Here is a 54,793-nt window from a genome sequence, read left to right on the forward strand (position 1 = left end):
CCCGGTAGAGGCTCGAGTTGCGCAGCCCGCGGATCGGTCCCTGGCTCGGTCCGCCGATGGTGACGAGGGTCGCGAAGACGAGGCTGATCACAAGGGTGACGACAGGCAGCACGAACAGCAGCGTGACGCTGTTGCGCATGGCCGTGAGGAAGATGTTGTCGCTGAGGATCTTCCCGTAGTTGACAAAGCCGATGAAGTTCATGCCCGGGGTGAATCCCGACCAGTCGGTGAGTGAGTAGTAGAACGCCTGGATGAAGGGCCACACGACGAAGAGCACGTATCCGACCACCGGCAACACGAGGAAGACCAGCATGAAGCTGATCTTGTCGAAGGTCAGGTCACGACGGCGCCAGCGCCGGCCGGCAGAGACTCTGCCGGCCGGCGCTGCAGTGGGAGGAACGACTGCGGTCATGTGACCGTGACCTTCTTCACCGAGCTGTCGTTGCGCACCTTGTCGCTGATGGACTGCAGGCCGGAGGTGAGCTGCGCCACCGACGAGTCGCCCTGCAGGAACGTGTTCCAGACCACGAGCTGGTCGGTGTTGAGCCCGTAGAGGTCCACGAAGTTCCAGGAGAAGACATCGCTGCCCGCGCCCTCGAGCAGCTTCACCTGCGAGACGAGAGCGGTCGAGCCGAAGCCGTCCGCCGGGATGGTGCCCTTGACGATGGTCGACGAGAACGTCGTCTTGGCGAAGTTGACCGCGGCGTCGTGCGAGAGCATCGCGCGCAGGAACTCCTTGCCTCCGGCCACGTTCTTGCCCTGTGACGGCACGATGTAGCCCTCGCCGGCCGTCGAGTGGAGAGCCTTCTGCGGAAGCTTGGAGCCCGTGGTGACGGTGAGTTCCGGAGCCCCGGTCATCTTGAAGCCCGCCTTGGTCTGCGTCTTCATCTCGTTCTCGATCCAGCCGCCGGACGGGTACAGGATGAACTTCTCATCGTTGCTCCACTGGGCCTGGGCCGCGGTGAACTGGGTGCCGGCGCCGCCGGGCTGCATGTAGCCGGCGTCGATGATCTTCTTGAGTCCCGTGAAGACATCCTGAATCGGCTTGAGGGACCAGCAGCCCTCCTTGAGGTTCTCGAGGGCGAGCCGCACCTCGTCGCCGCCCTCCTTGATCGCGGAGGCGATGGCCATCGTCTGGTAGTAGGTGGCTGCTTCCTTGCCCCAGCCGAACAGGTACTTGCCCTGGGCCTTGGCCTTCGCGCCGAGGGCGAGGGCCTCGTCGTAGGTGGTTGGGACGGTCCAGCCGTTGGTCTCGAACAGCGAGGCGGAGTACCACATGGCGTAGACGGTGAGCACGTAGTTGAGCTGCACGAACTTGCCGTCGAAGGTGCCAGGTTCGATGACTCCGGCGTACAGGGTGTCCTTGATCACCTTGCCCTCGAGGTTCTTCGCCTCGATCACCGGGGTGAGGTCCTCGAGCTGGGCGCGGATGGTGTTGATACCGATGAGGTTGGCACCGCTGTTGTCGATCACGTCCGGCGGATTGCCGCCGACGAATCGAGGCTGGAGCGTCTGCGCGATGTTGGTGGCCGCCGTCACCTTGACGGTGGAGCCGACCTGGGTCTTCTCCACGATCTTGCCGGCGAAGGTGGCGTAGTCGATGCCGTAGCCGCCCTTGAAGATGACGGCGTCCACGGTGGACTTGTCGGCCATGCCGAACGGGTTCTTCGCCGAGACGGTGCCGCCCGGGGCGGTCGTGGAGCCGCCGCCGCCCACGCACGAGGCGAGCATTCCGGTGGCGGGGATGAACACGGCGGCCAGGAGTGCGCCGCGGAGGAACTGACGCCGCTGGAGTGGCTTTTCTGTGATCGACATTCTGTACTACCTTCCATTCTTGGTGTGGCGGGTATTCGGTATGAGGGTGCTGCGGGGGTGGGTCTGAGTCAGGCGAAGCGAGTGATGTTGTACTGGAGTTCGAGCGCCTTGTTGTGCTCGTCCCCGCCCGGGATGTTCGCCGAGATGTAGAGCGGGGGCGTGGTCCCGTGTTCCGCGATCAGCCGGGCGGTTCCGATGGTCAGGAGCTGGGCGATGTAGGCGGCGGTGATGGACGACACCGCCCCGACCGGGATGCCGCCGGCGAGCTCGAGCGTCGCGTCGCCGAACGGCGCGAGGTTGTCGATCACGACATCCGCCACGTCGCTCAGGCGCTTGCCGCTCGGGTGCTTGGGGTCGACCCGCATGGTGTGATCGAGGCTCGTGACCGCGACCACCGGATGCCCGTGCTTCTTCGCCTCGATGGCCAGGCCCACGATGGACCCGTTCACCCCCGAGTTCGAGGCGATGACGAAGACGTCGTCCGGCCCCGCGCCCGCGATCGCGTAGAGCCGCTCGGCGATGTCCGGGTTGCGCTCGAGTTCCGAGCCGGCGAGGGCGCCCGGCTCGATATCGCCGTGCAGCACGACATCCCGCAGCGCGATCTTCTTGGTGGGGATCAGTCCGCCGGCCCGGCCGGCGATCTCCATGGCGAAGGCCTCGGAGTGTCCGGTGCCGAAGGCCTGGATCACTCCGCCGCGTTCGATCGCCGACACGAAGAGGGCGATGGCGCCGTCGAGACCTCCGGCCTCGGCACTCGCCGCCAGGGCCTCGATCCTGGACTGCACCTCGAGGCGGTACTGCCGGTCGAGGTCGGACTGGCTGACGGTGACTGACACTGCGGCTCCTTCGTTGGTTCCGACGTTCATGGGGCTCATTCGACCGACTGGTGGGGTTCGCGGGCCTGGCGCATGCTCACCGGGGATCGCCGCGGCCGCCGGTGGGTGGCGACCGCGAGGGCGGATGCCGCGAGGTTGTTGGTGGTGCGGGCGAAGTTCTCCTGGGCGGTGAGCAGGTAGAGCAGATCGAGGACGAGCAGCTGCCCGTGCTTGGCGGAGAGGTCGTCCGGCTGCAGGAACTGCTCGTGCACCGAGGTCACGATGGTGACATTGGCGTTCTCGGCGAGGGGCGAGGTCGGGTTGTTGCTGATGGCCACGGTGAGGGCGCCGGACCGGCCGGCCTCCCGGAGCATCTGAATTGTCTCCTCGGTGCGCCCGGAGTTGGAGATGCCGATGGCGACCGATCCGGAGTCCTGGATGGCTGCACTCGTGAGCCCCGCGTGCACCTCGGACCAGACATGGGTGCTCACGCCGATGCGGTAGAGCCGCGCCCCCATCTCCTCGGCGAGGAAGGCGCTGCCGCCCACGCCGTAGATGTCGACGTGGCGGCTCGTGGCGATCCGCTTGGCAAGAATTTTCATCTGCGGGAGGTCGATCGCAGAGGCGGTCTCGCGCAGCGTGCGCGAGTGGGCGTTGATGAGGGTGCTGAGCACATCGCCGGCCGAGTCGTGGGGACCGAAGGCCCGGCCGATGTCGGTCTTCCACGAGGTGCGAGCGGTGCTGCGGCCGAAGTCGGTCGCGATGCTCACCTTCAACGGCGCATAGCCGGTGTAGCCGATCAGGCGGCAGAAGCGGGTGACCGTGGCGGCCGAGGCACCCGCCTGTCTCGCCAACTCGCCGATCGAGAGTTTCAACGGGGCCTGGGGGTACTCGAGCAGGTAGTCGGCGATCTTCGCCATCGCGCCCGACATCTCGGGGCGCCGCAGAAGGATGCGGTTCGCCACTCCGGCGGCGTGCTCGCCGTCGACGATGACGGCGGCCGTTTGCTCGATGGTAATCACAACCTCCATATGGGCCAACTTCTGGAAAATTATTCTTACAGTACAGTGTGCTCAGTTCCCAAATATTTCGAAGAAGTAACGATGCGAAAAATTGTGGCGGTCGACGCCGGCGGCACCTCCTCGCGAGCCGTGCTGCTCGAGGCGTCCGGAGACTGCCGGGGCTTCGGGCGGGCGGGCGCCGGAAACCCGACCGCGGTGGGCATCGATGCCGCGGTCGAGGCCCTCGGCCTCGCGGTGGCACGCGCCCTGGGCGAGCACCGAGGAGAAACGGATGCCGACTCCCTCGTGGTGATCGCCCTCGCCGGCGCCGAGACGCCGGAGTTCGTCGACCGGCTGGGCTCGCGTTTCGCAGCCCTTGGACTGGGCGGCACCGTCGCCATCGAACCGGATCTGCTCGGCACCTTCTGCTCCGGCACGGCCCTGGAGCACGGCTACGCCGTGATCGCCGGTACGGGGGCCATCGCGGCGCGAGTGAGCGACGGGCGCATCCACACCGTTCGAGGCGGTTCCGGCTGGCTTCTGGGCGACACGGGATCAGGGTTCTGGATCGGGCACCGTGTGGCCCGCGCGGTGGTCGCCGCCCTCGACGGAATCGGGCGGCAGACCGCGCTCACCGGCCTGCTGCTCGAGGCCGCCGGGATCGAACGCACCGCGGCCAGACACCGTGGCCGGGCCGAGGAGCTCACGCGTCTCGAACGTGCGCTGTACGCGCTACAGCCCGTGGAGCTCGCCCGGTTCGCCCCGCTCGCCTTCGAGGCCGTCGACGATGCGGTGGCCCGCGAGATTCTCGATGCCGGGGCGGAGGGGATAGCCCGCATCCTCGCCGCGGCCGTGGAGACCGACGTCTCCGGCGCGGTCGTGCTGGGCGGGAGCGTGCTGGCGGCCGGCATGGAGCGGGCGCCGGCGATCTTCACCCACCGACTGCGGGCCGCGGCCGGGGATGCCCAGCTGATCCCGGTCGCGGACGGCGTGGTCGGCGCGGCGGTGCTCGCCCTGCGGCGACTCGGCATCCGGGTGGATGCCAGGCTCCACCGGCACCTGACCGGGGAGATCGACCGTGCCCGGCTCGAGGCGGTCGCGCGATGACCCTCTCCGTGCAGACCCGCATGATGGAAGTGGCCGATCTCGGCCCGCCGGATTCGATGCCGATGCTGGGTGCCCCCCTCGAGTCGCCCGGGGTCATCACCGGGGACATCCCCGGGGAGATCATCGAGGGCTCGACCTACGGCACACCCACGAACCTCTATCCGTACCAGGAGCAGAACGGCTACGGCCGCACGCTCTCTCCACGCCCCGTCAAGACGGTGGTGCTCGAGAACGATCGGCTGAGGGCGGTGTTCCTGCCCGAATGGGGCGGCCGGCTCTGGGAGCTGTTCGACAAGGGCAGTGGCACCCACCTGCTGCACTCGCCGCCCACCATCCAGTTCGCCAACCTGGGGCTGCGCAATGCCTGGTTCGCCGGCGGCATCGAGTGGAACATCGGCACGCGAGGTCACTCGCCGACGACCGCGAGCCCCCTGCATGCCGTGGTGGTTCGCACGCCCGGCGGGCAGGAGGTGCTGCGGATGTGGGAGTTCGACCGGTTGCGCGAGGTCGTGTTCCAGGTGGATGCCTGGCTCCCGCCCGACTCGGCGGTGCTGTTCGTGGCGGTGCGGGTGCAGAACCCGAATGCCGTGACGGTGCCGATGTACTGGTGGACGAATGCGGCGGTGCCGGAACGCGAGGACACCCGCGTGATCGCCCCGGCCGACTCCGCGTTCGTGAGCGCCTACGAGGGCGGGCTCAGCCGGGAGGCCGTGTCGACGGGCGCGGCGGACTGGAGCCGGCCCGCCAACAACGCGCGGGCGCGGGATTTCTTCTTCGACATCCCGCGGCACCGCGCCCCGTGGATCGTGGCGCCCGACGCCCACGGTGACGGCCTCGCCATGCTCTCCACGGCGCGGCTCCGCGGGCGGAAGCTCTTCGTTTGGGGGCGGGGACCGGGCGGCGATCGCTGGCAGCGTTGGCTGTCGCCGCGGGGCGAGCGCTACGCCGAGGTTCAGGCCGGCCTCGCGCAGACCCAGTTCCAGCACCTCGAGATGCCGGCGGGCGCCGACTGGAGTTGGCTGGAGGCCTACGGCAATCCGTGCCTCTCGCCCCAGACCGTGAGCGGCACGGACTGGCCGGCCGTCGTGGCCTCGACCGAGCGGGCTGTCGCCGATCTCGTGAGTCCCGCCGCGCTCGAGGCGGCGCACGCCGCGGCGCGCTCGTGGGCGGGCCTCGCCCCGACGAGGAGCATTCTCGCCGGCAGTGGATGGGGAGCCCTGGAGGCGGCGCGCCGGCGGCGACACGGCCTGGGCTGGATCGACGAGAGCGGCACTCCATTCGCCCCCGACACGGTCACCGCCGAGCAGCGGCCGTGGCTCGACCTGCTCGAGGGTGGCGCTCGGTTCGACGGCGCCCCCGGCTTCGTGCGCGGCGAGGACTGGGAGGCCCTCTGCGCCGCCACCGGCGAGGGGGCGGCCGCCTCGTTGCATCGCGCGATCATGAGACACGCGGCGGGCGACGCGGCCGACGCCGAGTCGCTCTACCGGCACTCCCTGGCGCGCGGACCGAGCGCGCACGCCCACCGCGGACTCGCGCGACTTCTGGTGACGGGCGGCGACACCGACGGCGGCCTCGAGCACTACCGCCTGGCGTGCGCGCTCGCCCCGCACGACACACCCCAGCTCATCGAGGCCGTGTCGGCGGCGCTCGCCGCCGTTCTGCAGACGCAGCGCTTGCGCTGCTCGGAACCGGCCCGTCGACGAGCGGGCGGCTACGGCTGCTCCGGGCCCAGGCCCTCGCGCTGTCCGGCGACGGTGCGGGGGCGGCGGCGATCCTGCGGGAGGGGATCGAGGTGGCCGACCTGCGGGAGGGCGAGAACGCCATGGCCGAGCTCTGGCTCCGGGTGATTCCCCACGATCCGGTTCCCGCCGACTACCAGTTCAGCATGACCGAGGAGGGAACCGGATGACCGGCATCGCGATCGTGGGACGAGGCGCGATGGCGCGGGCGCACGCGCGGGCGTGGAGCGAGCTCGGCCTGGGCGACGACATCGGCTATGTCAACACTCTGACAGTCGGACCGCCCCTGCCATTCGCGCCCCGCGCCCGGTTCGAACCGGACCTGCGCGTCGTGCTTCGCGACCCCCACGTGCAGATCGTGTCGGTGTGTACTCCCACCCCGACCCATGCCGCAATCGCCATCGAGGCCCTGCGGGCCGGCAAGAGCGTGCTGCTGGAGAAGCCGATCGCCCTCACCATCCCCGAGGCGCTGGCCATCCGCGACGAGGCCGCCCGGAGCCCGGGGGTGCTGATGGTGGCGCACGTCGTGCGCTTCTTCGATGGCTATCGCGCCATCCGGGGAGCGTTCGAGGCCGGCACGCTCGGGGCAGCGCTCGCCGTATCCGCCGGCCGGTTCAGTCCGGCCCCGCGCCCATCGACCTGGTGGCATGACGAGTCGCAGTCGGGCGGGATCGTCGTGGACTTCAGCATCCACGACTTCGACCAGCTGAATCTGTTTCTGGGTCGGCCGCTCTCGGTGACGGCGCGCCGGGCGCGACCGGACGGCCCTGTCGAGGCGACCGTGGACTACCTGGGCGGCGGCGTGGGCCGCACGATGGGCTTCATGGGGATGCCGGCGGGATTCAGTTTCGCGTCGTCTCTCGACGTGGTGGGCAGCGCCGGACTGGCCGACCATCGGTTCTCGGGGGTGCTCGACCCCGCGAAGGACCCCGCGGCTGCGGGCGCCCGGGACACCGTGCGGGTGCAGACCGCGGCGGGCACGGAGGAGCGGACGATCGCCGCGCACAACCCGTACCGCAGTCAGGCCGAATACTTTTTGGAGTGCGTGCGCACGGGTGCAGCGCCCGAATTCTGTCCGGTCGAGGACGCCGTGCTGGCGCTCGCCGTGGCGCTCGCCGCGAAACGGTCGCTGGACTCCGGATCGCCGGTGCTGGTCGACACCGCCTGACCGGAGCTAGTCGATGAGGTGGTCCTCGAGGAACGACGCGGTGCGCGCGAAGGCGAGGGCGGCGGCCGCCACGTTCACCTTCTCGGGAATCGTGGCGTTGGCGAACGAGTGCACCGTGCCGAGGTAGGTGAACTGCGTGACCGGCGTGCCGTGGTCCTTGAGCCGGCCGATGAAACTCTCCGGATCCTCGCCCTCGTCCCACTCGTCGAACTCGGCGAACTGCAGGAGCACGGGGCAGGGGATCACGCCGTGCTGCGCCGGCCCGAGCGTCGCGTAGTAGGCGACCACCGCATCCGCGGATCCGCCCTGGGCGTGCAGCAGTGCCAGCCAGCCTCCGGCGGAGAACCCGACGACCCCCACGCGCTGGCTGCCCTCGGCCCGGGCGGTCTGGATGATGTCGTCGATGGTCGAGAGCGCCGTCGCGACATCGAGTTGGTTGAGCAACTGCTGCGCGGTGGCCTCGTCGGTGGTCGCCACCCCGTCGAAGAGGTCGGGCACCACGACACGGTAGCCCTGGTGTTCGAGCCCGCGGGCGTAGTTTTCGAGCCAGGGCAGGCGCCCGTACCAGTCGTGCAGCAGCACCACGAGCGGGCCGCCGGGTTCGCCGTAGTAGAACGGCACGCCGGGCGAGGGGATGGGAACGATTTCGGTCATGCCGGCCCTTCGGAGAGCGGAACGCGTCTCGTCTGCGCCACTCTAGCCGACGGCTCGGCGGCGCCGACCCTAGGCGGAGGCCGTGGCGAGTTCCGCCTGCAGGGACCAGTCCTGGCCGTCGAGAATGACCTGAGCGCTCACGCCGGTGAGCACGTTCACCACGATCGGTGCCATCAGGTTGAGGCGAGTTCCGCCGTCCCCGGGGTTCGCCACGACGAGCACCATGGCGTCTTCCGCGGTGGTCAGCCCGAGGGCCGCGCAGTGCTCGTCCGAGAGGATCGGGCCGTAGTCCGGTAGGAAGACGGCGGCGTCGAGAACGAAGAGCCGGATGCCGTCGTTCTGGGTGGCGCGCAGCGAGTACAGGCCCGTGGCCCCGTCGATCTCGGTGAGAGTGAAGTCGGTGAGCGGGTCGAGGCCGGGTGGCGGCGTCACGAAGGTGAGTGCGGCGCTCAACGGAGGAAGTCCATCAGCGTGGGCTGCAGGGTGCGTGAAGTGACGGCGAGGGCGGACTGGTAGGTGACTTCCTGCTGCTTGAGCTGGAGGACCACCTGGCTCAGGTCGACGTCTTCGATCGACGATCGCTGCGCCTCGAGCGCGTTCGACTGCTGCAAGTTGGTAGCCTCCGCTTTGTTGACCTGGGCCTGATTGGCGCCGATCGCGCTCTGCTGGGAGAGCGCGGCGTTCATGTGGGTGTCGATGGTGGCGAGCTGGGGGCCCACGTTCACGCCGCTGCGCAGGTCGGCGACGATGTTGTCCACGAGGGCGAAGACCGAGCCGGGCCCGGTGCCGAAGACCGCCGCGCCGTCGGCGTCCACCCGCACGGTCGTGCTCCCGTCGAGCCGCCGCGTGACCGGGGTGCCCGTGCCGGTGAAGGTGTAGCTCGAGTCGAACGCGACGCCGGCATCCGAGGTGCCGGCAAACACCGTGCGACCGGCATATTTCGTGTTTGCCTGGCCGAGCAGGTCCGTCTTCAGGCCCTCGAGCTCTTTGGCGATGGCCTCCTTGGCCGCCGGCGAGAGTGCTCCATCGTTCGCGCCCTGCACGGTGAGGTCGCGCACGCGGCGGAGGATGTCGGTGGTGCTGGAGAGGGCGGCGTCCACGGTGGTGAGCCACGCGTTTCCATCATCTATGTTGCGACCGTACTGGGCCGTGGCGGCCTGATCCACGCGCACCCGCAGCGAGTCCGCGGTGCCAGAAGGGTCGTCTGAGGGCTTGGAGATCTTCTGCTGGCTGGACGCGAGCGCCTGAACCCGGGCGAGTTGCGCCGCGCTCGACTGGAGGTTGCGCTGGGAGGTGGCCATCATCGTCTGGCTCGTCACTCGATTGACCATGGGCTATCTCCCGACGATTCCGGTGCGGTTGATGAGGGTGTCGAGCATCTCGTCGACCGCGGTCATCACGCGAGCGGCACCCTGGTATGCCTTCTGGAACATCAGCATGTTGACGTTCTCCTCGTCCATGTCGACCGAGGAGTTGGCGAGTTGCGCGCCCGAGGCGGAGGTTGCCGCGGTCTCGGCGAGGGTCGCTTGCTGCACGGCGGACTTCGTGGCCACGCCGATGCCGGTGACGAACTTGGACCAGACGGAGTCCGGGGAGGTCGGTCCGCTGCCGAGCGCGGCGATTGCGGAACCGTTGGAGCCGTCCAGGGCGCCGGAGCCGGTCGTCGCGGTGGCAATGTCGCCGACCCCCGTGGCCAGCACCGAGAGGCCGAGGGCGGCCGGGCCGGTGGGCGCTATGGCGAAGAAGTCGAGGCCGGTCGCCCCGGTGGAGGTGACCCCGGCGGAGTGCACGGAATTGACCGAGGTGGCGAGGTAGGTCGCGAAGGTGTTGTAGCTGGCGGCGGCCTCGGCGAGGGCCCCGCCCGTTCCCGTCGCGTTCGCGGCGGCGAGCACAGCCACGGCGCCGGCCATCTCGCCCGACTCCGCGCCGACCGGTACTCCGGGGCGGTTGGCCCAGGCGAGCGCGACCGGAGTGGCTGCGGCCCCGGCCATGATGTTGCTGCCGGTGACCGTGACGGGCTGGAAGGTGTCACCGGAGACGAGGGCGTTGCCGCCGATAAGCACGTCGGCCGTGCCATCCGGGAGCACGCGCACCGTCGCGCCGGTGAGGGCGGCGATCGTCGTCGTGAGGGTGTTGCGCTGGTCGAGCAGTTCGTTGACCGAACCGCCGGTGGCGAGGGTGCTCCGGATGCGGGCGTTGAGGTCCGCGACCTGGGTTCCCGCATCGTTGAGTTCTCGGGCCATGCCGTCCAGCTGCCCTCGCACCTGCGTCCACTGGGAATCGACGGCCTGATAGCCGCTCGCGAGGTGGGAGGCGAGTGCGGTGGCATCCGAGATCAGCACGCCGGCCTGGGCCGGCTTCCCGGCGTTGTTGGCCATCCCCTGCCAGTCCGCCCAGAAGCCGGTCAGCTGGGCGGAGAGCCCGTTTGCGCCGGGCTCCTGCAGCGAGCCGTCGACGGCGCTCAGCGCGTTGGCCTTCACGGCGAGGTTGCCGGAGGTCGCGGCGGAGTTGCGCACCTGGGAGTCGAGGTAGATGTCGCCGAGGCGGGCGACGCCGGTCACCGCGACACCCTGGCCGATCCGCACGACGCCCCCGGACAGCCGGCCCACCTGGGAGAGGGCGCCGAGGGACGAGGTCGTCACCCGCTGGCGGGTGTATCCCGTGGTCGTGGCGTTGGTGATGTTCTGTCCGACCACGGACAGCCCCTGCCGCGCGGCGGAGAGGCCGGTGTATGCGGTGTTCAGGCCGCTGAAGGTGCTCACGCGAGGGTCCTCACAGGCTCAGGTCGAAGATTCGGGCGGCACCGGTCGGCGCCGCGGAGGTTCCGCTCGAGTCGTAGGTGCCCGCCTCGGTGACCCCGTCGGACTGCGCCTCCTGCACGAAGCGGATGGCGGTGCGCAGGTAGTGCTCGTTGAGGTCACGCAGCTCGCGGATCTGGTTGGTCTGCTCCGTCATCGCCTGGAGGTGCGAGCCCAGGATTTCGGCCCATGGTCCCTCCGGTGCCGCATCGACGAGTTCGCGCAGGGTGGCGTTCTCGTCGGCTCCCCACTCGGCGGCCACCGAGGCGACCTCCACCGTGCGGGCGAGGCCGGCGGCACGGAGCCGCTCCATCACCTGTTCGACCTCGCGGGTCGCGTACTGCAGCCACCGGGTCTTGTTGGCGGTGAGAAGGAACTGCTCCTCCTCGAGCTTGAACGTCAGGAGCTCGAGCAGCTCTCGCTCGCGCCACAGGCACGCCGACAGTTCATTGACACTCATGGCACTCCAAGTCCGGTTGATCATGTGGACGGAGGCGTGCACCGTTCGCGCTGTCCGCCTTCGGGTGTCCACCTGTTCCACGGTTGAACTATCGGCAAGGGTACTCCGCGCGTTAGTCGAGATCGTGGGCGCGTTCCGAAAACCACCCACGGCAGGCTGTCCGCTACAAGGAGGACTTAACCGGCGGAATGGGGTACGCGAGCCCCCGGACTGGGGGCAATAATCGAGCAAACAACAGGGAAACGACTGGTTTTAGGGGGGTCATCCGCCTATAGAGTCGCAACAGATCGAGGCGAACAGCCCACCGATTCCACCGCTTCGCCACCCGAGATCCACCCGAGACAGACCCGAACTTCATCACGTTCCATCGGCACGACAAGCGCTTACCCGAGCAGATCGAAAATCGTATTCGTCCAGTTTGCACACGGGGGCCAGGCAACGTGAACCGCACAGAACGCAACCAGTTGGTTGTCGACAATCTTCCGCTCGTCGGGTACCTCGTCTCCGAGGTCTGGGCACGGGCGACGCACCTCTCTCGGGACGACCTGGCCTCGGCCGGCGCCGTCGCCCTCATCACCTCCGCCGACTCCTTCAACCCGGAGCTCGGCATTCCGTTCGGTGCCTTCGCCCGCCGCCGCATCGTCGGCGCCTTCGCGGACGAGATGCGCTCGAGCGACTGGGCCACCCGCGGCGCCCGTCGCCGCATCAAAGAGACCACGGCCGTGCAGGAGACCCTCACCGCCGCCCTCGGACGCGTTCCGAACATCGACGAGATCGCCACGGCGATGGGCGTCGACCGCGCAGAGGCCGAGGCCGGCCTCGCCGACGCCTCGCGCACCGTCTCCGCGCTCGACGACACGACGGCCGAGTACCTCGTCGCGGACACCGCGCTGCCCGAGGAGTCCCTGCTCTCCGCCGAGCGCCTCGGCTTTCTCAGCGCGGCCGTCGTGGCCCTGCCGGAGAAGATGCGCTACATCGTGAACGGGATCTACTTCGAGGACCGCTCCGTGAAGGAGCTCGCCGACGAGCTCGGCATCACCCACTCCGCCGTCTCCCAGCAGCGTGCAGAGGCGATCCGCGTGCTCAAGGACGGCCTCGAGACCCACTACTCGGACACCAGCGCCGAGTACACGCCCGTGTCCCGCATCGCGCCGGCCACCCGCAGCGCCTACCTGGCCAGAGTGGCGAACAACGCCATGGCCGGCATGGCGAACCTCGCGCACCCCGCGCGGGCCAACGCGGCGGCGTCCTAAAAAGACAAAAAAAGAATTTGGTATCGCGCCTAACGCCCCCGGGTGTTCGGCCGATAACTCTCAGTGTCGGACCACGGATGGGCCGATTCAGATAAACCCACATCACGGAGGAATACATCATGGGTATGCAGGTCAACACCAACATTTCGGCACTCAACTCGTACCGCAACCTCAGCAACACGCAGAACGATCTCGCCAAGTCGCTCGAGAAGCTCTCCAGCGGTCTTCGCATCAACCACGCCGCGGATGACGCAGCTGGTCTCGCAATCTCCCAGGGTCTGCAGTCGCAGGTCGGTGGCCTCACGGTCGCCAGCCGCAACGCGCAGGACGGCATCAGCGTCATCCAGACCGCTGAAGGCTCGCTCTCCGAGGTTCAGACCATCCTGCAGCGCGTTCGTGACCTCGCCGTTCAGTCCGGTAACGACTCGAACAACGCCAGCTCGCGCACCGCGATCGGCACTGAGGTCACGGCCCTCGGCGCGGAACTCACCCGCATCGGAGCGTCGGCGAACTTCAACGGCACGAAGCTTCTCGGTACCGGTGGCGCCACTCTGACCTTCCAGGTCGGTGCGGGCTCGGTCGCGGCCGAGGACCAGATCACCGTCACGACCACCGACGTTGCGGCGATCGGAACGACGGTCTCCGGTCTCGCTGCCGCTGGCTTCGCCAGCAGCAGTGCGGCACTGACGACCATCGGTACGCTCGACACCAACATCACCGCGGTGTCGGCAGCTCGCGCCGACCTCGGTGCTCAGCAGAACCGTTTCGAGAGCGTCATCCGCAACCTCGCCGTCTCCACCGAGAACCTCACGGCGGCGAAGTCGCGCATCACCGACACCGACATGGCGTCCGAGATGGTCAAGTACACGCGCTCCAACATCCTGGCCCAGGCCGGCACCGCGATGCTCGCGCAGGCCAACCAGGGCAACCAGGGCGTGCTGCAGCTCCTCCGCTAGATCGGATAGCTCGGCCGGCGTGTAACAAGCAACGCCCGGCGGCTCGTCACGGAGGGAACTGGACCTCTCGATGTGATGGCCGCCGGGCGTTTACCGCACAGCAGCACAGCAGCACAGCAGCACCCCAACACCGCATCACCCGCCAGAACAGACGAAGGGACACGGGACAATGGCAATCTCCCTCGACGGCCTCTCCAGCGGCCTCGACACCACGTCCCTCATCAGCCAGCTCATGACGGTCGCGGCCCAGCCGCAGACCCTGCTCAAGGGCCAGGTCAGCAGCACCAACACCGAACTGGCCGCCTTTCAGGGCCTCAACAGCCGGCTCGCCACCCTCGCCGATGCCGCCACCGCGGCCGCCAAGCCGTCCAGCCTCGACCTCTACTCCGCCACCAGCTCCAGCACCGGGCTCGCCGTCTCGGTCGCCACCGGCGCGAGCGCCGGCGAGCTGCAGGTGGTGGTGAGCGCACTCGCCCAGTCGCAGATCGGCGTTTCCGCCGCGATGTCGGCCTGGCCCTCGCCCTCCACCATCACCATCGTCGGGCACTCGGGAACGCCGCTCGAGATAACCCCGGCCTCGAACTCCATCGACGACGTCGTCTCCGCGATCAACGGCTCGACCGCGGGAGTCAACGCCACCAAGGTCGCCTCGGGCGTCGATGGAAGCGGCAACCCGCTCTTCCGCATCCAGTTCTCCAGCAAGACGACCGGTGCCGACTCCGCGTTTACGGTCTACCAGGGCACGGCGGCTGACGTCGCCGGGGGCACGGCGACGAACGTGCTCACAACGCCGGGAAGCGCCGTGATCAAGACGGCCCAGGACGCGAGCATCAAGCTCTTCGCCGGCACCTCGGCGGAACAGGTGATCACCTCGCCGACCAACACCTTCACCAACCTGCTGCAGGGGGTGAGCGTGACCGCGTCCGCCGTCTCCACCGACCCGGTGACGATCTCGGTGGCCCGGGACGACAAGAAGATCAGCGACGTCGCGAGCAGCCTCGTCGCGTCGGTCAACAGCGCCTTCGTGCTCATCGCCGCCCAGACGGCCGTCTCGACCTCGACGGATGCCAACGGCGTGACCACGACGAAGGCCGGGGTCTTCGCCGGGGACGCCACCATCCGCGACATCCGCCAGAAGGCGCTCGACGCCGTGGGCCTGCCGATCAACGGACACTCGCCCTCCGAGTACGGGATCTCGGTGGACCGCACGGGCACCGTCACCTTCGACGCCGACAAGTTCGCCGCAGCGCTCGCCGCAGACCCGACCACGACGATGGCGGCGATCCAGACGGTGGCGAGCAGGCTCGCGGCCAGCTCCACGGCGGCCTCGGACAAGTACGACGGGACGCTCACCAACCGGATCACCGGCGATCAGACCCAGCTCAAGAGCCTCGGCGACCAGATCTCCGCGTGGGACACCCGACTCGCCATCCGCAAGTCGACCCTCGAGCGCACCTTCTCCAACATGGAGGTCATGCTGAGTAACCTCAAGGCGCAGTCCGCCGCGCTCAGCTCGCAGCTCTCCTCGCTTTCGACTTCGACCGGCACGACGGGATAGGGATCATGACCATGACGATGAGCGCACAACGCTCCCAATACAACAGCGACGCGATCCTGTCGGCCTCGCCGGTGCGCCTGCTCACGATGCTCTACGACCGCCTGCTGCTCGACCTCGGTCGAGCCGAGATCGCCCATCGCGCCGAGGATTGGCCGGCCGCCTCCTCGAACCTGCTGCACGCCCAGGCGATCATCGCCGAACTCATCTCGTCGCTGAAGGTGGAGCTGTGGGATGGCGGCCAGGGTCTGCTCTCCCTCTACAACTACACGACGAGCCTCCTGGTGATGGCGAATGTGAAGCGCGACGCCGCGAGCATCCGCGAGAGCATCGAGCTTCTCGAGCCGCTCAGGCAGGCCTGGCACGAGGCGGCGGGCCAGCTCTCGGTTCCGGATCGCGGAGCGTCGACCGGCGAAAGCCGGGAGCTCGGAGTTGCCTAGCTCGAGCGAGAACTGGGACAACTGGGCATCCGTGCTCAATGCGATGGAGGAGAGCATCGCCGCGTCCCGGCTTCCGGCGCGCGCCGACGCGGAGGACTACGGCGGCGTGCCCGTCTGGGTGATGCCGAGCTACCTCGGGCCCATGCCGCCCGACCTGCGCACCCGCGCCAACCGCATCTTCAGTGAGCAGCAGGAGTCCATCGACGCTCTCGAGGAGCGCAAGAGAGTGACCGGGCGGCACCTCGCTGCCATCGAGGCCGTGCCTCCGGTGAACCCGGGCGGGCCATCCGCCTACCTCGACGTCACGAGCTGACCCCCCCTTCGGGGCGAACGCCTTACGCCAGATTCCGCTCGGCCGATAGCTGGTAGTACAGAGCACGGATTGCTCACCGAAAGGCCACGGATCGGCCGTATTGTCCTCGACGACGAAACGGATGACTGTGCTCGAATCGGTTACTTCCGCCGCGCTCAACAGCGCACTGGACGGACTGGCGCTGCGGCAAAGGACCATCGCCAACAACATCGCGAACATCAACACCCCGAACTACCACGCCAAGCGCGTGCTGTTCGAGGATGCCCTCGCGAAGTCGGTCGACGCCGGCAACGGCCACGTCACCGCCTCCGTCGCGCGGTCGCTCGAGCCGACCCAGCTCAACGGGAACAACGTCAATCTCGACACCGAGACCCTCTCCAACATCGACACGGTGCTGCGCTACCAGTTCGCAAGCCAGGCCGCCGGCAACGAGTTCTCCGCCATGCGCGCCGCGATCAGGACCAGCTGATGACGTTCGACGCGATCGGGATCGCGGCCACCGGGCTCACCGTGCACCGCAAGTGGCTGGACGCCGTCGCCGACAACATCGCCAACGTCAACACCGCCAAGCCGACGAGCGGAGCCGCCTTCCAGGCGCGCTACGTGGTCGCGCAGGAGGGGGAGGGCACCACCGGCGTCTACGTCAAGGGCGCCGCCTTCGGAAGCGCGGAGGGCCGACTCGTCTATGAGCCGGCGAACCCGCTCGCCGACAAGGAGGGCTATGTGCGGTATCCGGACATCGACCTCGCCTCGCAGATGGGCCAGCTGATCATGGCGCAGCGCGGCTACCAGGCGAATGCCGCGGTCGTCGACCGCGCGAAAGAGACCTACCAGGCAGCACTCCAGATCGGACGCAGTTGATGAACGTCGCAGGTATCACGTCCGTACAGGGCGTCACGGGCACCGGGTACCTCCCGTCGACCACGGGGGCCAGTGCGAGCAACTCGTCGGGCTTCGCCACCGAGCTCTCGAGCGCCGTCGACGGCCTTCAGCAGCAGCAGTCGATCTCCAACGACCTCGCAATCAAGGCCGTCACCGGCAACCTCGACGACATCCACAACGCCACGATCGCGGCAACGCGAGCACAGGTCACCCTCGAGCTCGTCGCCGCGGTTCGTAACAAGGGTGTCGACGCCTTCAACGAGATCATGAGGATGCAGTCCTAATGCCCACCCAGGTCAGCACCGCGCTTCGGCGCCTCGCCCACACCATTCGCGAGTTCACCATCGCGCAGCGCACCGTCGCCATCATCGGCGTGGCCGTTCTCGCCCTCGGCGTCGTCGCGCTCACCTTCTGGGTCACGAAGCCGGCCTACACGCCGCTGTTTTCCGGCCTGAGCGGCACGGACGCGAACACGATCGTCGAGCAGCTGCGCACCGACGGCGTGCAGTACGAGATCACAAACGGCGGCGGCACCATCATGGTGCCGGAGGCCAACGTATACGACGAGCGCCTCAAGGCAGCCGCTGCCGGACTGCCCTCCTCGACCACTGGCGGATACTCGCTGCTCGACAAGATGGGCGTCACGGCGTCCGAATTCCAGCAGAACGTGACATACAAGCGCGCGCTCGAGGGTGAGCTCGCCAACACGATCATGGCGATGAAGGGCGTGAAGACCGCCTCGGTTCAGCTCGCCATCCCCAAGGACACCGTCTTCGTCTCCGAGAAGGCCGACCCCACCGCCTCCGTCTTCATCGCCACCGACAACGGCGTAACCCTGACCGACGAGCAGGTGCAGGCCATCGTGCACCTCACCTCGGCCTCGATCGACGGCATGAAGGCCACCGACGTGTCGGTGATCGACGCCCAGGGCATCGTGCTCTCCGCGGCCGGGGTCACGAGCGGGGCACAGGGCAAGGTCGCCTCCGACTACGAATCTCGCGTGCGTTCCTCGGTGCAGGCGATGCTCGACAAGGTGGTCGGCCCGGGCAACGCCACTGTCGTCGTGGCCGCAGACCTGAGCCAGAACTCCGGCCAGCGCACCGAGGAGTCGTTCACCTCGCCCACCGACGCACCAGCCCTCAACGAGTCGTTCTCCAGTGACGCCAGCGGCGGTGCGGCCTCGGGCGGCAGCTCGAGCACCGGCGTTCTCGGACCGGACAACATCGCGGTGCCGAGCGGCGTGCAGACGGGCACCGGAGTCACCTCGCAGTCGGTCACCAAGAACAACGCCATCAACAAGGTCACCGAGTCCACCACCATCCCGGCCGGCGCGATCACCCGGCAGACCGTGTCGGTGGCCCTCAACTCGGCCGTCGCGTCTGGGCTCAACATCGCCAACGTCAAGGCGCTCATCAACGCCGCCGCCGGCATCGACAAGACGCGCGGCGACCAGGTGGCCGTCGAGGTCGTGTCCTTCAACAAGGTGGGCGCCGTGCAGGCCGCGAAGGCCCTGGCCGCGGCGGACGCTGCCGCCACCGCCGACCGCACGGCCGGCATCATCCGCACGGCGATCACCATCTTCGGCATCGCCATCCCGGCGACCCTCGCCCTGTTCCTCATCGCCCGCCGCCTGCGCCGCCGCAACGAGGAGGAGCAGGAGCTGCGTGACATGGGCGAACTGGCCGAGATGCGCGCGATGATGAACGACCAGACCGTGCCGATCGCCCTCACCGCGCCGGCCTCCGCCCCGCTCACCTACACCCAGCTTCCGGTCACCCCCGGTGACAACGACCGCAAGCGCGCCGAGATCGACGCCCTCGCAGGCAAGGACCCGCAGCGCACCGCCGACTTCCTGCGGAGCCTCATGGATGACAGGCAGCCGGCATGAGCGAGGCAACCGCCGTACTGACCGGCACCCAGAAGGTCGCCGTCGTGCTGATGAACATGGACCCGCTGCGTGCCGCCGAGGTCATGAAGCAGTTCAACGACGCGGAGGCCGAGGAGATCGCCGCGGAGATCATCCGGCTGCGCCGGGTCGACGCCGCGCTGGCCGAACGCACCATCGAGGAGTTCCACGAGCTCACGATCAAGGGCGGCCGTGCTGCGCGCGGTGGCAAGGACTTCGCCGCCGGACTGCTCGAGGCGTCATTCGGGTCGGAGCGTGCAGCGGGCGTGATGAACCGCGTCGCCTCGTCGATGGCGGGCCGCGCCTTCGAGTTTCTCGACACCGCCGAGCCGGGCCAGCTCATCACGCTCCTCGACGGGGAACTGCCCCAGACGATCGCGCTCGTGCTTGCTCACCTGCGCCCGGAGCACGCCTCGCCGGTGCTCTCCGCCCTCGACCCTCAGCTGCGCACCGATGTCGCCCAGGCGATCGGCACGATGGGCACCGCGGCGCCCGAGGCCGTGCGCATCGTCGCCGACAACCTCAAGCAGCGCGCGAGCGCCGTCGTCACCTCGCGTGAGACCACCGATGTGGTCGGCGGCATCCAGCCGCTCGTCGAGATCATCAACCGGTCGGACGTCTCGACCGAGCGCGCGGTGCTCGACGGCCTCGACGGCCTCGACCCGCAGCTCGCCGAAGAGGTGCGTTCGCGGATGCTGACCTTCGCCGACCTCGTCAAGTTCGAACGCAAGGACGTGCAGCAGGTGCTTCGCGGCATCGACGCGGCCGTGCTGGCGGTCGCCATGAAGGGGTCGTCCGAGGCGGTCACCGAGGTGATCCGCGCGAACATCTCCGAGCGCAACAAGGAGATCCTCGAGGACGAGATCCAGGCCCTCGGCCCGGTGCGCATGACCCAGATCGAGGAGGCGAGGGCCGAGGTGGTCCGCGCCATCCGCGACCTGGAGGCGCAGGGCATCATCACCGTGCAGCGCGGCGACGAGGACGACTATGTCGATTGACCAGGAGTTTCTGCCGGTGATCTTCCCGGCGCTGCGCAGCCTCGAGACGGATCCGTTCGAGGTGCAGTCGCGGGCCAGCGGGCACGCGGCGGGGTACGCGGCCGGCCTGCGGGCGGCATCGAGCGAGCTCGCCGAGCGCACGGCTCGGCTCGACGCGGAACACGAGGCGGCGGTGCTGCACGGACGCGCTCGGGTCGACCGGGTCGTCGCCCTGCTCGGGGCGGCCGCACGGGCGCTCGACGAGCGCACCCTTCCCCTGATCGAGCGGTCCCAGGACGCGCTCGCGGCGGCCGCGATCGAACTCGCCGAGGCGATCCTCGGTTCCGAACTCAGCCGGGACGAGATCTCGGCCCGCACGGCCATGACCCGGGCGCTCGCCCGCGCGGATTCCTCGACGGTGCGGGTGGTGCGGATGAACCCCGTCGACCTCGCCGGGCTCGACGAGGAGAGCATCGCCGCGACCGGGGTGCTCTTCGCCCCGGACGATTCGCTCTCTCGCGGCGACGCCGTGACCGAGTTCGAGGTCGGTTTCCTCGACGCCAGGATCTCCACCGCGCTCGCCCGAGCGAAGGCCGCCATCGCCGGGGAGGCATCGTGACAGTCGCCTACCGCCCGCATCCGCAGCGCTTCGCCGCCGCGCTCGCCGCCGGCCGCCCGGAGCGCGTGGGCGTCGTCTCGTCCATCGTGGGCCTCGGCCTCGAGGTGTCCGGCCTGGACTGCGCGATCGGCGACCTCGTCACGATCGGCGACGGCGCCCTCGACGCCGAGGTCATCGCGACCACCCGCACCGGCATCCGGTGCATGCCGCTGAGCCGCATGACCGGAATCAACGCGGGCGCGCCGGCGCGGTCTCGCGGAGTGCCGATGCTCGTGCCCACCGGGAGCGGCCTGTTCGGCCGGGTGATCGACGGCCTCGGCCGCCCGATCGACGGCAAGGGGCCGCTGCGCCCGGACGCCATGGTCCCGCTCGACAACGACAGCCCATCCGCCATGCATCGCGCCCGCATCGACACCCCGCTGCAGCTCGGCGTGCGCGTGCTCGACACCCTCACGACCGTGGGAATGGGCCAGCGCATCGGCCTCTTCGCGGGGTCCGGCGTCGGCAAGTCCTCACTGCTCTCCATGATCGCCCGAGGGACGGATGCCGAGGTCTCGGTGATCGCGCTCGTCGGCGAGCGAGGTCGCGAGGTTCGCGAATTCCTCGAGGACGACCTGGGCGCCGAGGGTCTCGCGCGTTCCATCGTGGTCGTCTCGACCTCCGACGAGCCGGCGATGATGCGGCTGCGCGCCGCCTTCGTCGCCACCAGGATCGCGGAGTCGTTTCGCGACGCCGGGGCGAACGTCATGCTCATGATGGATTCGCTCACCCGCGTGGCGATGGCGCAACGCGAGATCGGCCTTTCCGTCGGCGAGCCGCCGGCCACCCGAGGCTACCCGCCGTCGACCTTCTCCCTCCTCGCGCAGCTGCTCGAGCGCGCGGGCACCGGCGAGAGCGGATCGGTCACCGGCATCTACACGGTCCTCGTGGACGGCGACGACCACAACGAGCCGATCGCCGACGCGGCCCGCTCCTTTCTCGACGGCCACGTCGTGCTCGACCGCAAGCTCGCCGTCGCCGGGCACTTCCCCTCGGTGGATGCCCTCGGCTCGATCTCCCGGGTAGCCTCCCGCGTCAACTCGGGCCAGCAGACGGCTACCGCCGGCTTCCTGCGCAAGACCCTCGCCGCCCGCCGCGCCGCGCAGGACCTTCTCGACGTCGGCGCCTACCAGCGCGGCGCGAACCCCCTCGTTGACGCCGCCGTCGACCACGAGGGCGAGATCAACGCCTTCCTGCAGCAGCGGATGACCGAACAGTCCACCGCGCAGGACGCCTGGGCCCAGCTCAACCGGCTCGTCAGCACACTGGGAGGTTCATGATGGCCAGAATGTTCCCGCTCGCGGGGTTGCTCCGCTTGCGTCAGATCCAGCAGGACCAGGCGGCGAGCGACCTGGCGTCGGCCAACGCCCGCGCCAACGAGAGCTTGGCGAGGAAGCGCCGGGCGCGCGCCGCGCTCAGCGTCGTGCCGGCCGAGGCCACGAGCGCCGCGGTGCTCTACGCCGTGGCCGCCGCGCGCGCGTCGTCCCGCAGCATGCTCGCCGAGCTCGAGGCCCTCGACTCGGTGCACCGCACGGTCCGCGACGAGGCATCCGCCGCCTTCACAGAGGCGCGTGCGAGGTCCGTCGGCCTCGAGAAGCTCGAGGTGCGCTTCTCGGCCGCCGTCGCGAGCGGAGAGATCGTGGCCGAGCAGGCCGTGCTCGACGAGATCGCCTCCACCGGATGGCACCGTTCGCGGTCGGAGGCTCCCCAGTGACCATGGTCGGGCTGCTTGCCGCGCCCTCGTCCGCGTCGGCGCCGGCCACGAAGTCGAACCCGGCCGCGGCGGGGCTCTTCGGGGCCGCGCTGACCGGGGCGACCGCCGCGCTTGCCGGTTCGAACGGCCAGGCGACGGACACCGCGACGGCGACGGACACCCCGACGCCGACCCACGCCGCACCCTCGAAGGACGCCACACCCGGCACCGGCACCGCCCCGACGACCGCCGATTCCGCCGCCGACCCCGGCACGACCACCGCCGCCGATCCGTCCGCGCTCGCCGCGGCCATCACGCCGGTTCCGGCAGCGATCCCCGTCGCCACACCGGCCTCGCCCGCCCAGTCGGCCGCGGTGGACTCGACGCTTCCGTCGGTGACCCCGACCGCCACGGCGCCCGCGGTGCTCGGTGCGGTCGATCCCGCCCAGGCGGCCCCGGCCGCCATCACGGCCGCGATCGCCTCGACCCCCCTGGCCGCGCCGACCGACGGCAAGGGGAAGGCGAAGAGTGCCGCTACCCCCGCGTCGCCGGCTCCCGCGTCCCCGGCCGCCGCGTCGACAGTCGCCGTGTCGCCGGCCCCCGCGTCGTCGGCTGCACCAGCGACGGACACCGCGATGCAGCCCCGACCGGCATCCGCTTCACCCGCCGTGAGCGCGATCACGCTCGCGCCGGGCACCGCCCCGGCCACCGCGGCGTCTCCCGCGGTCCCGGCGTCGGCGGTGGTCGCTCCGGTCGTCGCCCCTGGCGTCGTTCCGGTCGCCGCGACCGGCGTCTCCGCGAGCCTCCTCCCGGCTCGGCCGTCACAGGATCGTGGCGCCGAGTCGGCGACCGGCCCAGCTGCCGCCGGCGCTCCCGCCGTGTCTGCCGCCGTGCCTGCAGCCGTGGCGCCGGCCGCGGCGACGTCGGCCGCCGCCCCGACCGCACCGCCGGCCGTGACACCACCGCTAGCGACGCAGCTGTCCCGTCCGCTGTTCGCTCTGGCCACCGCGCCCACGGGCGAACACACGATCGTGATCACCGTGGCACCGGACAACCTCGGCCCCGTCACCGTGCGCGCCCAGGTGAGCACCGACGGCATCCGGGTGGAACTCTTCGCGCCCACCGATGTCGGGCGCGACGCGATCCGGGCGATCCTGCCCGATCTGCGCCGGGACCTCGCGGGATCCGGCCTGAACTCGAACCTCAACCTGTCGTCGCAGAACCAGCCGACCGATCGCGGAGACGGCGGAGCGCCGCGCGAGCGGTTCGCGCCGGAGTCGCCGCGCCAGCGGGAATCCGCCCCCACCACCGACCAGACGCCCGCCTCCCCACGAGGTCACCACGGCACGTCAACGACCATCGACGTGATGGTCTGAGAACAAGGAGCAGGCAATGACAACCGACCCCATAGGAATCGTGGCGCCACCCTCGGCGCCCGTCTCGACCACGGGCATCTATACGACCGGCGCGGCGCGCAGCCCATCGCAGGCCATGGACTCCGAGGTGTTCATGAAGCTGCTGGTGACCCAGCTGCGCAACCAGGACCCGAGCGCGCCGATGGACAGCAACGCCATGATCGCCCAGACCACGCAGCTCTCCATGATGGAGAAGATGACCCAGCTGTCCACCACGAGCACCGAGGACTTCTCGCTGCAAATGCGCATAGCGGCGGCCAACTTCGTGGGCAAGCAGGTCACGTACACCGGCAAGGACGGCGTGACCGTCACGGGAATCGCGAAGAGCGTCTCCTTTGCCGGCTCGGTTCCCCAGGTCAGCGTCGGGGGCGTCGACGTGGCGCTCGACCTTATTTCCGGCATCACCACAGCATCCGCATAATCCGTCTCCGACTCCAACCGAAAGGCAGCATCCCATGCTTCGTTCCCTGTACTCCGGCATCTCCGGCCTTCGCTCCCACCAGACGATGCTCGACGTGACCGGCAACAACATCGCCAACGTCAACACCACGGCCTTCAAGGCCTCCGCCACCCAGTTCCAGGACACCCTGTCGCAAATGACGCAGGCGGCGGGCGGCCCACAGGCCAACGTCGGCGGAACCAACCCGGCCCAGGTCGGACTCGGCGTGCGGGTGGCGGGCATTTCCACCAACTTCGCGCAGGGCTCCACCCAGGCGACCGGCCGCGCGGAGGACCTGATGATCTCCGGCGACGGCTTCTTCGTCACCAACCTCGGCACGTCCACCCAGTACACCCGCGCCGGCTCGTTCGGCTTCGACTCGGCCGGCCGTCTCACGGCGCCCGGTGGGGCCATCGTGCAGGGCTGGAACGCGGTCAACGGTGTCGTGAACGGCGGCGGCGCGCTCAGCGACATCACCCTGCCGCTCGGCACCGTGGCGCCCGCCGTGGCCACGACCTCGGCGACCGTCGCCGGCAACCTGCCCGACGACGCGGCGGTGGGCACCGCCCTCGTGCGCGACAAGCAGGTCTTCGACTCGGCCGGTGAGGCCCGCACGGTCACCCTCACCTTCACCAAGACGGCGGCGGGCTGGAATGTCGCGGGGGTCGACCCGAACGGATCGACCGGTTCCACGGCGCTCACCTTCGCCAGCGGGGTGCAGACCTCGGCCGGCACCATGACCATCGGCGGAATCGCCGTCGACATGAGCAAGCTCACGGGGTTCGCCGCCCTCACGACGGTGTCCGTCAGCAAGCAGGACGGCAGCGCGGCCGGCACGCTCCAGTCCTACACGCTCGGCCAGGACGGCACGCTCGTCGGCTCGTTCAGCAACGGCGCGTCGCAGGCGATCGCCCGCGTGGTGCTCGCCACCTTCACCAACCCCGGCGGACTCGAGAAGGCGGGCGGCTCGTCGTACAAGGCCACCTTCAACTCCGGCAACGCCGAGATCGGGGCGCCGGGTTCCGGCAGCATCGGGTCGATCACGAGCGGCGCCCTGGAGATGTCGAACGTCGACCTCTCCCAGGAGTTCACCAACCTCATCGTGGCGCAGCGAGGGTTCCAGGCCAACGCGCGAATCATTACCACCTCCGACGAGGTGCTCCAGGAGCTCACCAACCTCAAGCGCTAATCGGCTCCACTGACTCGGCCGTCCCCCCTAACCATTGGGCGGGGGCGGCCGATAGTGCTGTATAAGGGCCCAGGAAGGGCCCACTACACGAAACAGGGATGTGCTCATGATCGTCGTCACGCGGCTGAATGACAGCCAGTTCGCGATCAATCCGGATCTGATCGAGCGAATCAACTCGAACCCGGACACGACCCTCGTGATGGTCGACGGAGCCAAGTACATCGTCACCGAATCGATGACCGAGGTGATCGATCGCATCCTGCACTACCGCGCGACCGTCATTGCCCTGACACACGAGCTGTCCGCGAGCGGCCGCCTTCCGGCCAGCAGGCCGTTCGGCATCGTCGACGCGGTCGAGGAAGACGACGACGAGGACGACGACGGCCTCGTCGAGCTCGACATCCCCGTGACCCTGCGCCCAAGGAAGATCTGATGGATCCGGCAACCCTGATCGGCATCGCCGTCGCGTTCGGCGCGCTCTACGCCATGCTCACCCTCGAAGGCTCGGCCGTGAGCGCGATCCTCCTGCCCGCTCCCATGGTGCTCGTCTTCGGTGCCACGATCGCCGTCGGCATCGCGAGCGGCACGATCAAGGACATGATGCTCGCGATCAAGTCGCTGCCCCGCGCCTTCACCGGCAAGGTCCCGAAGCCGCATGACACCATCGACGAGGTCGTGGCGCTCGCCGAGAAGGCGCGCAAGGAGGGACTCCTCTCGCTCGAGCAGGAGGCCGAGAAGGTCACTGACCCGTTCCTGCGCAACGCGTTGCAGAACATCGCGGACGGCACGGACGGCGAGGAACTGCGCGAGATTCTCGAGGACGAGATCGCCACGCGAACCGCCTCGGACCGCATCGCCGGCAAGTTCTTCACCACCCTCGGTGGATTCGCCCCGACCGTCGGCATCATCGGCACCGTCGTCTCGCTCACCCATGTGCTCGAGAACCTGTCGACGCCGGGCAAGCTCGGTCCGCTCATCGCCGCCGCCTTCGTCGCGACGCTCTGGGGCCTGCTCTCGGCCAACTTCCTCTGGCTGCCGATCGGGTCCCGCCTGCGGCGACTCTCCGACCTGGAGAACGCGCGGATGACGCTCATCATGGAGGGCGTGCTCGCCGTGCAGGCGGGCAGCCAGCCCCGACTCCTCGGCGAACGACTCCGCGCGATGGTGCCGGCGAACGCGCTGCCGAAGACCCCGAAGCTGCCGAAAGCCGCCTAATGAGCGCGCGGCGGAAGAAGCATCACGAAGAGGCGGAGGAGCACGGGCCGGACGAACGCTGGATGGCCTCCTACATGGACATGGTCACCGTGCTGATGTGCATGTTCATCGTGCTGTTCGCCATGTCGACCGTCGACTCGGCCAAGTTCGTGGCCCTGCGAAACTCCCTCGCCACCGGGTTCGGGGTGAAGGACATCGGCAAGATCGACACGGCGAAGGGCACAGTCGTTCAGCCGGACAAGGCGGTGAAGAACTCGGAGAGTTTCGCGCCGGCCCAGCTCGCCACGAAGGAGGTCGACTCGCTCAAGGCCCTCCAGGCCGCGATCTCCGCCAATCTCGCCGCGACCGGGCTCACCAGCACCGTCACGTTCCAGATCACCGAGCGGGGACTCGTGATCCGCCTGGTCGGGTCCCAGACGTTCTTCGATACCAACAGCACCGCCCTCATCGGGGTCGCGCCCCAGGTGCTCAACGACATCGCGCCGGCGATCGTCGCGTCGCCGTATGAGGTCTCGGTGGAGGGCCACGCCGACGCACGCCAGTCGACGAGTCCGTACCCCACCAACTGGGAGCTCTCCTCGGGCCGGGCGATCTCCGTGTTGCGGCACCTCGTGGAGGTCGGCGGCGTACACCCCGATCGGATCGGCGCGGTCGGCTACGGGTCGTCTCGCCCCATCGCGACGGGCTCGAGTCCGGAGGAGATGGCGAGGAATCGACGGGTGGACATCGTGGTGCTGTCCAACCAGCCCGAGGGGGTGCGCGCGCTCATGCCGGGCATCGTGGCGGCGGAGGATGCGGCGGCAGCGAAACCGACGGCGGACCCGCCGACCGGGATTGGGAAATTCACCTTACCGGTGGGGGTCCCCGGCCGATAGTTTGCTGTGTGACGGTCCAGGAACAGATTTCAATCGGCGTGCCCGCGAACGAGGGTGCAGCAGCCGAGCCCTATGACTTCCGTCGTCCAACCACGCTCGCCCGCGAACACGCGAGGGTGCTCGAGCTCGCGTTCGAGACCTTCGCCCGCCAGTGGGGCACGCAGCTCACGGCCAAGGTACGCGTCGTCTCGCAGGTGACCTGCGAACAGGTCGCGATGCAGACCTATGACGAGTACGCCTCCGGCCTTCCGGCCACCACCGCGATGGTGTTGTGCGTGCTCGAGGGGTCGAACGCCAAGGCCGTCATCCAGTTCCCCACCTCCTCGGCGCTCGCCTGGGTCTCGTACATGCTCGGCAGCAACCACGCGCAGGTTGCCCCGGACCGCAAGTTCACCCACATCGAGCAGGCGCTCGTTCGGCGACTGTTCGACGACGCGCTGGAAGACCTGCGCTACTCGCTCGGGTCCCTGCTCGTCACCTCCATCGCCGTCGACGCGATCCAGTACAACTCCCAGTTCGCGCAGGCCGCGGCCACGGCGGATCTCATGATCGTTGCCACCTTCGCCATCCGGGTCGGTGACAACGCCGCCACCGCGACGCTCGCCATCCCGGCCGCGGTGTTGCTTCCGCAACTGGGCCAGGCCAATCCCACGAGCACCGTCGCGAACGCGCGGCAGCTCATCTCGGCGCAGATGTCGGCCGTGCCGGTCGAGGTGTCGCTGCGGCTCACGCCGGCCATCGTGCGGCCCAGCCGCATCCTGGCGCTCGCCGTCGGCGACGTCATCAAGATTCCGCACCCCCAGCACCGACCGCTCGATGTGACCGTCGACGGCCAGCCGATGGCGCGGGCGGCGGTCGGATCCAACGGCTCCCGTCTCGCGTGCGTCGTCGTCACTACCGAGGAGAAATCGTGAAGAAGACCACCGCAACGGACCCGCGCGCCGAGGCAGCCGAGGCGCTCGCCAGAATGCTCCCGAGCACGACCATCCTCGAGGCGATCGCCATCGACGGGCACCCGGCCGGCCCCCTCGACTCCGCCATCGTCGCCTCGTTCGTCGGCGACCGGTCGGCCGACCTCGCCGTGATCCTGAACGACGCCGAGTCGATGAAGGCCGCGGCCGGCACCGACTCCGCGCTCGTCTCGATCGTGGACGTGCTGCGTCCTGCCCTCGAGGCCGCCGCCGCCGTTCTCGGCACCGGTGTCGTCGCCGACTCGCGCATCGAGGACGCGACCGCGCTCTTCCAGGACCCGGCCACCGAGGTCTTCGCCCTCTCGAGCGCGGGGGTCGCCGCCGGCTGGTTCGCCATCCGCATCCGGGAGAACGGCGTCATCACCGGCGCGAACACCATGTCCGACGAGTCCATGGCGATCAACCTCGGCCGCATCAGCAACGTCGAAATGGCGCTCACCGTGGAGATCGGCAAGACCAGGATGTCGGTGCGCGACGTGCTCAGCCTCGAGCCGGGCGCCGTGATCGAACTCGACCGCTCGGCCGGGGCGCCGGCCGATGTGCTGCTGAACGGCCGCCTGATCGCCCATGGCGAGATCGTGGTCGTCGACCAGGACTACGCCATCCGCATCACCAAGATCCTCGACGTGACCGAGGGTCTGAGCTAAGTGGAGTCGGTCTTCCTGGCGCTTCGTGTCCTGCTCTCCCTGGCCGCCGTGCTCGGTGTGCTCTGGATGCTGCAGCGTCGACTGACGAAGGGCGCGCGGGCGTCGCGCGCCACCAAACTCATCTCGGTGGTGACCCGCCAGGTGATCGCCCCCAAGGCCTCGGTCGTGGTTCTCGACGTGGACGGCAAGAGGTTTCTGCTCGGGGTCACCGAGCAGTCGGTTACGGTGCTCAACACGAGCGAGCTGCCCGTGCCGATCGTGGAGGAGAGCGCCCCGGCGCGTCTGGCCGCCGTGCCCCAGCCCGAGCCGCACGGTGTGCCGGCGACCGCGCCGAAGACCGCGGTGGCGTTCGGCCGCGCGATGGCGGACGCGGACGGACAGGCCCTGGCCGGATCGGCCCTGGCCGGATCGGGTCTGGCCGGCAGGTCTCTCGGCGGCGGCTTCACGACCGGCCCGCTCGGCAGCTCGATCCTCTCCCCCACCACCTGGAAGCGCGCCGCCGCCGCTCTTCGGCAGAGCCGATGAAGGCGCGCACCAGCCCCTGGCTCTCCGGCCGGGCGGCGAGAATCCTCGTGATGGTGCTGCTCGCCCTGGTGGTGGCCGCGGCGCTCGTCATGATGACGGGCAACCCGAGCCACGCGGCCGTCGTGCCGCCGACACCTCCCGTCGACCCGATCGCACCGAGCGGCGGCGGTCTCTCGGTGAACATCAACGGGCCGGACGGCACGCCGTCGTCGGCGATCGTCACCCTGGTCGGAATCACGCTGCTCTCGGTGGCGCCCGCGCTGTTGCTCATGATGACGTCGTTCACCAAGATCTTCGTCGTGCTCGCAATGGCTCGCAACGCGCTCGCGCTGCCGTCGATCCCGCCCAACCAGGTGCTAGCCGGACTCGCCCTGTTCCTGACGCTGTTCATCATGGCGCCCATCCTCACCGACATCAACAACCACGCGGTGCAGCCATACCTCAACGGGCATCTCAACTTCAACGACGCCGTCACCCTCGCCTCTGAGCCGCTGCGCAAGTTCATGCTCGCTCACACCAGGGAAGAGGATCTCGCCCTCATGACGCGGGCGGCGGGCCACGCCAACCCCAAGGACCCGCAGTCCGTCTCGCTCGTCACCCTCGTGCCGGCGTTCATGATCTCCGAGCTTCGCGCGGCCTTCATCATCGGCTTCGTGATCTTCGTGCCGTTCCTCGTGATCGACCTCGTCGTGTCGGCCGCCCTCATGTCCATGGGCATGATGATGCTGCCGCCGGTGATGATCTCCCTGCCCTTCAAGATCCTGCTGTTCGTGCTCGTCGACGGCTGGGGTCTCATCATCACGACCCTCATCTCCAGCTACAAGGGGGGCTGATGGACACCAACGCCGTCATGGACATCGCCCTGCAGGGCCTGATCATCGCCGCCAAGCTCGCCGCGCCGATCCTGATCACCGCGCTCGTCGTCGGTTTCGCCATCTCGCTCCTGCAGTCCATCACCCAGATCCAGGAGGTGACCCTCTCCTTCGTTCCCAAGGCGATCGCGGTGGCCGTGGCCCTCATCGTCTCCGGGCACTGGATGATCTCCGAGCTCGTGTCGTTCACCCAGGCGATGTTCGACAAGATCCCCTCGCTGCTCGGCGGCGGCTGACATGGCGATCACCCTCAACTTCCAGTGGATCGAGGCAGTGATGCTGGCGTCGGTGCGCATGATCGCGTTCCTGGTGATCGCGCCGCCGTTCTCCCACAATGCCTTCCCGCTGCGCATCAAGGGAATGCTCGGGCTCGGCCTCGCGCTCGCCGTGGCCCCCCAGGTGGCCCGCAACTACGTCTCGCCCGACACCGGCCAGTTCATCATCTCCCTGCTCATCGAGCTCGTCGTCGGGGCGCTCCTCGGCTTCCTCGTGATGCTCGTCTTTTCGGCCATCCAGTCCGCGGGCAACCTGATCGACCTGTTCGGCGGATTCCAGCTCGCCCAGGGCTACGACCCCCAGATGATGATCAACGGCGCCCAGTACACCCGGCTCTTCCAGATGACCGCCCTCGCGCTGCTCTTCACCTCCGGCGGCTACCAGCTCATCATCGGCGGCCTCGCCCGCAGCTTCACCGCCCTGCCGGTGGCCGGCGGACTGAACCTCGCCACGCCCCTCGCCGCCGTGACCGCGGCCGTGGGCCAGATGCTCCTCGCCTCCCTGCAGATCGCCGGTCCGCTCATCGTCGTGCTCTTCCTCGCGGATGCCGGACTCGGCCTGCTCACCCGCGTCGCCCCGGCGCTCAACGCCTTCGCCCTCGGTTTCCCGCTCAAGATCCTCATCACCCTCACCCTCGGTTCCGTCGTGTTCGCGGCGATGCCGCGCATCGTCGAATCCATCACCGGGGACGCCGTCGGCGCCCTCGTGGGGGTGAAGTAGATGTCGGACGTCGGCGAAAAGACCGAGCAGGCCACCGAGAAGCGCATGAAGGAGGTGCGCTCGAAGGGGCAGCTCTCCAAGTCCCAGGACCTCACCGCGTGGGTCGGCGTGGGCACGGCCGCCGTGATGATCCCGGCGACGGTGTCCGCCGGGGCCAACGCGGCATCCGCCCAGTTCGCCGCGGTCAAGGACGCCGCCCTGAACCCGGACCCGACGAAGGTGCTGGAGGCCCTCGGCGCCGGACTCGGATCGATGTCCGGGGTGGTGCTGCCGCTGCTCGTGGTGGTCGCCGTGGCCGTGCTCGCTGCGGCGGCGGCCCAGGGTGGCATCCACTTCAAGAAGATGGCCGGCAAGTTCGAGCAGTTCAACCTGCTCAGCGGCGTGAAGCGCACCTTCGGCGCGGAGGCGGCCTGGAACGGGTTCAAGGCGCTGCTCAAGACCGTGGTCGTGGGGGTGGTGCTCATGACCGTGATCCAGGGCCTCATGCCGATCCTCATGACGGCCGGCGGACTCCCGGCCACCGCGCTCATCAAGGCGGCGGGAGACGGAACGGGCGCCCTCGTGCAGTCGGCCGTGGCCGCCGGGCTCATCCTCGCCGCCGCCGACGTCTTCGTGGTCATGCGTCGCAACCGCAAGAGAACGCGCATGACCAAGAAGGAAGTGCGCGACGAGAACAAGAGCTCGGAGGGCGACCCGCTGATCAAGGGGCAGCGCCGCGCGCGCCAGCTCGCCATCAGCCGCAACCGGATGATCGCCGCCGTGGCCACCTCGGACGTCGTGCTCGTCAACCCCACCCACTTCGCCGTGGCCCTCAAGTACGAACCGGGCAAGTCGGCACCCCGCGTCGTCGCGAAGGGTGCCGGAGTGATCGCCGCCCGCATCCGCGAGCAGGCGGAGACCGATCGGGTGCCGATCGTCAAGGACATCCCGCTCGCCCGGGCCCTGCACGCCGCGTGCGACCTCGGCGACGAGATCCCCGTGGAGCTCTACAACGCCGTCGCGCGAGTTCTCGCCTTCGTGCTCTCCCTTCGCACGCGCGGCTCGAGCCGCGGGGTGCACCAGATGCCCGAACTCACCATGACCGCAGGAGGCCACTGACGTGAACCGCAATCTCTCCAAGCTCGCCGTTCCGGTGGGGGTCGTCGGCATCATCCTGCTGCTCGTCGTGCCGGTGCCCGCCGTCGTACTCGACGTGCTCATCATCCTCAACATCATGCTCGCGCTCGTCACCCTGCTCACGACGATGTTCGTGAAGAAGCCGCTGGACTTCTCGGTGTTCCCGTCCCTGCTGCTCGTGGCCACCCTGTTCCGGCTCGGCCTCAATGTGGCATCCACGCGGCTCGTGCTCGGCCAGGGTTATGCGGGAGAGGTGATCGGCGCGTTCGGCCACGTGGCCGTCGGCGGGTCGATCATCATCGGCGCGGTGATCTTCCTCATCCTCGTGGTGATCCAGTTCGTGGTGGTCACCAAGGGCGCGGAGCGCGTGGCGGAGGTGGGTGCGCGGTTCACCCTCGATGCCATGCCGGGCAAGCAGATGGCGATCGACGCCGACCTCAACGCCGGCCTGATCACCGACACCCAGGCCCGCGAGCGGCGGGCGGAGGTGTCCGCCGAGGCGGACTTCTACGGTGCGATGGATGGCGCGTCCAAGTTCGTCAAGGGCGACGCGATCGCCGGAATCATCATCATCATCATCAACATCGTGGGCGGGATCGCGATCGGGATGCTGCAGGGCGGCCTCTCCATCGGCGACGCGGTGGCCAAGTACACCCTTCTCACCATCGGCGACGGCCTCGTCACCCAGATTCCCGCGCTGCTCATGGCGGTGTCCACCGGCATGATCGTGACCCGCTCGAACGCCGAGTCCGACATCGGCTCCACGGCATCCGCCCAGCTCACCCAGTCGCGCAACGCGCTGATGATCGCCGGCTGCGCCGCCATCCTCATGGCGCTCATCCCGGGCATGCCGATCATCCCCTTCGTGGTGATCGGGGCGAGCCTGCTGCTGCTGGCCCAGCGCATCAAGGTGCGCGAGGAGACCAAGCTCACCCTCGAGAGCGCGGCCACCAGCCAGGCCGACTCCTCGCAGGTGGTCACCACCGAGTCGCTCATCGAGCAGATGCGCGTGCACGCCCTCGAGATCCTGCTCGCACCGGACCTGGTGGATATCGTCTCCGACGCCTCCGACGACCTCCTCGCCCGGGTTCGGTCGCTTCGGCGCAAGATCGCCATGGACCTGGGCATCGTGGTTCCGCCGGTGCGCACTCGGGACAGCGTGGAGCTGCCGCCGGCCACCTACGTGATCAGGATCGCCGGGGTCGAGGCCGGCCGAGGCACGGCGCCGGCCGGAAAGGTGCTCGCCCTCGGCGACGCCCTGGACGGACTGCCGGGCGCGGTCACGATCGAGCCGGTCTTCGGGCTCGCCGGCAAGTGGGTGCCGAGCGAGATGCGACACAGCGCAGAGATGAGCGGCGCCACCGTGATCGACCGCGTCTCGGTCGTCGTCACGCATCTCTCCTCGATCATCACGAACAACGCGGCCCGCCTGCTCACCCGGGAAGACGTGCGCGTGCTCACCGAGGGGGTCAGGGAGGTCAACCCCTCGGCGGTCGACGAACTGGTCCCCGGCCTGCTCAGCCTCGCCGAGGTGCAGCGGGTTCTTCAGGGTCTGCTCATGGAGCAGGTTGCGATCAACGACCTGCCCAGGATCTACGAGGCCCTCTCGCTGCGGGCGAAGGTGTCGACGGATCCTGAGGGACTGATCGAGACCGCCCGTTTCGCGCTCGGCCCCGCCCTCACGGTGAGCCACCTCGACGGCCAGACCCTGCGGGTGATCATGATCGACCCGATGCTCGAGCAGTCGATGCTCGAGGCGATGCGCCCGTCGGAGCTCGGAACCCAGATCGTCATGGACCAGGCGGGACTCGAGGCCGTGCTCAACTCCACCAAGGAGGTCGTGGCGCGGCTCGAGGCCACCGGGTCCTCGGGCGTGCTCGTGTGCGCGCCCGCGCTTCGTCCGGCCATCCGGCGCCTGGTCTCCGCGCAGACCGGGGGCCTGCCGGTGCTGTCGTACCAGGAGGTCACCTCGGCCAACGTGAACATCGAGACGGTGGGAGTGGTGCGTGTCACCGAATCGATTTCAGCTTGAAGGCACGTCGCTCGACGAGCTGAACGCCCGGGTGCTCGAGGAACACGGCCCGCACGCCAAGGTCGTGGCGGTGCGCGCCGTGACGACGGGCGGCATCCAGGGCTTCTTCGCGCAGCGCCGCTTCCAGATCGAGGTGGACGTGCCGGATGGCACGGCGCGGGACGTGCACGCCTTCGACCTGCCCACCCGGGCGGGCATCGCGGCGCTGCTCGACGATGCGGACAGCGTCGAGGCGCACATCCGGTCCGCCGACACGCTGCCGGACGTGTCGACGTCGTCGGAGAGCTTCGACACGCTCATGGCCGACCTCACGCTCAACACGTCGCCGCCGCCCCCGAGCCTGCCGATCGTCACGGCGAGGGCGCCCCGGCTGCAGGCCCCCCTCTCGGCGCCGGGCGACCTCGTGGTCGTGGTGGGCCTGGGCAGCGATGCGCTCACCATCGCGCGCGAGATGTCCCTGGCCTCGGGCACGGCCGAGCTGCGGGTGGCCGGCGAATGCTCCTCGGACGGCGTGAAGCGGCTGAGCGATCGTCGCGGGGTGCTCGCCGCCCGCGCCCAGGGCGTGCGCGACCAGTTCGGCATCATCGTGGCGCTCGGCTTGCAGCGGGTCGGGCTGGACGAGGCCGGGTCGGACGCGCTCGAGTTTCTGCAGGGCGACCAGGTCTGGGTGGCGGTGGATGCGGGCAGGAAGCCGGCGGACACCGGCCGCTGGGTGGCCGCGGTGGCCGCGATCAGCCACGTGGCCGCGGTGGCCGTGATCGGACGTGGGGCGACATCCAGCCCCAACACGGTGAACGAGCTTGGTCTTCAGGTCGGCTGGGTGGAAAGCGGTTCGGTAGGCTGACCTGATGCTGGTGCTGACGCGTAAGGCCGGGGAGCGCATCCTCATTGGCGACGACATCGTCATCACCATCCTCGACAGCCGGGGTGACGGCATCCGGATCGGCATCGATGCGCCCCGGGGCGTCAAGATCCAGCGCGAAGAGGTGCTGCGCGCCGTGACCGAGGCGAACCTGGCGGCGGCGAAGGCCGACGAGGGCGACGAAGACCGCATCAAGGCCGCGCTCGGGCTGCTTCCGACGGCGCAGCAGGCCACATCGGCAACGCCCGAGCCCGAGGCAGAGGCCCCCGCCGAGGCGTAGTCCCCCGCTCCGCGGGCCCGCGATCGGCCCGGTGACGAGCTCGACTCGGCCGCGTGCTCCGGCGGGCCGGTACGGACAAGGCGGGCCGGCGCGCCGACCCCGATTGACCGGGATGGCCCGGTCCGCAGCAGGAAGCCGCGGGGATGGGATTCGAGGCGCCTCTTGCGCGCCCCCGCGTTGTGCATCTATCCTATAGGAAATAGCCAATACTCAAGGGAGAGTCACTCTTGGCATCCACACCACAGGCCTTCGTTCGACCCACCGACTTCCAGCTTCCGGGCGGCGAGTGGTTCGTGGGGGCGGGGCTCGGCCTCTTCGTGCACTGGGACCACGCCAGCCAGCAGGGCATCGAGATCTCCTGGCCACTCGTCGGGCGTTCGATAATTCCCGGAGTGGATGCGGTCGAGGACGCGGTCTCGGTCGAGCAGTACCAGTCGAGCGCGGCCACGTTCAATCCGACAGAGTGGGACGCGGTCGAGCTCGCGCGGGTGGCCAAGCGGGCGGGCGCGCGCTATGTCGTCTTCACGGCTCGCCACCACGCCGGATACTCCATGTTCCACACCGAGCACTCCAGCTTCGGCGTGCAGCAGGGGCCGTTCGGTCGGGACATCACCCGCGAGTTCGTCGAGGCGATCCGCGCCGAGGGAATCCGGGTCGGCATCTACTACAGCCTGCCGGATTGGAACCACGAGGACTACCCGGCGTTCCGCCCATCCGACCTTCCGTACCCGAACGAGCACTGGCCGGCGGCCGGGCTGCCCGAGAACGCCGAAGCGCCGATCGCGCTCGACCGGCATCGGCGGCCCACGGCCGAGCAGTGGAGCCGGTACGGCGCCTACCTCCGCGGGCAACTCACCGAGCTGCTCACCAACTACGGAACGATCGACCTGCTCTGGTTCGACGGGGAGTGGGAGCGCTCGGAGGAGGAGTGGGACACCCGGGGGCTGCGGGAACTGATCAAGAGCCTCCAGCCCGACGTCGTGATCAACGAGCGGCTCCTGGGACACGGCGACTACAAGACGCCGGAGCAGGCGTTCCCGACCACGGCTCCTGACGGGCCATGGGAACTCTGCCTTACCATCGGCGACATGTGGGCCTGGCGCCCGGAGGACACGAACAACAAGAGTGCGCGCTCCCTCGTGACCACTCTCATCGAGGTCGCGAGCCGCGGCGGAAACCTGCTGCTCAACGTCGGGCCGAAGGGCGACGGCAGCCTCAACCCGGAGCAGGTGGAGCGCCTCGATCGGATCGGTCAGTGGATGCACGACCACGAGAGCAGCGTCGTCGACGTGTCGCCGGCGGTCGGGGTCGACTTCTACGGTCCGACCACGGCCCGGCCGGGCGTGCTGTACCTGCATCTCGTGCTCACGCCGGTGGAGGAGATCATCGTGCGCGGAATCCCGGTGAATCGGGTCACCTCCGTGCGGCTGCTCGCGACGGGCGAACCGCTCAACCACCGATCCAGTTTCGAGGTGCACGAGCAGAGCGCTCACGACACCGAGCCCACCGGCGAGCTCCGCATCGACGCCCCGACTCCCTCGGGCGCCCTCGTCGACGTGGTCGCCATCGAATTCGCCTGACCGTCAGGCTCCGCTCCACCTCACACGATGAATCCAATGAAGGAGGCACCACACGTGAAAACACTCAAACGCCGCAAGGCGGGCAGGACCGCCGCGGCCATCGCCGTCATCGCGGCCATGACCGGTCTCGCCGGTTGCGCAAGCGGAGGGGCGAGCGCCTCGAACGGATCGCTCTCCCTCTACACCTGGGTGAGCAGCCAGAGCGACCGCGACCAGTGGGAATCGTTCGTCTCCCTCGGCAAGAAGGTGGATCCGAGCCTCAAGATCTCGGTGGAGGGTCCGAGCTTCAACGACTACTGGACCAAGGTGAAGACCCGCCTCTCCGGCAGCAACCCGCCCTGCCTGCTCACCACCCAGGCGGCGCGCGCCCAGGAGCTGCAGGGACTGCTGATGCCCCTCGACTCCCTCATCGCCAAGCACAAGTTCGACAAGTCGGGAATCGACGCGTCGATGCTCGAGGGAATGACGGTCGACGGCACCATTCGTGCCTTGCCGTACGACGCCGAACCGATCGTGCTCTACTACAACGTCGACGCGTTCACCGCGGCCGGCATCCCGCTTCCGACCACCACCTACACGAGGGAGCAGTTCGTCGCCGACGCGAAGAAGCTCACCAAGGCGGACCACAAGGCGCTCGCGATCGCACCGGGGGTCTTCATCCCGAACGCCTGGGCAATCGCCGATGGCGCAACGGCCGTGACGAAGTCGGGCAAGCTCGATCTCACCAACCCGGCCATGGTCGAGCAGATCCAGAGCTACTTCGACCTCGTGCACAAGGACGGCATCGCCAACGCGCCGGAAGCGGCGGACGGCTCGGACATCGCCCAGACGGCGTTCACCAGCGGGGCATCCGACATGCTGATCGAGGGCCCCTGGATGTACAGCACCTTCGCCGCCGCCGCTAAATTCACGATGGGCGTGACGATCGTGCCGAGCACGAGCGGCAAGGCCCACGGCATGACCGCCGGCTCGGGGTTCGGCATCGCCAAGAACTGCAAGAGCCCCGACGAGGCGTTCACGGCCATCACGGCCATGACCGCCACGAGCGTGCTCAAGGCGCAGGCCGCGTCACGCGGGATCGTGCCGTCCCGCGCCACGGCGCAACCGTCGTGGGCGGAGGGCAAGTCACCCGAGGCGGCCCAGGCCGTGGCTGCCCTGCTCGACAACGCGACCGCGCAGATCACCACTCCCAGCTGGAACCAGGTGGAGACCCTGTTCACGCAGTACGGCGTCGTGGGCTTCCGGGGTGACAAGACGGCGAAAGACATCCTGGCGACAATCCAGAAATCGGTAGGCGAGTAGCCGGATGACGGTCAGGCTGCAGACGGACGCCATCGCCTCGGAGGAGGTGGTGGCGCCCGCCCCGGCGCCCGCCCTTCCGGTAGCGCCTCCCGGGCGACCGAAGAAGAAGGGCGACGGGCTCGTGGCCCTCGCCTACCTCGCACCCGGTCTCACCGGCTTCCTCTTCTTCATCATCGTGCCGCTCATCGGCTCCCTCGTGATCAGCATGTTCGAGTGGCCGCTGTTCGGCACGCCGACCTTCGTCGGAATCGCGAACTACCAGAAGCTGTTCGGCGATCCGACCTTCTACACCGTGCTGCTCAACACGGTGCTGTTCGCCTTCGTCTACACCGCCCTCAACCTCCTGCTCGCCCTCGCCGTCTCGCTCTGGCTCAACACCAGGATCAAGTTCGCCGGGTTCTGGCGCGTGATCTTCTTCCTGCCGGCGATCACGCCGATGGTGGCCAACGCGCTGGTCTGGCGGCTGCTGCTCTCCCAGAACGGCTTCGTCAACTCGGTGCTCGGAACGGCGGGAATCGACGGACCGTCGTGGCTGTCCGATCCGCGGTTCGCCCTCCTGTCGGTGATCGCGATGTCGGTCTGGCAGTCGTTCGGCTACAACGTCATCGTGCTCTCCGCCGGACTCGGCGGCATCCCCAAGGAGATCCTCGAGGCGTCGCGGGTCGACGGCACGAGCGCGTGGAACCGGCTGCGCTACGTGATCCTGCCGATGATCTCGCCCTCGCTCTTCTTCACCATGACGATGACGATGATCGGTGCCTTCCAGGTCTTCGTGCAGCCGCAGATCCTCACCCAGGGCGGCCCGGGCGAATCCACCAACACCTTCGTGCTCTACCTGTACCGCAACGGGTTCGTCTTCGACAAGCTCGGCTACGCCTCGGCCCTGGCCTGGATCCTGTTCCTCGTGGTCATGCTCATCACGGCCCTGCAGTTCGCGGGCCAACGGAAGTGGGTCAACTATGACAAGTGACACCGTTCGGTCGGCGCCGGCACGGCGCCGCAGGCTTCGCCCGGCCCAGCGCCGCACGGCGCTCGTCACCTGGGCGAACACCGCGGCGATGGCGGTCGTCGCGCTCGCCTTCACCTTTCCCTTCATCTGGATGTTCTTCAGCGCGCTGAAGCCCGAGAACGAGGTGTTCTCGCCGCGGCCCACGTTCATCGGCTCCGAGATCCGCTGGCAGAACTTCGCGGACGCCTGGACGCTCGTGCCGTTCGGCCGCTTCATCTTCAACGGGTTCCTCGTCGCGACCCTCGGGGCGCTGCTCTCGGTGATCGTGGCCGTGCTCTCGGCCTACGCCTTCTCCCGCCTCAGGTTCGCCTTTCGTGATCGACTCTTTCTGCTCTTCGTGCTGACCCTCGTGCTGCCCCAGGAGGTGCTCGTGGTTCCGCTGTTCATCATGATGAACCAGCTCGGGCTCGTGGACTCGTACTTCGCCCTCATCGTGCCGTTCGCCTTCACGGCCTTCGGCACCTTCCTCATGCGGCAGTTCTTCCTCACGATCCCGATCGAGTACGAGGAGGCGGCGCGCATCGACGGGGCGTCGCGCTTCCGCACCCTCCGGTCGGTACTGCCGCAACTCACCGCGCCCCTCTCGGTGCTCGCGGTCTTCTCGTTCATCGGCTACTACAACTCCTACCTCTGGCCGCTGATCATCATCAACAGCCAGGAGCTGGCGACCGTGCCGCTCGGGTTGTCCATGTTCACGGGAGAGCACGGCACCCAGTGGAGTCTGGTCATGGCCGCCTCCACCCTGGCCGTGATCCCGTCCCTCATCATCGTGGCCCTGCTGCAACGGCAGCTCATCAAGGGCGTCGCCCTCGGTGGATTCGGCGGCCGATGATGTCGATCCACCCCCTCGAGGAGACCATGACCACCCTGACCCAGACCACGACAGTGACCGGTTCGACGATCGTGAGCGCGGAGGCCTGGCTGTGCGACCTGCCGGTGGAGACGGTTCGCACGGATGCCGTGCAGTCGTTCGTGAAGCAGGAGACGATTCTCGTGCGCATCCGCACCGCCGACGGCACCGAGGGGATCGGCTACAGCTACACGATCGGCACGGGCGGCGGTGCGGTTCTCTCCCTCCTGCGCACCGGCCTCCTCGACCTGCTGGTCGGGCAGGACTCGAGCCGTCCGGAGGCCGTGTGGCTCGCGCTCTTCTCCTCCACCCGCGCGACCACGGTGGGCGCGATCACCTCGCTCGCCATCGCCGCGGTGGACTGTGCGGTCTGGGACGCGCGATCGAGGGCGAGCGACACCCCGCTCTGGCGGGCTGCCGGCGGCGCCCGGCCCACGATCCCGCTCTACGACACCGAGGGCGGCTGGCTGCACCTCGGCGTCGACGAGCTCGTGGGCCAGGCTCTCGCGTCGAAGTCCCGGGGGATGCGGGGGGTGAAGATCAAGGTCGGCAAGGCACGCGCGCACGAGGACTTCGTGCGACTGGCGGCCGTGCGCGAGGCGGGCGGGCCTGACCTGGACATCATGATCGACGCCAACCAGTCGCTGACCGCGGCCGAGGCGATCCGTCGGGCCGCCCTCTTCGAGCCGCTGGACATCTTCTGGTTCGAGGAGCCCCTGCCCGCCGACGATGTGGCCGGGCACCGGGCGCTCGCCCGGAGCACGAGCATCCCCGTCGCCGTGGGCGAAAGCATGTACTCGCTCGGCCAGTTTCGCGAATACCTTCAGGCCGGGGCGGCGTCGATTGTGCAGGTGGATGCCGCGCGCATCGGCGGCATCACGCCGTGGCTCAAGGTGGCGCATCTCGCCGAGGCGTTCAACGTCAAGGTGGCTCCGCACTTTCTCATGGAACTCCACGTGTCGCTCACCTGCGCGATTCCCAATGCGCTCTACCTCGAACACATCCCCCAGTTGCGCGCGGTCACCAGGAACGACCTCGAGATCGTGGACGGCCACGGAGTCGCGCCGAGTGCCCCCGGACTCGGAATCGACTGGGACTTCGACGCCCTGGATGCACTTCGCGTGCTGTGAGCATCCTCTACGCTATTTCCTCTTTCGTCGTGCCGGAATGCACATAACATTGGCCGCATGAGCATGCAGCCCGAACCGGGGTCCCGGTTTCTCCCCGCTCGTCGAGCGCTCGCCGACGAGGTCTACGACGCGGTCCTCGGGCTGCTGATGGACCAGGTGATCGAGCCGGGAAGCCGGGCGAGCATCGACGGGATCGCCCGGGAGCTGAACGTTTCCCCCACCCCGGTGCGCGAGGCGCTCGCCAGGCTCGAGGCGGAGGGACTCGTCGTGAAGCGCCCGCTCAAGGGCTACACGGCGGCGCCCCTGCTGGACGGGGAGGGCCTGCGGAGGCTCTTCGAGATGCGCACCCTGCTCGAACCGGCGGCCGCCCGGCGCGCGGTCGGTCGCCTCGACGACGACGACCTCCGCGAACTCGAACGGCTCGCCCAGCAGATGCACGCGAGCGCGGCCGCCTCCCAGACGGGCGAAGACCGCTTTCAGGACTACAAGGACTTCGCGGATCAGGATGCCCGGTTTCACCGGCTGATCGCCGAGCACGCCGGCAATGAGTTACTGGCCGACGCGATCCTGCGGTTGCGGTCGCACATGCACCTCTACCGCCTCTACTTCACGCATGGCATCGCCGATGAGACCGCCGACGAGCACGAGGCCGTGCTCCAGGCCCTCCGCACTCGCGACGCGGGTGCCGCCGAGACGGCGATGCTGGAGCACATCGCGCACTCCTATTCGCGCATCGCCCCGAACATCGCCCAGCCGGAGTCCTGACCGGGGTCAGACCGCCCTCGGTCGCACCCCGATCGTGTAGCGCACCTGCTGGCTGAGGGTGAAGCCGCCGACGTCGGCCGGCGCCGTCGACAGCCGCTCGGCGGCCTCCTCGAGCACCTCGGCGCGCCTCTCCTCCGGAACGGCCTCCCAGTGGGTGCGCTGGCCGTGCGACCAGGTCCAGCGACGCCACTCCTCGACATCGGAGAAGTGCACGGCCTGCTCGAGATGGGTGGTTCGCACATCGACGAAGCCGGCGTCGGCGAACAGCCCCTCCACGCCGGCGTCGCTCGCGAACGGGCCTCGCGCCCCGCTGGTGCGGGCGTCGAGCAACTGGGGCGGGAGGTACCGGGTGAAGACGTCGTCGACACGCTCCCACGCGGCGTCCCGGGCGCCGAAGGTCGATACTCCGAGCCGCCCGCCCGGCACGAGCAGGCGCCGCCAGGCGGCGACGGCGACCGGCGGATCGGGAAGGAAGAAGAGCACGAGGGAGGCGACAGCCAGATCGAAGGCGGCCTCCGGCAGCGTCGGGCCGCTCGCGTCGCCGACGACGAGAGTCACCGTGTCGATTCCGCGCTCCGCCGCGTCCTGCCGCGTGGCCTCGATCATCCGCTCGGCCAGATCGACCCCGGTCACGTGCCCGGTCGGGCCGACCGCGTCGACGAGGGGCCAGAGGGCCGCTCCACGCCCGGTGCCGAGGTCGAGTGCGCGCTCGCCGGGGTGGGGCGCGACCTCCGCCACCAGTCGTTCGGCGATCGGCCCGAACCATGGCACGCCGACGGCGTCGTAGGTGTCAGCCACCCGGTCGAAGAGGGCCGCGACCCTGGCACTGTGCTGGTTGACCTCTGGCGAATCCATGCGCCCCAGTCTGGCGCTCGAAGGAGCCCGTGAGAAGACCTCGACGCGCTGCGGACTACCCGCGCGGCCAGACGGGGAGCACCGTGCGCTTCCAGGTGGAGTTCACGACGACGGCGCACGAGCCGTACCAGGCGAACGCGGTGGTGAGGAAGCCGATCCAGCCGCCGAGCCGGCTGACTCCCACCGCGCCGGAGAACTCGCCGATAGTGAGGGCCAGGAACGTGAGCGAGAGCGCCACGAACACCGCGAGGATCACCCGGTTGGTCTTCAGGGCGGCGACGGTCATCAGCACGGTGAAGATCGTCCAGGCCAGCAGGAAGCTGCCGACGCCGGCGGCACCGGCCTCCTTCGCGGCGGCCGGGTTGGTCTCCAGCCACCAGAAGGCGAGCCAGAAGGCGCCGTAGGAGGTGAAGGCGGTCGCGCCGAAGGTGTTTCCGCTCGCGAACTCCCACATCCCGGCGGCGAGTTGGGCGATTCCCCCGTAGAACAGGGCGATCCCGAGCACGGCGGCCCCGGCGGTGGGCACGATGCCGGAGTTGGCGAGGCTGAGCACGAAAGTGGTGAGGGCGAACGCACCGAGGCCCAGGGCCCCCGGATCGGCGAACGATGGACGGGCGTGGACGGTGTGGTCGGTGACGGCGATCTCAGTGGTGGCGCTCATGCGAATGACACTCCTGCTCTTCGTCTCCGGCAGCGTTGCCGAAGAACACCCGTGCCACCCTACGCCCCCGTTCGGGGGTCATCGCTCGGGCGCAAGGCGATGTTCACCCGCTGGATCTTGTCGCGCACGGGCCATGGTGCTTGGCTTGGAGCATGGCCGCCATACCGGATCATCGGGTGATCGTGTTCCTCCAGGAGAACAAGACCACCGACTTCTACTTCCCGACACTCGCCGACTGGGGGGCGGATGTCGCGAACGGCGGCCACCTGTTGAGCGCGGCGCCGAACTTCGACCAGCCGCACGATCGCAACGCGTGGGTGCACTACGCGATGGGCGACTACCCGGCCCTGGCGGCCCAGGTCGACAACGACACCGTGATCCCGTTCTACAGCTGGCTGGCCAAGCAGTTCACCTTCTCGGATCACCACTTCGGGTCCGGGTCCAACTCCACCCCCGGACACATGCTCGCCGTGGGCGGCCAGATGCCGACCCTCAAGAACCCCCCGTTCATCGGCCCGCATCCGGTCTGGGACATCCCGTCGATCTTCACCGTCGCCGAGGCCGGCCATGTGAGCTGGGCGGCGTTCCCCGACCAGGGCGGCTACCCCACCAAGTTCTACAAGAGCCTCTCGACCGGCCCGGGATCGGCCACCGTGTACCCGCCGAAGGACTTCATTCCGATGGCGAAGGCGGGAGAACTGCCGCGGGTCTGCTACGTCTGGAGCCCCGCCGGCTATGACGAGCATCCGCCGCACGTGAGCGACCCCAGCTACGCCACCCGGGGCCAGGACCTCGTCTGGCAGCGCGTGCAGGCCGTGATCGACGGGGGCGGCTGGCAGAACACGACGTTCATCATCACCTGGGACGACTGGGGAGGCTACGCCGACTCCGTGCCGACGCCGGCGATCGAGACGGTGCCGGATGCGCTGCACCCGGGTGGGTTCGCGGTGATCGGCGGGTCGCGCATCCCGCTGATCATGTTCGGGGGAATGGTCGAGCAGGGCATCGACCCGGAGTGGCACTCCCACGCGTCGATTCCGAAGACCATCGTCGACCTGCTCGGGCTGCCGCCGTTCGGGGTGCCCCGGGTGGACCACGCCCCGTCGCTCGCCCACCGGGTGCGGCCGACACTATCGCGGCCGCTGCCGCCCGAGTTCGGAACCACGATCGTGCAGCCGACGCCGCCGGTGCCCTCGCCGGCGAAGGTCGCCCCCGCCCCCTGGCCGGAGCCGCTCGGCGCCACCCTGCATGCGCTCGTCACCCTCGACGGCTCGACCCTCCCGGCGCCGCGGGACGGCATCGTGCATCCGAATCCGCCCAGGGCGCCGAAGCCGGCCTGATCGCTCGGCGGAACGCCGCGCTGCGGACCTGGATCACGAGCGCCGCCCTCCTCTGGCCAGTGCGATGTCGACAGCGAACCCGTCGAGCAGGCGCTGCAGGCCGAAATCGAACAGCGAATCGAGGTCGACCTGGTGATCGATGGCGTCGAGCCGTTCGAATACGGGCAGCTCCGTGGTCGAGAGCACGGACTGCACCGCTGGTTCCTGCGCATCCATCCATTGCCGCGCATCCTGGCCGCTGTCGGCGATCGCGTCTGCCTCGAGTTCGAGGTTCAGCGCCGTTCCCCGCACGTAGTTGACGAGCGCCAGGTGCAGGCCGAGGGCGCGCCGCGGAGTGAGCCCGGCCTCGACGAGGGCCTCGAGCACAAACTCCAGGTACGTCATTCCGCTAGCGATCGGTTGCGGCCGGGTGACCGAGAGCACGGGCGCCAGCCACATGTGCTGGTGAAACGTAGCCCAGAGCGTGCCGGCCGCCAACTCGAGTCTGGCGCGCCAGCCGGTCGGAGGCGGCTCCGGCGGCATTCGCTCGCGCAGCACCGCGTCCATCATTCGAACCAGCAGGTCGTCCTTGTCGGCGACATGCCGGTACAGCGACATCGTGCCGACTCCGAGCTGGGCGGCGACCCTCCGCATCGAGACGCCGGCCAGTCCCTCCGCGTCGGCGATCGCGATCGCGGCAGCGACGATCACCTCCGTCGTTGGGGTTGCCGTGGCGTGCCGTGCAGGCGCGGCAGCCGATGCCCGTCGTGTCGCGGCGGAACCCTCCTCGCCTCGGTTCGGCCCGGGACCGACCACGGTACCGATGCCCGGCACGGAGTGGACGAGGCCCGCCTGCCGCAGAGTGCTGAGGGCCTTGGTTGCGGTGGCCATCGCCACGCCCCACTCCCTCACCATGTCGCGGGTTGATGGCACCCGCATGCCCGGGCCGAGGCCGCCCGACTCGATTTGCGCGCGAAGTTCGGCGGCGATCTGCGCGGAGCGCGGGACTGCGGTCATGAGTCCTCCTCTGTACTAGTGCACCCTGGTCAACGGCTCGGTGTGGCCTGATCGAGAGTGCCGACTCGGTCCGACCGGCACCCACGCACTAGTGCACAGAACCACGCGGCGCATTTCTATTGCACTATGCACGCGTACAGCGTACATTCACGCTCATGAAGAACACCAGCATCCTGATCTCCGGGGCGGGCATCGCCGGCCCGGCACTCGCCTTTCTGCTACGGCAGCGCGGATTCACTCCGACCGTGGTCGAGCGTGCGCCCGAGCCGCGCCCCGGCGGCCAGGCGGTGGACCTGCGCGGCGCCGGTCGCACCGTCATCGAGATGATGGGCCTGATGGATCGTGTGAAAGCGGTCTCGCTCGACCAGCGCGGCATCGCCTTCGTCGGTTCGAGGGGAAAGGTCGACGCCTGGGTGCCCAAGGGGCTCTTCGGCGGTGAAGGATTCGTGTCGGAAATCGAGGTGTTGCGGGGCGACCTGGGCCGGCTTCTCTACGACGCAACGATGCCCGAGGTCGAGTACCTCTTCGACGACACCATCACGGGCATCGCCGAGGATGCCGAGGGCGTGCAGGTCAGCTTCGAGACGGCGGCCGCACGCCGCTTCGACCTGGTGGTCGGCGCCGATGGGCTGCACTCACGGGTGCGAGCGCTTGCCTTCGGTGAGGAGTCGGAGTTCGTTCGCCCGCTGAATTGCTACACCGCCTGGTTCACCGCCTCTGCCGACTTCGCCCTCGACGGCTGGTACCTCATGCACAACGCTCCCGGCGGGCTGGTGGCCTCGGTGCGACCGGGGCGCGTCGCCGGCGAGGCCAAGGCGGGCTTCAGCTTTCGGTCGGCACCGCTCGAGTTCGACCGCCGGGATATCGCGGCTCAGAAAGACATCGTCGCCAGCCGGTTCGAGCGGGACGGCTGGCTGACGCCCGCGCTACTCGGGACTCTCCGAGACTCCACCGATTTCTCCTTCGACTCACTCGGGCAGGTACATCTCGACCACTGGTCGCGAGGGCGGATCGTTCTCCTCGGTGACGCCGGATATTGCCCGACGCCTCTGACCGGGTTGGGCACAAGCCTGGCGCTGGTCGGTGCCTGGGTGCTTGCCGGCGAACTCGCCCAGGCAGACGGCGATCACTCGGTGGCGTTCCGCCGCTACGACGAGGTCATGCGGCCGTATGTGACCCAGGGGCAGGAACTTGCGCCGGGGGGAGTGGCGAGCTTCGCGCCGATCAGCGCGCTCGCCATCGCGCTGCGGAACGCGTCGATGCGCTGGATGGGCCGCTGGCCGATGCGGCCGATGATGGCGAAGCAGTTTGCCAAGGCGGGGGGAATCGCCCTCCCCACCTACCCGGTGCCTGTCTCCTAGCGGCTGGCGCAGGCGCATCCGATCACAGGCGCGAAGACCACCCTCGCCCGCCGCGACACACCCACCCCGTGGCTGCCGGCTCCGTGGCGATCGCGGCGCAGAATGGGAGCACACCACCGGGGAGGACGGCGCGCCAGGCAATGAGAGCACGTGCGGTGGTAGCGGCGGTCTTCGCCTCGGGATGCATCCTCTTCGCCGGGTGGGAATCCGGCGCGTGGCACGACGCGGCCCTCCACCCGGCAGCGGCGGCCACCCCGACGCCGACCGTCGCGATCCGCTCGGCGTCGCCGACTCCCACGAAGAGCATCCCCGCCCCGGTCGAGGCGACTCCCACACCGAGCCCCACGCCGACGGCGACCGTCACGGCGGCCCCCACGGTCGCGCCGAAACCCGTTCCGGCACCGCCGGTGGCCGCCCCACCCCCGCCGGCACCGCCCGTCGCGGTCGCCGGTACCTTCCAGGGCTCCCTGGCCCAGACGCCGTACGGCACGGTGCGGGTCGCGGTGACGATCGCGGGAGGGCGAATCACCGACGTGCAGGCGCTCAAGCTCACCGACGCGGGCTCGACCTCGGTGCAGATCAGTCAGTACGCGGCACCGATTCTGCGATCCGAGGTGCTCGCATCCCAGTCGGCGCGCGTGGCGGGAGTCAGCGGCGCCACCTACACGTCAGTCGGCTACCTCTCCTCGCTGCAGGCCGTCCTCACGAGCGCGCACTTCGGGTAGCCGGCACGATCAGAGGCGGGCGAGTCTGGCCCGCGCAAAGCAGTACAGGCCGTAGGCGATGAGCCCGGCGCCCACCACCCAGAGGATGACCGGGCCGTATGGCAGTGCGACGAGCGCCTTGAGCGCCCCGTCCAGGCCTGTCGCCTTGCTGGGATCGATCGTGACGGCCGCGGTGACGAAGACCGCGCCGGTCACCACAAGAGCGATGCCCTTGGCGATATAGCCCACCACGCCGAGGACCACGACCACCCGACCCACGGTCGGCGGCACGGTGATGTCGTCGGTGAACTTTTTCCTGGCCCCCTTGAGCACGAAGTACAGCCCGATGCCGGCGATGCCGAGCCCGAGCACGACCAGAATGACGACGCCACCCGGGGTCGCGAGGAGCCCGCTGGCGAAGCCGCTCGTGCTCTGGGCGGCATTCGTGGAGCCGCCGTTGGCGAAGGTGAGCGCCGTCGCGGCGATCGCGAGATAGGCGACGCCCTTTCCCCACTCGGCGGCACGGTGCGCCCACCGGCTCTTCGTGTCAGAGCCCCTGGCGAGCAGCCCCACCACAAGCTGCCAGACGCCGAGGGCGGCGAGGCCGACAACGACGACCCACAACAGGATGCGGCCGCCGGGTGTCGCGGCGAGCTGGCCGAGCGCCCCGGACTGGTCGGCCTCGCCGCCCCCGGCACCGGTCGCGACGCTGATCGCGATCGCCCCGATGAGGATGTGCAGGAGCCCGTTGACGGCGTAGCCCAGACGGGCGAGCACCTGGAACACCCGATTGTTCTTCGCCCCTCGTGCCGCGGAGGTAGCCACCCGATTCGCCATGGCCCCAGCCTAGTCATCCGGGGGATTGCCACCCTATACAGACGCAACACTCAGGAAGCTTTCCTAGCCTCGAGATGATGACCTTACAGACGACGAGCGAACGAAAGCCCACTGCGACCCCCGCGAAAAGCGCGGGATCGAGCGGCCGCCTCACCGCTCTCGACGGTCTCCGCGGTGTTGCCGCCATGGTGGTGGTGCTCTATCACCTGTACCTCGTGGCGGAGCCTGTGCTGCTGAAGGCGGGCGGATCGGGGGTGGGAAGCGCCATCTGGTGGATCTCGCAGACGCCGCTCAAGCTGCTCAGCGCCGGTTCGGAGGCCGTGCTCGTCTTCTTCGTGCTGAGCGGCCTCGTCGTGGCGCTGCCGGCCCTCGGCTCGAAGGGCTTCACCTGGGCCGGATTCCTCAGCGGACGCCTCGTGCGCCTCTACATCCCGGTCTGGGTCTCCATCGCCATCGGCACGGTGCTGGTCTGGATGATCCCCCGAGACCAGGCAGCGGTCACCGCGGGAACGTGGATGGACAACTCCCAGGCGACCTCGATCAGTTGGGGCACCCTGCTCGACGAGGCGAGCCTCACCCGCGCCTCGTACGACGTGAACAACGTGCTGTGGTCCCTCCGCTGGGAGCTGGTGTTCTCGGTGTTGCTGCCCCTCTTCGTGGCCCTCGCCATCGTGGTGCGCCGACACTGGGCCATCGCGATCGCTTTCGCGTTCGTGATCAGTACCGTCGGCGTGGTCGCGGGCATCGACGCCTTTCAGTACCTGCCGGTCTTCTTCATCGGCACGATCATGGCGGTGCGACTGGATGCCATCCGGGAGTGGACCAAGCGCCGCCTGCTGCGGCCCCACTCCGGCCGGTGGGGGGCGGCACTCGTCGTCGGCTCGCTGCTGCTGCTCGTCGGGCACTCGCTTCTTCGGCCCGTCGTTGCAAGCGGTTCGGTCGCCGACACGCTGCTCAGCCAGCTCTCGGTGCTCGGCGCGGGAGGATTCGTGCTCGCCGCCATCGGGGTGCGTCCGGTGCGCTCGGCGCTCGAATCCCGCCCCATCCAGTGGCTCGGCCGGGTCTCGTTCAGCCTCTACCTCGTGCACATGCCGATCCTCGCCACTCTCACCTTCCTGCTCGGCGACGAGCGCTGGTGGCTCGTGGCCCTGCTCACCGTGCCGGCGGCGCTGCTCACGGCGTGGGGATTCCACTGGGTGGTCGAGCGTCCATCCCATCGGCTGGCCCGGCGCATCACCCGGGCGGTGAGCACGGGAGTGGAGAATCACCGCGCGCGCTCGTCGAACGCGGCCTGACGCTCGCCCGTTCAGTCCTTCGCGAGTCCCTTCGGGAATCGCTTCCACGCCTTGTGGAACTGCGCCTCGGCCGCCGCGGCGCGCTGCTCCTCGATGGCGTGCAGGCGCCCGTAACTGAACCCGTTCTCCCCCTGAAGATAGGCCTGGGTGCTCAGGCGCAGGAGGGTATCCCGCGCCACGACGCTGTCCTGGTGCTCACCCAGTATCGTCTGCAGGTTCTCCGCGGCGGCGGCGAGCCGATCGGCCGCCCTGCGTCGCACCGGTCGCGCGAGCTCCGCCGCGTAGCGCAGGCGCTTGGCCGCCTTGCGCACGTCGTGCAGGGCGAGCGCGTGGCCCCGGGCATCCTTCACGGTGTGTTCCGCGCGCACGGCGCGACGGAGCCGCCGTGACTCGCGCTCGATCAGGCGCGGGATCACGCGTTCCGCGGATCTCCCGGCAAGGTCGGTGAGCGGTGGGGACGCGAGGAGGCCGTCCAGCGCGTCGAGCAGATCGAAGTAGCGCGTCGAGTCCAGTGCCTCGAGACCGCCGTTCCTCGCGGTCGCGAAGTCCCCGCCGAGCTGGGCGTCGATCCGGCCCCTCACCGGTCCGAGGACTAGTGCGGGAGCTTCGTCCCCCACCAGGGTGTCCAGTCGGGCGTTGATCACCTGGATGTCGCGGGAGGTTCCCAGCGCCGCCCCGAGCCACTGCAGCTCGGCCCGGAGCCGCGCCGCGACGTCCGGGTCAAGGAGCAGGCGATAGGTCGCGAGCGCGGAGCGCAGCCGGCGAATGGCGATCCGCACATCGTGCACGGCATCCGTCTGGTCCACCGCGCCGGGGCCGCCCTCGCGCACGAGCGGATCCTGGGCCACGAGGGCGTGGACGTGCTCGTCCAGGTAACTGAGCAGCACGTGGGCGGCGGTCTTGCGGTTGGTCGTCCACTGCGGCACCGCCCGCTGCGGGGGCAGCCGGTCGCCGAGGGAGCGGGCAAGCTTGGACGCCGACGGGGAGCGGCGGATGCCGGCCGCGGCGAACAGCGACTCCGCGGCGTCGAGCACCGTCGCGCCTCCGTCCACGAGTTCCACCTCCCACTCCCGCCAGCTCTCGGCGGCGGTGGTCGGGACGAGCCGCTCGGCGGTGACGTGGTCGTCGCAGAACACCGCGAGAACCTGGTCGCCGTCCCCGCGCAGCCCCCGCACGATGCGGCGGGTGCTCAGTCGCACGACGGGGGCGAGCGCACGCCCCCGAAGGTGAACCCGCACCCGCCGGAGCAGGACCTCCGGAACTCGGTGACGGTCGACGCCGAGTGGTTCGTGCAGCTCCCGGCGCGTGTCGCTCGACTGCGGGAGCTTGAGGTGCCAGCCGGCGTCATCGCCGCCGGTGCGCCTGCGCAGCGTGATGTGGTTCGCGGCGAGGGCGAGGTCGTCGGTGTCGAAGTACACGGCCTCGAGGGCGTGCTCCACGGGCTGGTCGACGCGTCGAACGCCGGAAAGGGTGTGCAGGTCGGGAAGCGGGGTGGCCTCCGTCACGTCGTACTTCCGTTCGATCTCGAGTGCGTCGCGGGAAGCCATAGCTGATTTTAGGCGGCAAAGGTGCTCAGGGGCCGAAAGGCCCGGGCGGGATCGCCGCAGCGGATGCGAGAATCCGAGGGAGGGAGAGGGAGCAATGAAGACACGCAACTGGAGTGACCTGAGCCAAGGGCAGCAGAGGGCGGTGGTGGTGGCGGCCGTGGCGGAACTCGTTCTCGCCGTCGCGGCCTGGACGGATCTGGCCCGGCGGCCGGCCAAACTGGTCAACGGCCGCAAGGGTGTCTGGGCGGCCATCATCGCGGTGAACTTCTTCGGGCCGATCGCCTATTTCGTGCGAGGTCGTCGACGCTGATCCCCGGTTCGCGCAAAGGTTGCGCTGCCGCAATCATTCGGGGATAGTGGGGCGGGTGAACGAACCCGCCGACGAGGCCGACCCTGCACTCGAAGAGATCGACGCCGTGCTCGCCTCCGCAAATGTCCTGTTGCGGGTGGCGGCCCAGTCGGTGCTCGACGTCGAGGAGATCGTGACGACGCCCCAGTTGCGGGTGCTCATCCTCATCGCGGCGAACGGCCCGCAGAATCTGGGCGGCGTTGCCGTCGAGCTCGGGGTGCATCCGTCCAACGCCACGCGCACCTGTGATCGCCTGGTCCAGGCCGGCCTGATCGCCCGGACGGAGCATCGGGCGGACCGTCGATACCTGCACCTCGCCCTGACCGACCGGGGGCGAGACCTGGTGTCTCACGTGCTCGAACGCCGACGTCGAGCGATCGCGGAGATCCTGTCCAGGATGCCGGCGGACCAACGCGCGGCGACTGCGCGGGCGCTCTCCGAGTTCGCCACGGCGGCGGGGGGAGAGGGCACGCGCGACGGTCGGTTCGCGCTGAGCCTGCCGAAATGACCGAGCAACCCGGTGGCGCTCGCGAGCACGACGACCTCGGGGAGGTCTGCTGGCTCGAGCGGGTCTGCACGGAGTGCGGCGCTCTCGTCGAGGGTCCCCTGCCGAGGTCGTGCTGGCGCTGCGGCGCTACTGTGGCACCGACCTGACCCCGTGTTCGGCCTCGGTGTAGTGCCCGTGGTGTGAGCCGGGGGCGATGCCGCGAGGGTTGGCCTTGCCGCGGATGTACCGGCCCTCTTCCGGCGGCTCCGGATGCGGGTTGGCGTCGGTGCGGGTGTATGCCCCACGGATCGAACGCGGCGCGGGCCCCTCCGGGTCCGCCTCGGTGTACCGTCCCTCGTATTCCTCGGTCGTCCCCTTCGGCCTCTCTGTGTTCGTCATCGTTCTTCCTTCGATTGGCGCAATCGAAAGCGGTTGCGTTAACGCAATCATTGCACTACCGCGCGTATCCGTCCAGAGGCGAGGCCGCTATTTCGCGACGGACAGGTCCCGCCTGCGCTGCTTCCGCACGGTCACCACGAGCAGCACCAGGGAGCACGCCTGCAGCGCGATCACGACGAGGATGAGCACTCCGAGCCGCCCGTACAGGGCGCCGGAGAGCACCCCGCCCACGAGCGCGCCGGCGCCCTCGAAGGCGGCGAAGATGCCGTAGGCCGTCGCCCGGCGCGCAGAGGGCACGAGATCGGCGACCATCGCCTTCACCGTCGACTCCTGGATGCCGGAGGCCGCCCCCCAGGCCACCACGCCCACGATCACGGCGCCGATCTGGTTCGACAGGGCCAGCCCGGGCACGAGGGCGATCAGAAATGGAAGGGCGAGAAGAACGTTCGTTCCCTTCTTGTCGTAGATGTAGCCGCTCGCGAGTGCCGCGACCGCCCCGGCCGCCATCGCCGCCGCGTAGACGAGGGGCACAGCGGACAGGGGAACCAGCCCCACCTTCGTCAGGTGGAAGGAGATCACGCCGTAGGTGACGAGGCCGGCGTTGGCGGCGAACGCGGCCGCGGCAAACGGGTAGAAGGTCGGCGGAAGGCGTGGTGGGGGATCGCTCCCGTCGGCCGCGGCATCCGCGGCCCTGTCGAGTTTGGTGTCGTACACGCTCACGTCGGGCACCCGCATCCGGATCACCGCGAGCAGTGCGAGCGCGATGGCCCCCGGCACCGCGAGCACGGCGAAGGCGGGCCAGAGCACGGTGGTCAGGGCGATCACGCCGGCGACGAGGAGGGGGCCGAGCAGAGAGCCCGTCTGGTCGAGGGCCTTGTGCACCGCGAAGCCTCTGCCACGCCCCACCGAACCCGCGGCCGATGCGAGGAGCACGGTCTTCGCCGGACTGCGCACCGCCTTTCCGGTGCGGTCGCCGATGATCAGGATGCTCGCTACGGCGAGCCCGGCGCCCCCGACGAACGGCGCGAGGGCCAGCAGGGGGATGCAGATCACCGTGAGCGCGTAGCCGACGACGGTGAACGTCCAGTAGCGGCGGGTGCGGTCGGCCCAGGGGCCGGTGGCGAGGCGCAGCCCAAGTCCGATGGCCTCGCCGACGCCCGTGACGAGCCCGACGACCAGCGCGGACGCGCCGAGTTGGCCGAGAAGCGGCCCGGCGAGCGAGCTTCCCCCGTCGGAGACGATGTCGACGGCGAGGCTGAGGAAGCCGAATCCGGTGACGACGCGCCAGGCCGACCACCGAGGAGGAGAACCGGACATCACCGCACCCCCAGCCACCGAGAGCCACCATTATGGCAGCCCGCAGCGGGGCGTGGGCGAACCGGGTCAGCCGGTCAGGGCCGCCCAGGCGAGCAGGTGCTCGACGGTCACCCCGGCGTACCCCGGCGATGCCCCGAAGGCATCCCGAACGGCCGCGGTGTCGGTCTCGAGCGTCGCGGCGCCCTCGTCGCATCGCGTCGAAGTCGGCCGCGGCGCGGCTGCGCAGGGCCTTTAGCCCCACCAGGACGCGACCCGGGGGAACAGACTCGTACCGAGGCAACCGAGAGAGGTGTTCGATGTCTGCGCTGGTGGTTTTCGACTCGAACTACGGCAACACGGAGCGGGTCGCCGAGGCGATCGCGGCGGGGATCGGCGGCGCGACCGC

At 69.1% G+C, this 54,793-nt stretch carries 61 protein-coding genes (1 of these 61 cut by a window edge); 45 read left to right on the top strand and 16 right to left on the bottom strand.

Translation table 11 applies throughout. The features are described 5' to 3' along the window. The 4 genes from ACHZD8_RS05705 to ACHZD8_RS05720 all read right to left on the bottom strand — a co-directional run. A partial coding sequence (locus tag ACHZD8_RS05705) for a carbohydrate ABC transporter permease (protein WP_394769195.1) occupies window positions 1-412 on the bottom strand: 412 nt, incomplete at its 3' end. Continuing rightward, on the bottom strand, window positions 409-1,815 hold the full coding sequence (gene ngcE / locus ACHZD8_RS05710; protein ID WP_394769196.1) for an N-acetylglucosamine/diacetylchitobiose ABC transporter substrate-binding protein: 1,407 nt from the start codon (window positions 1,813-1,815) through the stop codon (window positions 409-411). The genes ACHZD8_RS05705 and ngcE, both read right to left, overlap by 4 nt. Window positions 1,816-1,883: 68 nt before the next feature. Continuing rightward, on the bottom strand, window positions 1,884-2,651 hold the full coding sequence (locus tag ACHZD8_RS05715; RefSeq protein ID WP_394769197.1) for a sugar isomerase domain-containing protein: 768 nt from the start codon (window positions 2,649-2,651) through the stop codon (window positions 1,884-1,886). Window positions 2,652-2,686: 35 nt separating this feature from the next. Beyond that, window positions 2,687-3,661, bottom strand: coding sequence for a MurR/RpiR family transcriptional regulator (locus ACHZD8_RS05720; RefSeq protein ID WP_394769198.1), 975 nt, complete (start codon window positions 3,659-3,661; stop codon window positions 2,687-2,689). Between the two features lie 72 nt (window positions 3,662-3,733). On the opposite strand from ACHZD8_RS05720, the gene ACHZD8_RS05725 reads away from it, so the two are divergent. From ACHZD8_RS05725 to ACHZD8_RS05735, 3 genes are read left to right on the top strand one after another with little or no spacing between them, the layout of a single operon-like run. Beyond that, window positions 3,734-4,738 (top strand): N-acetylglucosamine kinase, encoded by a 1,005-nt coding sequence (locus ACHZD8_RS05725; protein WP_394769199.1) that lies wholly within the window; start codon window positions 3,734-3,736, stop codon window positions 4,736-4,738. Beyond that, window positions 4,735-6,585, top strand: coding sequence for a DUF5107 domain-containing protein (locus tag ACHZD8_RS05730; RefSeq protein WP_394769200.1), 1,851 nt, complete (start codon window positions 4,735-4,737; stop codon window positions 6,583-6,585). The genes ACHZD8_RS05725 and ACHZD8_RS05730 overlap by 4 nt, the downstream gene beginning before the upstream one ends. A gap of 58 nt (window positions 6,586-6,643) precedes the next feature. Continuing rightward, window positions 6,644-7,645, top strand: a complete 1,002-nt coding sequence (locus ACHZD8_RS05735) for a Gfo/Idh/MocA family protein (RefSeq protein WP_394769201.1) — start codon at window positions 6,644-6,646, stop codon at window positions 7,643-7,645. 6 nt (window positions 7,646-7,651) lie between these two features. On the opposite strand, the gene ACHZD8_RS05740 is transcribed toward ACHZD8_RS05735, so the two are convergent. The 5 genes from ACHZD8_RS05740 to ACHZD8_RS05760 form a co-directional block, all read right to left on the bottom strand. After that, window positions 7,652-8,299, bottom strand: coding sequence for a dienelactone hydrolase family protein (locus ACHZD8_RS05740; RefSeq protein WP_394769202.1), 648 nt, complete (start codon window positions 8,297-8,299; stop codon window positions 7,652-7,654). A gap of 69 nt (window positions 8,300-8,368) precedes the next feature. Further along, complete coding sequence (gene fliW, locus ACHZD8_RS05745; RefSeq protein WP_394769203.1) at window positions 8,369-8,752, bottom strand: flagellar assembly protein FliW; 384 nt, start codon at window positions 8,750-8,752, stop codon at window positions 8,369-8,371. After that, complete coding sequence (gene flgL, locus ACHZD8_RS05750) at window positions 8,749-9,630, bottom strand: flagellar hook-associated protein FlgL (protein WP_394769204.1); 882 nt, start codon at window positions 9,628-9,630, stop codon at window positions 8,749-8,751. The genes fliW and flgL overlap by 4 nt, the downstream gene beginning before the upstream one ends. A 3-nt stretch (window positions 9,631-9,633) precedes the next feature. Then, on the bottom strand, window positions 9,634-11,061 hold the full coding sequence (gene flgK / locus ACHZD8_RS05755) for a flagellar hook-associated protein FlgK (protein WP_394769205.1): 1,428 nt from the start codon (window positions 11,059-11,061) through the stop codon (window positions 9,634-9,636). A gap of 10 nt (window positions 11,062-11,071) precedes the next feature. Further along, window positions 11,072-11,557, bottom strand: coding sequence for a flagellar protein FlgN (locus tag ACHZD8_RS05760; protein WP_394769206.1), 486 nt, complete (start codon window positions 11,555-11,557; stop codon window positions 11,072-11,074). Window positions 11,558-11,997: 440 nt separating this feature from the next. Here ACHZD8_RS05760 and ACHZD8_RS05765 point away from each other — a divergent pair, with 440 nt between their 5' ends. From ACHZD8_RS05765 to ACHZD8_RS05935, 35 genes are all read left to right on the top strand, one after another. Next, on the top strand, window positions 11,998-12,810 hold the full coding sequence (locus ACHZD8_RS05765; RefSeq protein ID WP_394769207.1) for a sigma-70 family RNA polymerase sigma factor: 813 nt from the start codon (window positions 11,998-12,000) through the stop codon (window positions 12,808-12,810). Between the two features lie 119 nt (window positions 12,811-12,929). After that, window positions 12,930-13,766 carry a flagellin gene (locus ACHZD8_RS05770; RefSeq protein WP_394769208.1) on the top strand — a complete coding sequence of 279 codons (837 nt, stop codon included), beginning with the start codon at window positions 12,930-12,932 and terminating at the stop codon, window positions 13,764-13,766. Between the two features lie 169 nt (window positions 13,767-13,935). Beyond that, window positions 13,936-15,324 carry a flagellar filament capping protein FliD gene (gene fliD / locus ACHZD8_RS05775; protein WP_394769209.1) on the top strand — a complete coding sequence of 463 codons (1,389 nt, stop codon included), beginning with the start codon at window positions 13,936-13,938 and terminating at the stop codon, window positions 15,322-15,324. A gap of 5 nt (window positions 15,325-15,329) precedes the next feature. Beyond that, window positions 15,330-15,761 (top strand): flagellar export chaperone FliS, encoded by a 432-nt coding sequence (gene fliS, locus ACHZD8_RS05780; protein WP_394769210.1) that lies wholly within the window; start codon window positions 15,330-15,332, stop codon window positions 15,759-15,761. Further along, window positions 15,754-16,074 carry a hypothetical protein gene (locus ACHZD8_RS05785; protein WP_394769211.1) on the top strand — a complete coding sequence of 107 codons (321 nt, stop codon included), beginning with the start codon at window positions 15,754-15,756 and terminating at the stop codon, window positions 16,072-16,074. Before fliS ends, ACHZD8_RS05785 begins: the two co-directional genes overlap by 8 nt. Before the next feature lie 127 nt (window positions 16,075-16,201). Next, on the top strand, window positions 16,202-16,543 hold the full coding sequence (locus ACHZD8_RS05790; RefSeq protein WP_331900346.1) for a flagellar basal body protein: 342 nt from the start codon (window positions 16,202-16,204) through the stop codon (window positions 16,541-16,543). Next, window positions 16,543-16,935: a flagellar basal body rod protein FlgC gene (locus ACHZD8_RS05795; protein ID WP_147784234.1), complete on the top strand. Its 393-nt coding sequence runs from the start codon at window positions 16,543-16,545 to the stop codon at window positions 16,933-16,935. Before ACHZD8_RS05790 ends, ACHZD8_RS05795 begins: the two co-directional genes overlap by 1 nt. Continuing rightward, window positions 16,935-17,240: a flagellar hook-basal body complex protein FliE gene (fliE, locus tag ACHZD8_RS05800; protein WP_394769212.1), complete on the top strand. Its 306-nt coding sequence runs from the start codon at window positions 16,935-16,937 to the stop codon at window positions 17,238-17,240. The genes ACHZD8_RS05795 and fliE overlap by 1 nt, the downstream gene beginning before the upstream one ends. Further along, window positions 17,240-18,844, top strand: a complete 1,605-nt coding sequence (gene fliF, locus ACHZD8_RS05805; protein WP_394769214.1) for a flagellar basal-body MS-ring/collar protein FliF — start codon at window positions 17,240-17,242, stop codon at window positions 18,842-18,844. The genes fliE and fliF overlap by 1 nt, the downstream gene beginning before the upstream one ends. Beyond that, window positions 18,841-19,860 carry a flagellar motor switch protein FliG gene (gene fliG / locus ACHZD8_RS05810; protein WP_394769215.1) on the top strand — a complete coding sequence of 340 codons (1,020 nt, stop codon included), beginning with the start codon at window positions 18,841-18,843 and terminating at the stop codon, window positions 19,858-19,860. The genes fliF and fliG overlap by 4 nt, the downstream gene beginning before the upstream one ends. Further along, window positions 19,850-20,458, top strand: a complete 609-nt coding sequence (locus ACHZD8_RS05815) for a FliH/SctL family protein (protein WP_394769216.1) — start codon at window positions 19,850-19,852, stop codon at window positions 20,456-20,458. The genes fliG and ACHZD8_RS05815 overlap by 11 nt, the downstream gene beginning before the upstream one ends. Beyond that, window positions 20,455-21,777: a FliI/YscN family ATPase gene (locus ACHZD8_RS05820; RefSeq protein ID WP_394769217.1), complete on the top strand. Its 1,323-nt coding sequence runs from the start codon at window positions 20,455-20,457 to the stop codon at window positions 21,775-21,777. Before ACHZD8_RS05815 ends, ACHZD8_RS05820 begins: the two co-directional genes overlap by 4 nt. Next, window positions 21,774-22,211, top strand: a complete 438-nt coding sequence (locus ACHZD8_RS05825) for a hypothetical protein (RefSeq protein WP_394769218.1) — start codon at window positions 21,774-21,776, stop codon at window positions 22,209-22,211. The genes ACHZD8_RS05820 and ACHZD8_RS05825 overlap by 4 nt, the downstream gene beginning before the upstream one ends. Before the next feature lie 2 nt (window positions 22,212-22,213). Further along, window positions 22,214-23,566 carry a flagellar hook-length control protein FliK gene (locus tag ACHZD8_RS05830; RefSeq protein ID WP_394769286.1) on the top strand — a complete coding sequence of 451 codons (1,353 nt, stop codon included), beginning with the start codon at window positions 22,214-22,216 and terminating at the stop codon, window positions 23,564-23,566. A gap of 16 nt (window positions 23,567-23,582) precedes the next feature. Next, window positions 23,583-24,026: a flagellar hook assembly protein FlgD gene (locus tag ACHZD8_RS05835; protein WP_394769219.1), complete on the top strand. Its 444-nt coding sequence runs from the start codon at window positions 23,583-23,585 to the stop codon at window positions 24,024-24,026. Between the two features lie 34 nt (window positions 24,027-24,060). Beyond that, on the top strand, window positions 24,061-25,233 hold the full coding sequence (locus tag ACHZD8_RS05840; protein ID WP_394769220.1) for a flagellar hook protein FlgE: 1,173 nt from the start codon (window positions 24,061-24,063) through the stop codon (window positions 25,231-25,233). A gap of 106 nt (window positions 25,234-25,339) precedes the next feature. Beyond that, window positions 25,340-25,666 carry a flagellar FlbD family protein gene (locus ACHZD8_RS05845; RefSeq protein WP_394769221.1) on the top strand — a complete coding sequence of 109 codons (327 nt, stop codon included), beginning with the start codon at window positions 25,340-25,342 and terminating at the stop codon, window positions 25,664-25,666. After that, entirely contained in the window at window positions 25,666-26,448 is a 783-nt protein-coding gene (locus ACHZD8_RS05850; RefSeq protein ID WP_394769222.1) for a motility protein A, read from the top strand. Before ACHZD8_RS05845 ends, ACHZD8_RS05850 begins: the two co-directional genes overlap by 1 nt. Further along, window positions 26,448-27,323 carry a flagellar motor protein MotB gene (locus tag ACHZD8_RS05855; protein WP_394769223.1) on the top strand — a complete coding sequence of 292 codons (876 nt, stop codon included), beginning with the start codon at window positions 26,448-26,450 and terminating at the stop codon, window positions 27,321-27,323. The genes ACHZD8_RS05850 and ACHZD8_RS05855 overlap by 1 nt, the downstream gene beginning before the upstream one ends. An 8-nt stretch (window positions 27,324-27,331) precedes the next feature. Continuing rightward, the gene (locus ACHZD8_RS05860; RefSeq protein WP_394769225.1) at window positions 27,332-28,237 is read left to right on the top strand and encodes a flagellar motor switch protein FliM; all 906 of its coding nucleotides are present in this window, start codon (window positions 27,332-27,334) and stop codon (window positions 28,235-28,237) included. Next, complete coding sequence (fliN, locus tag ACHZD8_RS05865; RefSeq protein ID WP_394769226.1) at window positions 28,234-28,941, top strand: flagellar motor switch protein FliN; 708 nt, start codon at window positions 28,234-28,236, stop codon at window positions 28,939-28,941. Before ACHZD8_RS05860 ends, fliN begins: the two co-directional genes overlap by 4 nt. Next, window positions 28,942-29,466, top strand: coding sequence for a FliO/MopB family protein (locus ACHZD8_RS05870; protein ID WP_394769227.1), 525 nt, complete (start codon window positions 28,942-28,944; stop codon window positions 29,464-29,466). Further along, entirely contained in the window at window positions 29,463-30,299 is an 837-nt protein-coding gene (gene fliP / locus ACHZD8_RS05875) for a flagellar type III secretion system pore protein FliP (RefSeq protein ID WP_394769228.1), read from the top strand. The genes ACHZD8_RS05870 and fliP overlap by 4 nt, the downstream gene beginning before the upstream one ends. Continuing rightward, window positions 30,299-30,574, top strand: a complete 276-nt coding sequence (fliQ, locus tag ACHZD8_RS05880) for a flagellar biosynthesis protein FliQ (RefSeq protein WP_147784220.1) — start codon at window positions 30,299-30,301, stop codon at window positions 30,572-30,574. The genes fliP and fliQ overlap by 1 nt, the downstream gene beginning before the upstream one ends. A gap of 1 nt (window position 30,575) precedes the next feature. Beyond that, a complete protein-coding gene (locus tag ACHZD8_RS05885; RefSeq protein WP_394769229.1) occupies window positions 30,576-31,334 on the top strand; it encodes a flagellar biosynthetic protein FliR in 759 nt (252 codons plus the stop codon). Next, window positions 31,335-32,432: a flagellar biosynthesis protein FlhB gene (locus ACHZD8_RS05890; RefSeq protein WP_394769230.1), complete on the top strand. Its 1,098-nt coding sequence runs from the start codon at window positions 31,335-31,337 to the stop codon at window positions 32,430-32,432. It abuts the gene before it with no gap. A 1-nt stretch (window position 32,433) separates the two neighbouring features. Beyond that, complete coding sequence (locus ACHZD8_RS05895) at window positions 32,434-34,482, top strand: flagellar biosynthesis protein FlhA (protein WP_394769231.1); 2,049 nt, start codon at window positions 32,434-32,436, stop codon at window positions 34,480-34,482. After that, the gene (locus ACHZD8_RS05900) at window positions 34,457-35,326 is read left to right on the top strand and encodes a hypothetical protein (protein ID WP_394769232.1); all 870 of its coding nucleotides are present in this window, start codon (window positions 34,457-34,459) and stop codon (window positions 35,324-35,326) included. Before ACHZD8_RS05895 ends, ACHZD8_RS05900 begins: the two co-directional genes overlap by 26 nt. A 4-nt stretch (window positions 35,327-35,330) precedes the next feature. Beyond that, the gene (gene csrA / locus ACHZD8_RS05905; RefSeq protein WP_394769233.1) at window positions 35,331-35,624 is read left to right on the top strand and encodes a carbon storage regulator CsrA; all 294 of its coding nucleotides are present in this window, start codon (window positions 35,331-35,333) and stop codon (window positions 35,622-35,624) included. A gap of 227 nt (window positions 35,625-35,851) precedes the next feature. Continuing rightward, on the top strand, window positions 35,852-37,204 hold the full coding sequence (locus ACHZD8_RS05910; protein ID WP_394769234.1) for an alpha-L-fucosidase: 1,353 nt from the start codon (window positions 35,852-35,854) through the stop codon (window positions 37,202-37,204). Window positions 37,205-37,258: 54 nt separating this feature from the next. Continuing rightward, window positions 37,259-38,506, top strand: coding sequence for an ABC transporter substrate-binding protein (locus tag ACHZD8_RS05915; protein ID WP_394769235.1), 1,248 nt, complete (start codon window positions 37,259-37,261; stop codon window positions 38,504-38,506). Window positions 38,507-38,510: 4 nt separating this feature from the next. Beyond that, on the top strand, window positions 38,511-39,476 hold the full coding sequence (locus ACHZD8_RS05920) for a carbohydrate ABC transporter permease (protein WP_394769236.1): 966 nt from the start codon (window positions 38,511-38,513) through the stop codon (window positions 39,474-39,476). After that, window positions 39,466-40,347, top strand: coding sequence for a carbohydrate ABC transporter permease (locus ACHZD8_RS05925; protein ID WP_394769237.1), 882 nt, complete (start codon window positions 39,466-39,468; stop codon window positions 40,345-40,347). The genes ACHZD8_RS05920 and ACHZD8_RS05925 overlap by 11 nt, the downstream gene beginning before the upstream one ends. A gap of 26 nt (window positions 40,348-40,373) precedes the next feature. Then, complete coding sequence (locus ACHZD8_RS05930; RefSeq protein WP_394769238.1) at window positions 40,374-41,495, top strand: mandelate racemase/muconate lactonizing enzyme family protein; 1,122 nt, start codon at window positions 40,374-40,376, stop codon at window positions 41,493-41,495. 57 nt (window positions 41,496-41,552) lie between these two features. Next, window positions 41,553-42,260 carry a GntR family transcriptional regulator gene (locus ACHZD8_RS05935; protein ID WP_394769239.1) on the top strand — a complete coding sequence of 236 codons (708 nt, stop codon included), beginning with the start codon at window positions 41,553-41,555 and terminating at the stop codon, window positions 42,258-42,260. A 6-nt stretch (window positions 42,261-42,266) separates the two neighbouring features. On the opposite strand, the gene ACHZD8_RS05940 is transcribed toward ACHZD8_RS05935, so the two are convergent. After that, window positions 42,267-43,115 carry a class I SAM-dependent methyltransferase gene (locus tag ACHZD8_RS05940; protein ID WP_394769240.1) on the bottom strand — a complete coding sequence of 283 codons (849 nt, stop codon included), beginning with the start codon at window positions 43,113-43,115 and terminating at the stop codon, window positions 42,267-42,269. 55 nt (window positions 43,116-43,170) lie between these two features. Continuing rightward, window positions 43,171-43,776, bottom strand: coding sequence for an acetate uptake transporter (locus ACHZD8_RS05945; protein WP_394769241.1), 606 nt, complete (start codon window positions 43,774-43,776; stop codon window positions 43,171-43,173). Between the two features lie 152 nt (window positions 43,777-43,928). Here ACHZD8_RS05945 and ACHZD8_RS05950 point away from each other — a divergent pair, with 152 nt between their 5' ends. Next, complete coding sequence (locus ACHZD8_RS05950) at window positions 43,929-45,116, top strand: alkaline phosphatase family protein (RefSeq protein ID WP_394769242.1); 1,188 nt, start codon at window positions 43,929-43,931, stop codon at window positions 45,114-45,116. Between the two features lie 33 nt (window positions 45,117-45,149). On the opposite strand, the gene ACHZD8_RS05955 is transcribed toward ACHZD8_RS05950, so the two are convergent. Continuing rightward, on the bottom strand, window positions 45,150-46,112 hold the full coding sequence (locus tag ACHZD8_RS05955; RefSeq protein ID WP_394769243.1) for a TetR/AcrR family transcriptional regulator C-terminal domain-containing protein: 963 nt from the start codon (window positions 46,110-46,112) through the stop codon (window positions 45,150-45,152). 155 nt (window positions 46,113-46,267) lie between these two features. On the opposite strand from ACHZD8_RS05955, the gene ACHZD8_RS05960 reads away from it, so the two are divergent. Both ACHZD8_RS05960 and ACHZD8_RS05965 read left to right on the top strand, forming a co-directional pair. Continuing rightward, window positions 46,268-47,473, top strand: coding sequence for an FAD-dependent monooxygenase (locus ACHZD8_RS05960; RefSeq protein ID WP_394769244.1), 1,206 nt, complete (start codon window positions 46,268-46,270; stop codon window positions 47,471-47,473). Between the two features lie 140 nt (window positions 47,474-47,613). Beyond that, window positions 47,614-48,198, top strand: a complete 585-nt coding sequence (locus ACHZD8_RS05965) for an FMN-binding protein (RefSeq protein ID WP_394769245.1) — start codon at window positions 47,614-47,616, stop codon at window positions 48,196-48,198. 9 nt (window positions 48,199-48,207) lie between these two features. Here the strand turns inward: ACHZD8_RS05965 and ACHZD8_RS05970 are convergent, their stop codons facing one another. Continuing rightward, window positions 48,208-49,014 carry a DUF1206 domain-containing protein gene (locus tag ACHZD8_RS05970; RefSeq protein ID WP_394769246.1) on the bottom strand — a complete coding sequence of 269 codons (807 nt, stop codon included), beginning with the start codon at window positions 49,012-49,014 and terminating at the stop codon, window positions 48,208-48,210. Between the two features lie 74 nt (window positions 49,015-49,088). Here ACHZD8_RS05970 and ACHZD8_RS05975 point away from each other — a divergent pair, with 74 nt between their 5' ends. Beyond that, window positions 49,089-50,309, top strand: a complete 1,221-nt coding sequence (locus ACHZD8_RS05975; protein ID WP_394769247.1) for an acyltransferase family protein — start codon at window positions 49,089-49,091, stop codon at window positions 50,307-50,309. 11 nt (window positions 50,310-50,320) lie between these two features. On the opposite strand, the gene ACHZD8_RS05980 is transcribed toward ACHZD8_RS05975, so the two are convergent. Continuing rightward, the gene (locus ACHZD8_RS05980; RefSeq protein WP_394769248.1) at window positions 50,321-51,856 is read right to left on the bottom strand and encodes a CHAD domain-containing protein; all 1,536 of its coding nucleotides are present in this window, start codon (window positions 51,854-51,856) and stop codon (window positions 50,321-50,323) included. 94 nt (window positions 51,857-51,950) lie between these two features. Between ACHZD8_RS05980 and ACHZD8_RS05985 the strand changes: the two genes are divergently transcribed. Together ACHZD8_RS05985 and ACHZD8_RS05990 are read left to right on the top strand one after the other, a co-directional pair. Further along, the gene (locus tag ACHZD8_RS05985) at window positions 51,951-52,166 is read left to right on the top strand and encodes a PLDc N-terminal domain-containing protein (protein WP_394769249.1); all 216 of its coding nucleotides are present in this window, start codon (window positions 51,951-51,953) and stop codon (window positions 52,164-52,166) included. A 55-nt stretch (window positions 52,167-52,221) separates the two neighbouring features. Beyond that, window positions 52,222-52,713: a MarR family transcriptional regulator gene (locus ACHZD8_RS05990; RefSeq protein ID WP_394769250.1), complete on the top strand. Its 492-nt coding sequence runs from the start codon at window positions 52,222-52,224 to the stop codon at window positions 52,711-52,713. A 126-nt stretch (window positions 52,714-52,839) separates the two neighbouring features. Here the strand turns inward: ACHZD8_RS05990 and ACHZD8_RS05995 are convergent, their stop codons facing one another. Both ACHZD8_RS05995 and ACHZD8_RS06000 read right to left on the bottom strand, forming a co-directional pair. Further along, complete coding sequence (locus ACHZD8_RS05995; RefSeq protein ID WP_394769251.1) at window positions 52,840-53,091, bottom strand: hypothetical protein; 252 nt, start codon at window positions 53,089-53,091, stop codon at window positions 52,840-52,842. Window positions 53,092-53,178: 87 nt separating this feature from the next. Next, window positions 53,179-54,408, bottom strand: a complete 1,230-nt coding sequence (locus ACHZD8_RS06000) for an MFS transporter (RefSeq protein ID WP_394769252.1) — start codon at window positions 54,406-54,408, stop codon at window positions 53,179-53,181. Window positions 54,409-54,704: 296 nt separating this feature from the next. On the opposite strand from ACHZD8_RS06000, the gene ACHZD8_RS06005 reads away from it, so the two are divergent. After that, a protein-coding gene (locus ACHZD8_RS06005) for a flavodoxin family protein (protein WP_394769253.1) crosses the window boundary here: on the top strand, window positions 54,705-54,793 show its start. It continues 355 nt past the right edge of the window; only the first 89 of its 444 coding nucleotides appear in the window; it begins with the start codon at window positions 54,705-54,707; its stop codon lies beyond the right edge, outside the window.

The organism is Lacisediminihabitans sp. (genome assembly GCF_043726815.1).
Taxonomy (GTDB): domain Bacteria; phylum Actinomycetota; class Actinomycetes; order Actinomycetales; family Microbacteriaceae; genus Lacisediminihabitans.

What these genes read in the sequence shown, in the direction of transcription:
- ngcE (WP_394769196.1), bottom strand. Translation starts at nt 1,815, where the DNA reads ATGTCGATCACAGAAAAGCCACTCCAGCGGCGTCAGTTCCTCCGCGGC.
- ACHZD8_RS05720 (WP_394769198.1), bottom strand. Translation starts at nt 3,661, where the DNA reads ATGGAGGTTGTGATTACCATCGAGCAAACGGCCGCCGTCATCGTCGAC.
- ACHZD8_RS05725 (WP_394769199.1), top strand. Translation starts at nt 3,734, where the DNA reads ATGCGAAAAATTGTGGCGGTCGACGCCGGCGGCACCTCCTCGCGAGCC.
- ACHZD8_RS05730 (WP_394769200.1), top strand. Translation starts at nt 4,735, where the DNA reads ATGACCCTCTCCGTGCAGACCCGCATGATGGAAGTGGCCGATCTCGGC.
- ACHZD8_RS05735 (WP_394769201.1), top strand. Translation starts at nt 6,644, where the DNA reads ATGACCGGCATCGCGATCGTGGGACGAGGCGCGATGGCGCGGGCGCAC.
- ACHZD8_RS05740 (WP_394769202.1), bottom strand. Translation starts at nt 8,299, where the DNA reads ATGACCGAAATCGTTCCCATCCCCTCGCCCGGCGTGCCGTTCTACTAC.
- flgL (WP_394769204.1), bottom strand. Translation starts at nt 9,630, where the DNA reads ATGGTCAATCGAGTGACGAGCCAGACGATGATGGCCACCTCCCAGCGC.
- ACHZD8_RS05760 (WP_394769206.1), bottom strand. Translation starts at nt 11,557, where the DNA reads ATGAGTGTCAATGAACTGTCGGCGTGCCTGTGGCGCGAGCGAGAGCTG.
- ACHZD8_RS05770 (WP_394769208.1), top strand. Translation starts at nt 12,930, where the DNA reads ATGGGTATGCAGGTCAACACCAACATTTCGGCACTCAACTCGTACCGC.
- fliD (WP_394769209.1), top strand. Translation starts at nt 13,936, where the DNA reads ATGGCAATCTCCCTCGACGGCCTCTCCAGCGGCCTCGACACCACGTCC.
- fliS (WP_394769210.1), top strand. Translation starts at nt 15,330, where the DNA reads ATGACCATGACGATGAGCGCACAACGCTCCCAATACAACAGCGACGCG.
- ACHZD8_RS05795 (WP_147784234.1), top strand. Translation starts at nt 16,543, where the DNA reads ATGACGTTCGACGCGATCGGGATCGCGGCCACCGGGCTCACCGTGCAC.
- fliE (WP_394769212.1), top strand. Translation starts at nt 16,935, where the DNA reads ATGAACGTCGCAGGTATCACGTCCGTACAGGGCGTCACGGGCACCGGG.
- fliF (WP_394769214.1), top strand. Translation starts at nt 17,240, where the DNA reads ATGCCCACCCAGGTCAGCACCGCGCTTCGGCGCCTCGCCCACACCATT.
- fliG (WP_394769215.1), top strand. Translation starts at nt 18,841, where the DNA reads ATGAGCGAGGCAACCGCCGTACTGACCGGCACCCAGAAGGTCGCCGTC.
- ACHZD8_RS05815 (WP_394769216.1), top strand. Translation starts at nt 19,850, where the DNA reads ATGTCGATTGACCAGGAGTTTCTGCCGGTGATCTTCCCGGCGCTGCGC.
- ACHZD8_RS05825 (WP_394769218.1), top strand. Translation starts at nt 21,774, where the DNA reads ATGATGGCCAGAATGTTCCCGCTCGCGGGGTTGCTCCGCTTGCGTCAG.
- ACHZD8_RS05830 (WP_394769286.1), top strand. Translation starts at nt 22,214, where the DNA reads ATGGTCGGGCTGCTTGCCGCGCCCTCGTCCGCGTCGGCGCCGGCCACG.
- ACHZD8_RS05835 (WP_394769219.1), top strand. Translation starts at nt 23,583, where the DNA reads ATGACAACCGACCCCATAGGAATCGTGGCGCCACCCTCGGCGCCCGTC.
- ACHZD8_RS05840 (WP_394769220.1), top strand. Translation starts at nt 24,061, where the DNA reads ATGCTTCGTTCCCTGTACTCCGGCATCTCCGGCCTTCGCTCCCACCAG.
- ACHZD8_RS05845 (WP_394769221.1), top strand. Translation starts at nt 25,340, where the DNA reads ATGATCGTCGTCACGCGGCTGAATGACAGCCAGTTCGCGATCAATCCG.
- ACHZD8_RS05850 (WP_394769222.1), top strand. Translation starts at nt 25,666, where the DNA reads ATGGATCCGGCAACCCTGATCGGCATCGCCGTCGCGTTCGGCGCGCTC.
- ACHZD8_RS05855 (WP_394769223.1), top strand. Translation starts at nt 26,448, where the DNA reads ATGAGCGCGCGGCGGAAGAAGCATCACGAAGAGGCGGAGGAGCACGGG.
- fliP (WP_394769228.1), top strand. Translation starts at nt 29,463, where the DNA reads ATGAAGGCGCGCACCAGCCCCTGGCTCTCCGGCCGGGCGGCGAGAATC.
- fliQ (WP_147784220.1), top strand. Translation starts at nt 30,299, where the DNA reads ATGGACACCAACGCCGTCATGGACATCGCCCTGCAGGGCCTGATCATC.
- ACHZD8_RS05885 (WP_394769229.1), top strand. Translation starts at nt 30,576, where the DNA reads ATGGCGATCACCCTCAACTTCCAGTGGATCGAGGCAGTGATGCTGGCG.
- ACHZD8_RS05890 (WP_394769230.1), top strand. Translation starts at nt 31,335, where the DNA reads ATGTCGGACGTCGGCGAAAAGACCGAGCAGGCCACCGAGAAGCGCATG.
- csrA (WP_394769233.1), top strand. Translation starts at nt 35,331, where the DNA reads ATGCTGGTGCTGACGCGTAAGGCCGGGGAGCGCATCCTCATTGGCGAC.
- ACHZD8_RS05920 (WP_394769236.1), top strand. Translation starts at nt 38,511, where the DNA reads ATGACGGTCAGGCTGCAGACGGACGCCATCGCCTCGGAGGAGGTGGTG.
- ACHZD8_RS05925 (WP_394769237.1), top strand. Translation starts at nt 39,466, where the DNA reads ATGACAAGTGACACCGTTCGGTCGGCGCCGGCACGGCGCCGCAGGCTT.
- ACHZD8_RS05930 (WP_394769238.1), top strand. Translation starts at nt 40,374, where the DNA reads ATGACCACCCTGACCCAGACCACGACAGTGACCGGTTCGACGATCGTG.
- ACHZD8_RS05935 (WP_394769239.1), top strand. Translation starts at nt 41,553, where the DNA reads ATGAGCATGCAGCCCGAACCGGGGTCCCGGTTTCTCCCCGCTCGTCGA.
- ACHZD8_RS05940 (WP_394769240.1), bottom strand. Translation starts at nt 43,115, where the DNA reads ATGGATTCGCCAGAGGTCAACCAGCACAGTGCCAGGGTCGCGGCCCTC.
- ACHZD8_RS05945 (WP_394769241.1), bottom strand. Translation starts at nt 43,776, where the DNA reads ATGAGCGCCACCACTGAGATCGCCGTCACCGACCACACCGTCCACGCC.
- ACHZD8_RS05950 (WP_394769242.1), top strand. Translation starts at nt 43,929, where the DNA reads ATGGCCGCCATACCGGATCATCGGGTGATCGTGTTCCTCCAGGAGAAC.
- ACHZD8_RS05955 (WP_394769243.1), bottom strand. Translation starts at nt 46,112, where the DNA reads ATGACCGCAGTCCCGCGCTCCGCGCAGATCGCCGCCGAACTTCGCGCG.
- ACHZD8_RS05960 (WP_394769244.1), top strand. Translation starts at nt 46,268, where the DNA reads ATGAAGAACACCAGCATCCTGATCTCCGGGGCGGGCATCGCCGGCCCG.
- ACHZD8_RS05965 (WP_394769245.1), top strand. Translation starts at nt 47,614, where the DNA reads ATGAGAGCACGTGCGGTGGTAGCGGCGGTCTTCGCCTCGGGATGCATC.
- ACHZD8_RS05970 (WP_394769246.1), bottom strand. Translation starts at nt 49,014, where the DNA reads ATGGCGAATCGGGTGGCTACCTCCGCGGCACGAGGGGCGAAGAACAAT.
- ACHZD8_RS05975 (WP_394769247.1), top strand. Translation starts at nt 49,089, where the DNA reads ATGATGACCTTACAGACGACGAGCGAACGAAAGCCCACTGCGACCCCC.
- ACHZD8_RS05980 (WP_394769248.1), bottom strand. Translation starts at nt 51,856, where the DNA reads ATGGCTTCCCGCGACGCACTCGAGATCGAACGGAAGTACGACGTGACG.
- ACHZD8_RS05985 (WP_394769249.1), top strand. Translation starts at nt 51,951, where the DNA reads ATGAAGACACGCAACTGGAGTGACCTGAGCCAAGGGCAGCAGAGGGCG.
- ACHZD8_RS05995 (WP_394769251.1), bottom strand. Translation starts at nt 53,091, where the DNA reads ATGACGAACACAGAGAGGCCGAAGGGGACGACCGAGGAATACGAGGGA.
- ACHZD8_RS06000 (WP_394769252.1), bottom strand. Translation starts at nt 54,408, where the DNA reads ATGTCCGGTTCTCCTCCTCGGTGGTCGGCCTGGCGCGTCGTCACCGGA.